General features: G+C 62.4%; 51 protein-coding genes and 1 pseudogene (1 of these 52 running past the window's edge). 31 read left to right on the plus strand and 21 right to left on the minus strand.

The annotated features are described in order from the left end of the window. The 4 genes from CXK96_RS11000 to CXK96_RS11015 all read left to right on the plus strand — a co-directional run. Positions 1-43 carry the 3' end of a type I secretion system permease/ATPase gene (locus tag CXK96_RS11000; RefSeq protein WP_102836503.1) on the plus strand. 2,129 nt of this gene lie to the left of the window's left edge, so 43 of the gene's 2,172 nt are visible here — the last part of the coding sequence; its start codon lies beyond the left edge, outside the window; the stop codon is at positions 41-43. Positions 44-47: 4 nt separating this feature from the next. After that, on the plus strand, positions 48-1,403 hold the full coding sequence (locus CXK96_RS11005; RefSeq protein WP_102836775.1) for an HlyD family type I secretion periplasmic adaptor subunit: 1,356 nt from the start codon (positions 48-50) through the stop codon (positions 1,401-1,403). 103 nt (positions 1,404-1,506) lie between these two features. Continuing rightward, positions 1,507-2,241, plus strand: a complete 735-nt coding sequence (gene ompR / locus CXK96_RS11010) for a two-component system response regulator OmpR (protein ID WP_102836504.1) — start codon at positions 1,507-1,509, stop codon at positions 2,239-2,241. A gap of 109 nt (positions 2,242-2,350) precedes the next feature. Next, positions 2,351-3,670, plus strand: coding sequence for an ATP-binding protein (locus CXK96_RS11015; protein ID WP_102836505.1), 1,320 nt, complete (start codon positions 2,351-2,353; stop codon positions 3,668-3,670). Positions 3,671-3,783: 113 nt separating this feature from the next. Here the strand turns inward: CXK96_RS11015 and rimK are convergent, their stop codons facing one another. Together rimK and CXK96_RS11025 are read right to left on the minus strand one after the other, a co-directional pair. After that, complete coding sequence (rimK, locus tag CXK96_RS11020) at positions 3,784-4,689, minus strand: 30S ribosomal protein S6--L-glutamate ligase (RefSeq protein WP_019340871.1); 906 nt, start codon at positions 4,687-4,689, stop codon at positions 3,784-3,786. Further along, positions 4,686-5,153, minus strand: coding sequence for an ATP-dependent zinc protease (locus CXK96_RS11025; RefSeq protein WP_256061602.1), 468 nt, complete (start codon positions 5,151-5,153; stop codon positions 4,686-4,688). The genes rimK and CXK96_RS11025 overlap by 4 nt, the downstream gene beginning before the upstream one ends. 101 nt (positions 5,154-5,254) lie before the next feature. Here CXK96_RS11025 and CXK96_RS11030 point away from each other — a divergent pair, with 101 nt between their 5' ends. From CXK96_RS11030 to CXK96_RS11050, 5 genes are all read left to right on the plus strand, one after another. After that, entirely contained in the window at positions 5,255-5,650 is a 396-nt protein-coding gene (locus CXK96_RS11030) for an RNA-binding S4 domain-containing protein (protein WP_102836507.1), read from the plus strand. A 135-nt stretch (positions 5,651-5,785) separates the two neighbouring features. Beyond that, positions 5,786-6,679, plus strand: a complete 894-nt coding sequence (gene hslO / locus CXK96_RS11035) for an Hsp33 family molecular chaperone HslO (protein ID WP_423835190.1) — start codon at positions 5,786-5,788, stop codon at positions 6,677-6,679. A gap of 155 nt (positions 6,680-6,834) precedes the next feature. After that, complete coding sequence (locus CXK96_RS11040; RefSeq protein WP_102836509.1) at positions 6,835-8,376, plus strand: phosphoenolpyruvate carboxykinase; 1,542 nt, start codon at positions 6,835-6,837, stop codon at positions 8,374-8,376. 255 nt (positions 8,377-8,631) lie between these two features. Next, positions 8,632-9,234, plus strand: coding sequence for a nitroreductase family protein (locus CXK96_RS11045; protein ID WP_102836510.1), 603 nt, complete (start codon positions 8,632-8,634; stop codon positions 9,232-9,234). Between the two features lie 251 nt (positions 9,235-9,485). Further along, positions 9,486-11,411 (plus strand): RecQ family ATP-dependent DNA helicase, encoded by a 1,926-nt coding sequence (locus tag CXK96_RS11050; RefSeq protein ID WP_102836511.1) that lies wholly within the window; start codon positions 9,486-9,488, stop codon positions 11,409-11,411. Positions 11,412-11,428: 17 nt separating this feature from the next. Here the strand turns inward: CXK96_RS11050 and CXK96_RS11055 are convergent, their stop codons facing one another. After that, positions 11,429-13,450 carry a methyl-accepting chemotaxis protein gene (locus tag CXK96_RS11055; protein ID WP_102836512.1) on the minus strand — a complete coding sequence of 674 codons (2,022 nt, stop codon included), beginning with the start codon at positions 13,448-13,450 and terminating at the stop codon, positions 11,429-11,431. A 327-nt stretch (positions 13,451-13,777) separates the two neighbouring features. On the opposite strand from CXK96_RS11055, the gene CXK96_RS11060 reads away from it, so the two are divergent. Beyond that, positions 13,778-15,412: a methyl-accepting chemotaxis protein gene (locus CXK96_RS11060; RefSeq protein ID WP_102836513.1), complete on the plus strand. Its 1,635-nt coding sequence runs from the start codon at positions 13,778-13,780 to the stop codon at positions 15,410-15,412. A gap of 29 nt (positions 15,413-15,441) precedes the next feature. Here the strand turns inward: CXK96_RS11060 and CXK96_RS11065 are convergent, their stop codons facing one another. Continuing rightward, positions 15,442-15,585, minus strand: coding sequence for a hypothetical protein (locus CXK96_RS11065; RefSeq protein WP_256061603.1), 144 nt, complete (start codon positions 15,583-15,585; stop codon positions 15,442-15,444). Between the two features lie 324 nt (positions 15,586-15,909). Here CXK96_RS11065 and CXK96_RS11070 point away from each other — a divergent pair, with 324 nt between their 5' ends. From CXK96_RS11070 to CXK96_RS20640, 6 genes are all read left to right on the plus strand, one after another. Then, a complete protein-coding gene (locus CXK96_RS11070; protein WP_102836515.1) occupies positions 15,910-16,827 on the plus strand; it encodes an aldo/keto reductase in 918 nt (305 codons plus the stop codon). Between the two features lie 37 nt (positions 16,828-16,864). Then, the gene (locus CXK96_RS11075; RefSeq protein ID WP_102836516.1) at positions 16,865-18,157 is read left to right on the plus strand and encodes an NTP/NDP exchange transporter; all 1,293 of its coding nucleotides are present in this window, start codon (positions 16,865-16,867) and stop codon (positions 18,155-18,157) included. A 67-nt stretch (positions 18,158-18,224) separates the two neighbouring features. Beyond that, a complete protein-coding gene (locus CXK96_RS11080; RefSeq protein WP_102836517.1) occupies positions 18,225-18,806 on the plus strand; it encodes an Sbal_3080 family lipoprotein in 582 nt (193 codons plus the stop codon). 179 nt (positions 18,807-18,985) lie between these two features. Next, positions 18,986-19,408, plus strand: a complete 423-nt coding sequence (locus CXK96_RS11085) for an HPF/RaiA family ribosome-associated protein (RefSeq protein WP_102836518.1) — start codon at positions 18,986-18,988, stop codon at positions 19,406-19,408. A 131-nt stretch (positions 19,409-19,539) separates the two neighbouring features. Next, positions 19,540-20,103, plus strand: coding sequence for a fructose-2,6-bisphosphatase (locus CXK96_RS11090; protein ID WP_102836519.1), 564 nt, complete (start codon positions 19,540-19,542; stop codon positions 20,101-20,103). A gap of 389 nt (positions 20,104-20,492) precedes the next feature. After that, positions 20,493-20,786: a hypothetical protein gene (locus CXK96_RS20640; RefSeq protein ID WP_146030702.1), complete on the plus strand. Its 294-nt coding sequence runs from the start codon at positions 20,493-20,495 to the stop codon at positions 20,784-20,786. Between the two features lie 50 nt (positions 20,787-20,836). Here the strand turns inward: CXK96_RS20640 and CXK96_RS11095 are convergent, their stop codons facing one another. Both CXK96_RS11095 and CXK96_RS11100 read right to left on the minus strand, forming a co-directional pair. After that, positions 20,837-21,049, minus strand: coding sequence for a cold-shock protein (locus CXK96_RS11095; protein WP_102836520.1), 213 nt, complete (start codon positions 21,047-21,049; stop codon positions 20,837-20,839). Between the two features lie 773 nt (positions 21,050-21,822). Continuing rightward, the gene (locus tag CXK96_RS11100; RefSeq protein ID WP_102836776.1) at positions 21,823-22,737 is read right to left on the minus strand and encodes a LysR family transcriptional regulator; all 915 of its coding nucleotides are present in this window, start codon (positions 22,735-22,737) and stop codon (positions 21,823-21,825) included. A 102-nt stretch (positions 22,738-22,839) separates the two neighbouring features. Here CXK96_RS11100 and CXK96_RS11105 point away from each other — a divergent pair, with 102 nt between their 5' ends. The 4 genes from CXK96_RS11105 to CXK96_RS11120 are packed head-to-tail and all read left to right on the plus strand — an operon-like array spanning position 22,840 to position 27,562. Beyond that, positions 22,840-24,078 (plus strand): 3-hydroxyacyl-CoA dehydrogenase, encoded by a 1,239-nt coding sequence (locus CXK96_RS11105; protein WP_102836521.1) that lies wholly within the window; start codon positions 22,840-22,842, stop codon positions 24,076-24,078. Between the two features lie 2 nt (positions 24,079-24,080). Next, complete coding sequence (locus tag CXK96_RS11110) at positions 24,081-25,871, plus strand: acyl-CoA dehydrogenase C-terminal domain-containing protein (protein ID WP_102836522.1); 1,791 nt, start codon at positions 24,081-24,083, stop codon at positions 25,869-25,871. Between the two features lie 24 nt (positions 25,872-25,895). Next, positions 25,896-27,059 carry an iron-containing alcohol dehydrogenase gene (locus CXK96_RS11115; RefSeq protein WP_102836523.1) on the plus strand — a complete coding sequence of 388 codons (1,164 nt, stop codon included), beginning with the start codon at positions 25,896-25,898 and terminating at the stop codon, positions 27,057-27,059. Positions 27,060-27,118: 59 nt separating this feature from the next. Beyond that, the gene (locus tag CXK96_RS11120) at positions 27,119-27,562 is read left to right on the plus strand and encodes an acyl-CoA thioesterase (RefSeq protein WP_102836524.1); all 444 of its coding nucleotides are present in this window, start codon (positions 27,119-27,121) and stop codon (positions 27,560-27,562) included. Between the two features lie 88 nt (positions 27,563-27,650). Here the strand turns inward: CXK96_RS11120 and CXK96_RS11125 are convergent, their stop codons facing one another. Then, entirely contained in the window at positions 27,651-28,112 is a 462-nt protein-coding gene (locus CXK96_RS11125; protein ID WP_102836777.1) for a YMGG-like glycine zipper-containing protein, read from the minus strand. A gap of 577 nt (positions 28,113-28,689) precedes the next feature. Here CXK96_RS11125 and fdhD point away from each other — a divergent pair. Next, complete coding sequence (fdhD, locus tag CXK96_RS11130; RefSeq protein ID WP_102836525.1) at positions 28,690-29,535, plus strand: formate dehydrogenase accessory sulfurtransferase FdhD; 846 nt, start codon at positions 28,690-28,692, stop codon at positions 29,533-29,535. Between the two features lie 72 nt (positions 29,536-29,607). Here the strand turns inward: fdhD and CXK96_RS11135 are convergent, their stop codons facing one another. Then, positions 29,608-31,713, minus strand: a complete 2,106-nt coding sequence (locus CXK96_RS11135; RefSeq protein ID WP_102836526.1) for a PAS domain-containing sensor histidine kinase — start codon at positions 31,711-31,713, stop codon at positions 29,608-29,610. A gap of 166 nt (positions 31,714-31,879) precedes the next feature. Then, entirely contained in the window at positions 31,880-32,560 is a 681-nt protein-coding gene (gene yrfG, locus CXK96_RS11140; RefSeq protein WP_102836527.1) for a GMP/IMP nucleotidase, read from the minus strand. Positions 32,561-32,680: 120 nt separating this feature from the next. Between yrfG and nudE the strand changes: the two genes are divergently transcribed. From nudE to CXK96_RS11155, 3 genes are all read left to right on the plus strand, one after another. Continuing rightward, positions 32,681-33,247, plus strand: a complete 567-nt coding sequence (gene nudE / locus CXK96_RS11145) for an ADP compounds hydrolase NudE (protein WP_102836778.1) — start codon at positions 32,681-32,683, stop codon at positions 33,245-33,247. Continuing rightward, positions 33,244-34,059: a 3'(2'),5'-bisphosphate nucleotidase CysQ gene (gene cysQ / locus CXK96_RS11150; protein WP_102836528.1), complete on the plus strand. Its 816-nt coding sequence runs from the start codon at positions 33,244-33,246 to the stop codon at positions 34,057-34,059. Before nudE ends, cysQ begins: the two co-directional genes overlap by 4 nt. Positions 34,060-34,175: 116 nt before the next feature. Beyond that, positions 34,176-37,040 carry an ATP-binding protein gene (locus CXK96_RS11155; protein ID WP_423835191.1) on the plus strand — a complete coding sequence of 955 codons (2,865 nt, stop codon included), beginning with the start codon at positions 34,176-34,178 and terminating at the stop codon, positions 37,038-37,040. Positions 37,041-37,049: 9 nt separating this feature from the next. Here CXK96_RS11155 and CXK96_RS11160 read toward each other — a convergent pair whose 3' ends face one another. Both CXK96_RS11160 and CXK96_RS11165 read right to left on the minus strand, forming a co-directional pair. Further along, positions 37,050-38,042 carry an asparaginase gene (locus CXK96_RS11160; RefSeq protein ID WP_102836530.1) on the minus strand — a complete coding sequence of 331 codons (993 nt, stop codon included), beginning with the start codon at positions 38,040-38,042 and terminating at the stop codon, positions 37,050-37,052. 58 nt (positions 38,043-38,100) lie between these two features. Next, entirely contained in the window at positions 38,101-39,546 is a 1,446-nt protein-coding gene (locus tag CXK96_RS11165; protein WP_102836531.1) for an alanine/glycine:cation symporter family protein, read from the minus strand. A gap of 151 nt (positions 39,547-39,697) precedes the next feature. On the opposite strand from CXK96_RS11165, the gene CXK96_RS11170 reads away from it, so the two are divergent. Continuing rightward, positions 39,698-40,519 (plus strand): helix-turn-helix domain-containing protein, encoded by an 822-nt coding sequence (locus CXK96_RS11170; protein WP_102836532.1) that lies wholly within the window; start codon positions 39,698-39,700, stop codon positions 40,517-40,519. 130 nt (positions 40,520-40,649) lie between these two features. Here CXK96_RS11170 and CXK96_RS11175 read toward each other — a convergent pair whose 3' ends face one another. Both CXK96_RS11175 and CXK96_RS11180 read right to left on the minus strand, forming a co-directional pair. Next, the gene (locus CXK96_RS11175; protein ID WP_102836533.1) at positions 40,650-41,408 is read right to left on the minus strand and encodes a substrate-binding periplasmic protein; all 759 of its coding nucleotides are present in this window, start codon (positions 41,406-41,408) and stop codon (positions 40,650-40,652) included. 165 nt (positions 41,409-41,573) lie between these two features. Then, positions 41,574-42,998, minus strand: a complete 1,425-nt coding sequence (locus CXK96_RS11180) for an aspartate ammonia-lyase (protein WP_102836534.1) — start codon at positions 42,996-42,998, stop codon at positions 41,574-41,576. Positions 42,999-43,188: 190 nt separating this feature from the next. Here CXK96_RS11180 and CXK96_RS11185 point away from each other — a divergent pair, with 190 nt between their 5' ends. Then, positions 43,189-44,115 (plus strand): LysR substrate-binding domain-containing protein, encoded by a 927-nt coding sequence (locus CXK96_RS11185; protein ID WP_102836535.1) that lies wholly within the window; start codon positions 43,189-43,191, stop codon positions 44,113-44,115. Between the two features lie 45 nt (positions 44,116-44,160). Here CXK96_RS11185 and adhP read toward each other — a convergent pair whose 3' ends face one another. Continuing rightward, positions 44,161-45,183, minus strand: a complete 1,023-nt coding sequence (adhP, locus tag CXK96_RS11190) for an alcohol dehydrogenase AdhP (RefSeq protein ID WP_102836536.1) — start codon at positions 45,181-45,183, stop codon at positions 44,161-44,163. A 248-nt stretch (positions 45,184-45,431) separates the two neighbouring features. Between adhP and purE the strand changes: the two genes are divergently transcribed. The 5 genes and pseudogenes from purE to CXK96_RS11215 all read left to right on the plus strand — a co-directional run bounded on the left by purE (position 45,432) and on the right by CXK96_RS11215 (position 48,621). Continuing rightward, complete coding sequence (purE, locus tag CXK96_RS11195; RefSeq protein ID WP_102836537.1) at positions 45,432-45,923, plus strand: 5-(carboxyamino)imidazole ribonucleotide mutase; 492 nt, start codon at positions 45,432-45,434, stop codon at positions 45,921-45,923. After that, positions 45,923-47,008 (plus strand): 5-(carboxyamino)imidazole ribonucleotide synthase, encoded by a 1,086-nt coding sequence (locus CXK96_RS11200; RefSeq protein WP_102836538.1) that lies wholly within the window; start codon positions 45,923-45,925, stop codon positions 47,006-47,008. The genes purE and CXK96_RS11200 overlap by 1 nt, the downstream gene beginning before the upstream one ends. Positions 47,009-47,109: 101 nt before the next feature. After that, positions 47,110-47,361, plus strand: coding sequence for a GlsB/YeaQ/YmgE family stress response membrane protein (locus tag CXK96_RS11205; protein ID WP_025243550.1), 252 nt, complete (start codon positions 47,110-47,112; stop codon positions 47,359-47,361). 49 nt (positions 47,362-47,410) lie between these two features. Next, the gene (locus CXK96_RS11210; protein ID WP_102836539.1) at positions 47,411-47,941 is read left to right on the plus strand and encodes a DUF3299 domain-containing protein; all 531 of its coding nucleotides are present in this window, start codon (positions 47,411-47,413) and stop codon (positions 47,939-47,941) included. Between the two features lie 3 nt (positions 47,942-47,944). Then, positions 47,945-48,621 (plus strand): annotated as a pseudogene (locus tag CXK96_RS11215) (uracil-DNA glycosylase family protein). 5 nt (positions 48,622-48,626) lie between these two features. Here the strand turns inward: CXK96_RS11215 and CXK96_RS11220 are convergent. The 7 genes from CXK96_RS11220 to CXK96_RS11250 form a co-directional block, all read right to left on the minus strand. Beyond that, a complete protein-coding gene (locus CXK96_RS11220) occupies positions 48,627-49,706 on the minus strand; it encodes an FAD-dependent oxidoreductase (protein ID WP_102836540.1) in 1,080 nt (359 codons plus the stop codon). 221 nt (positions 49,707-49,927) lie between these two features. After that, positions 49,928-50,824 carry a D-hexose-6-phosphate mutarotase gene (locus CXK96_RS11225; RefSeq protein WP_102836541.1) on the minus strand — a complete coding sequence of 299 codons (897 nt, stop codon included), beginning with the start codon at positions 50,822-50,824 and terminating at the stop codon, positions 49,928-49,930. A gap of 144 nt (positions 50,825-50,968) precedes the next feature. Next, entirely contained in the window at positions 50,969-51,658 is a 690-nt protein-coding gene (locus CXK96_RS11230) for an ABC transporter permease (protein WP_102836542.1), read from the minus strand. Then, complete coding sequence (locus CXK96_RS11235) at positions 51,655-52,350, minus strand: ABC transporter permease (protein ID WP_102836543.1); 696 nt, start codon at positions 52,348-52,350, stop codon at positions 51,655-51,657. The genes CXK96_RS11230 and CXK96_RS11235 overlap by 4 nt, the downstream gene beginning before the upstream one ends. 61 nt (positions 52,351-52,411) lie before the next feature. Next, entirely contained in the window at positions 52,412-53,167 is a 756-nt protein-coding gene (locus CXK96_RS11240) for an ABC transporter substrate-binding protein (protein ID WP_102836544.1), read from the minus strand. Between the two features lie 16 nt (positions 53,168-53,183). Then, positions 53,184-53,957 (minus strand): ABC transporter ATP-binding protein, encoded by a 774-nt coding sequence (locus tag CXK96_RS11245; RefSeq protein ID WP_102836545.1) that lies wholly within the window; start codon positions 53,955-53,957, stop codon positions 53,184-53,186. A 295-nt stretch (positions 53,958-54,252) separates the two neighbouring features. Beyond that, on the minus strand, positions 54,253-56,310 hold the full coding sequence (locus CXK96_RS11250) for a BCCT family transporter (protein ID WP_102836546.1): 2,058 nt from the start codon (positions 56,308-56,310) through the stop codon (positions 54,253-54,255). Between the last annotated feature and the right edge of the window lie 97 nt (positions 56,311-56,407).

Genomic DNA, 56,407 nt, shown 5'->3' on the forward strand with positions numbered 1-56,407 from the left:
CATTCTCGAAGCCTTGAAGAAGGGACAGATCCGTGTCAGCTAAGCGTCTGTCAGAGGTGCCTGCTCTCGTGCGTACGGGATTTGGCGGGCTTTTCGGCTCATCTGCAGAACCGTTGCCCGAGGTTCGTAAGGCACTGGTCGAGGACGCACCGCGGATCGTGCGCCTGACTATATGGGGGCTGCTGGCATTCCTGCTTTTTCTGCTGGGCTGGGCGCACTTTGCCATTGTCGACGAAGTGACCCGCGGTGACGGCAAGGCCATCCCGTCCTCGCGACTGCAGAAGATCCAGAACCTAGAAGGCGGCATCGTCGCTGAGCTTCATGCTCGCGAAGGGCAGATCGTCGAGGTGGGCGATCCGCTGTTGCGTCTGGACGATACCCGCTTCGCCTCAAACGTGGGTGAAACGACGGCTGACAGCAATTCGCTGGCCTTGCGCGTCGAGCGGCTGACAGCTGAAGTGGAAGGACGCGAGCCGATGTTTCCTGAAGCGGTCACGACCCAGGCGCCCATGCAGGCGGCGAACGAACTGGCACTGTTCAACAGTCGTCAGCAGCAGCTGCGTTCAGAGATCGGCGGTCTCGAAGAACAGCTTGTTCAACGCCGGCAAGAAGTTCGCGAAATGGCCTCCAAACAAGGCCAGTTCCGCAGCAGCCTGGCGCTGCTGCGCAAGGAAATCGAGATGTCCGAGCCGCTGGTAGCTTCCGGCGCTATTTCGCCTGTGGAGGTGCTGCGTCTAAAGCGTGCTGAGGTGGAAAGTCGGGGTCAGCTCGATGCAACCACACTCGCGATGCCGCGTGCCGAGGCGGCGATCAAGGAAATCGACAGCAAGATCGCTGAGGCTCGCGGGCGTTATCGCAGCGAGGCGCTGACGCAACTGAACGAGGCGCGTACCGATCTGACCAAGCTGAAATCGACCGGCAAAGCGCTGGAAGACCGTGTCCGCCGAACGCTGGTGACATCTCCAGTAAGGGGGGTGGTCAAGCAGCTGCTGGTGAACACCGTTGGCGGTGTGATTCAGCCGGGTAGCGACATCATGGAAATTGTTCCGCTGGATGACACGCTGCTGATCGAAGCGAAGATCCGGCCGCAGGACATCGCCTTCTTGCATCCGGGTCAGGAGGCCGTCGTCAAGTTCACCGCCTACGACTACACCATCTATGGTGGGCTGAAGGCGCGGCTGGAATATATCGGCGCTGACAGCGTCACGGATGACGAGGGCAACAGCTTCTTTCTGATCCATCTGCGGACGGACAGGAGCCACCTGGGCAGCGACGAGAAGCCGTTGTTGATTATCCCTGGCATGGTCGCCTCAGTGGATATCATCACGGGCAAGAAGAGTGTGCTGAGCTACCTGCTCAAACCGATCATTCGCGCGCGCGCTGAGGCGCTTCGCGAGCGTTGACGCGCTACAGGCTGCCGCCCCTGGAAAAATCTGCTAACAATGGCTTCAGTTGCGTTTACATCTCTGTGCGCATAATGCATTGACGATTTTTACGGGAGTTTCCATGAGCAGCACTGCGCCCGCCAGCGAAGGCGAAAAGATCCTTATTGTCGATGACGATGCCCGGTTGCGGCGCTTGCTCGAGCGGTTTCTCGATGAGCAGGGCTATCGCGTGCGGACCGTGGAGAGTGCCGAGCAGATGGATCGTCTGCTCAGCCGCGAGCTGTTCCATCTGGTCGTGCTGGACCTGATGATGCCGGGCGAGGACGGGCTTTCCGCCTGTTCACGCCTGCGCGAAGGCGGCAATCAGATTCCGATCATCATGCTGACCGCCAAGGGCGACGAGGCTAGCCGGATCCATGGGTTGGAGCAGGGCGCCGACGACTATCTGGCCAAGCCGTTCAACCCGCGCGAGTTGCTGGCGCGGATTCGGGCGGTGCTGCGGCGCCAGGCGCCGCAGGTGCCAGGCGCGCCGGGCAGCGAGGACGAGACCGTCACTTTCGGCGATTACGAGCTGTTCCTTGGCACCCGCGAGCTGAAGAAGGGCGACCAGGTGCACATGCTGACTACCGGTGAATTCGCCGTGCTCAAGGCTCTGGTCCAGCATGCCCGCGAACCGCTGACCCGCGACAAGCTGATGAACCTGGCCCGCGGCCGCGAATGGGATGCGCTCGAGCGTTCCATCGATGTGCAGATCTCCCGCCTGCGCCGACTGATCGAGCCGGACCCTTCCAAACCGCGCTACATCCAGACCGTGTGGGGCGTGGGCTATGTGTTCGTGCCGGACGGCAACAAGTAAGTCGGCACGCACCGTTTCTCGCGGCGGATGGTTCAGGGTCCGCCGTTATCGCTAATCAGCCTGTCCGCAAGGGCTGCTCGATAACCGGCGTTTGCGCCGTGGCTCTTCTATGAAAACCCCGCTCTGGTTCCCGCAAAGCTTCTTCGCCCGCACGCTGTGGATGGTGCTGATCGTGGTGCTGTTCTCCAAGGTGCTGATGCTCGTGTACCTGATGATGAACGAGGACGTGATGGTCGACCGGCAGTACAGCCATGGTGCGGCGCTGACCTTGCGCGCGTACTGGGCCGCCGATGAGGAGAACCGTGAGCGTATTGCCGATGCGGCCGGGCTGCAGCGAGTTACGACGGAAGATGTACCGCCCAGTGAGTACCACTGGCCCTATACGGAAATTTTCCAGCGGCAGATGCAGGCCGAGCTTGGTGTCGAGACAGACGTGCGGGTTCGCATCCAGCCTGACACGGCCATTTGGGTGCGCGCGCCAAGCCTCGGGCCGGATTGGTTGCAAGTGCCGCTGTACGCATATCCGCTGCGCGGACAGCGGATCTGGAGCGTGCTCGGCTGGTTTCTCGGTATAGGGCTGCTGTCCACCGCCGCGGCATGGATTTTCGTTAGCCAGCTCAATCTGCCGCTCAAGCGCCTGGTCTATGCCGCTCGGCAGATCGGTAAGGGTCGCAGCGTGCGCTTGCCCATCAGCGATACGCCGAGCGAGATGACCGAGGTGTATCGCGCGTTCAATCAGATGGCCGAAGACGTCGAGCAGGCCGGCCGCGAGCGTGAGCTGATGCTGGCCGGCGTGTCGCACGACCTGCGCACACCGTTGACGCGCTTGCGGCTGTCGCTCGAATTGATGTCCAGCGACGCTGAGCTGACCGAAGACATGGTTCGCGATATCGAGGACATGAACGCGATCCTCGACCAGTTTCTCGCGTTTGTCCGCGATGGGAGCGACGAGCCGGTGGAAAGCGTCGATCTGGGTGAATTGGTCCGTGATGTAGTAGCGCCCTATAACCAGTACGGAGAAACCGTTCGTCTCTGTGTCGAGCCGATGCCGCAGCTGGCGTTGCGGCGGGTTTCGATCAAGCGGCTGCTGGTGAATCTGATCGAAAACGCGCTGCGTTATGGCTGCCATGGGGTCGAAGTGGCTGCCCATGTTTCGGGCGACAGCAATGCGCCCTATGTCGTGCTCAGCGTGCTCGACCGGGGGACGGGTATTGATCCGCAAGAGCTGGGCGAGATCTTCAATCCGTTCATTCGCGGCGACAAGGCCCGCGGCGGACAAGGCGCCGGGCTGGGGCTGGCGATCGTCAAGCGGATCGCCTCGCAGCATGGTGGCGTGATCGAGTTACGCAACCGAGAAGGCGGCGGGCTCGAGGCGCGAGTGAGCCTGCCTTTGGGGTTGCTGCTGCCGAGGGATGCGGTCAACCGATAGGGCAGCCTCAGCGCTTGAACCTGCCTATTTCGATCCGCTTGTTGCGGCAGCGTTAGCCCATCAAACTCTGCCAGATCGATGGAGAGCAGCGGTGGCTGGCTACCAGGGCCTGTCTAGCCCTTTCCCTTGGTCCGTGTCAGATGCGGGCCGGCGTTCTTTTCCAGGTACTGGATAATCAGCCCCGCGACGTCCTTGCCGGTAGTTTCTTCGATGCCCGCCAGGCCCGGTGAGGAGTTCACCTCCATCACCAGCGGACCGTGATTGGAGCGCAGGATATCGACGCCCGCGACGCTGAGGCCCATCACCTTGGCCGCACGGATGGCGGTCATCCGTTCTTCCGGGGTGATCTTGATCAGGCTGGCGGTGCCGCCGCGGTGCAGGTTGGAGCGAAACTCACCGGGCTTGGCCTGGCGTTTCATGGCGGCGATGACCTTGTCGCCAACCACGAAGCAGCGGATATCCGCACCACCGGCTTCCTTGATGTATTCCTGCACCATGATGTCCTGCTTGAGGCCCATGAAGGCCTCGATCACCGACTCGGCGGCGGTGGCGGTTTCACACATGACCACGCCGATGCCCTGGGTGCCTTCGAGCACCTTGATCACCAGCGGCGCGCCGTTGACCATCTGGATCAGGTCGGCGATGTCGTCAGGGGAGTGGGCAAAGCCGGTCACCGGCAGGCCGATACCGCGGCGCGATAACAGTTGCAGCGAGCGCAGCTTGTCCCGCGAGCGGGCAATGGCCACCGATTCATTCAGCGGAAAAACGCCCTGCATTTCGAATTGGCGCAGCACCGCGCAGCCATAGAAGGTGACGGAGGCGCCGATCCGCGGGATCACCGCGTCAAAGCCTTCCAGCGGACGGCCGCGGTAATGGATCTGCGGCTTGTGGCTGGCGATGTTCATGTACGCGCGCAGGGTGTCGATGACGACCACCTCATGGCCACGTTGCTGGCCGGCCTCCACCAGACGGCGGGTCGAATACAGGCGTGGGTTGCGCGACAGCACGGCGATTTTCATTGGGCACCGGAAAGAGTGAGGGTCTGGGGTTTTTCCTGCACGTAGGTGCGGGCAGGGTCGACCAGCCATTTGCCGTCCATCAGGGCTTTTGACCCCAGGAGCAAGCGATAGCGCATGGTCTTGCGACAGGTAAGAGTGAATTCGACAGGCCACAGGTGGTCGCCCAGCGCCAACAGCGTACGCACCACATAACGCGTTTGTACGTGCCCGTTCGAGCTTTTGATGATCTTGCGCGCCACCAGCCGCGCTTCGCAGCGGTGGCGGCTCTGCACCAGCGTACCCAGGTGCGCCGTGAAACGGACCCAGCGTTCGCCATTGCGCTTGAATTCGCTAATGTCGGTCGCATGTAGGGCCGAGGTGCTGGCGCCGGTATCGATCTTTGCGCGCAGGCCGACCACGCCGAGTTCGGGCAGGGCGATCCATTCGCGCAAACCGATGATTGTCTGGAGGTCGGGACTGTTCAAAAGCGTATCCAGTAAATTTCCGCGCATTCTAGACAGGCTGCATGACAACCGCATCTCCCTGTTCCACCCTATGACAACGAGACGCTAGACAGAGTTGAACCATGAGTGAGAAACACGACGGCAAAGTCCGTCTGGACAAATGGCTATGGGCGGCGCGTTTCTTCAAGACGCGGGCGCTGGCAAAGGCGGCCATCGAGGGCGGCAAGGTGCACTGCCGCGGTGAACGGTGCAAGCCGAGCAAAGAGCCCAAGCTGGGGGAAGAGCTGGTGATTCGTGCAGGCTTTGATGAGCGCACGGTGGTGATTCGTGCGCTGTCGGCGGTGCGCAAGGGCGCGCCAGAGGCCCAACTGCTCTATGAGGAGACGGCCGAAAGCTTGTCTCGACGCGAAACCGCTGCCGCCCTGCGTAAAGCTGGGAGTCTGGGTGTGGAAACCGATGGCAAGCCGAGCAAGAAGCAACGCCGCGCCCTGCAGCGCTTTCGTTCTGACGCTGGTTGAATGCGCCTGGTTGGACGGTCGCCACTTTCACCCTAGAATGCGGTCCCTTCTCTTTAGGCGCCGCCAGATTGCCGAGACCTAGACGTTTCGCTATTCGCTAACGGCCCCGAACGCCCACCTGCTCTGGTCATGCCCATGCTCGATACCGATTACACCCAACGCTTTCTCTTCGATGACACCGACGTGCGCGGCGAATGGGTCGGGCTTGAGCGCAGCTATGCCGAAGTCCTGGCCAAACACTCCTATCCCGAACAGGTTGCCCAGTTGCTCGGCGAACTATTGGCCGCGGCAGCGCTGTTGGTTGGCACGCTGAAGTTCGACGGCCTGATGGTGTTGCAAGCTCGCTCTTCGGGCGCCGTACCCTTGTTGATGGTCGAATGTTCGAGCAGCCGCGAGATGCGTGGCATCGCTCGCTACGACGAAACGCAGCTGACACCTGGCGCAAGCTTGGCGGAGCTGATGCCCGATGGCGTGATGGCGATGACCATCGACCCGGCCCAAGGGCAACGTTATCAGGGCATTGTTGCGCTGGACGGCGTGACACTTGCGGACAGCCTGTCTAACTACTTTGCCTCGTCCGAACAGTTGCCGACGCGCTTCTGGCTGGCGGCGGATGGTCGCCGTGCTTGCGGCATGCTGCTGCAACAGCTGCCAGCCGACCGCATCCGTGACGGCGAAGAGCGTGAAGCCAGCTGGCAGCACCTGCGTACACTAGCCGACACCCTGTCGACCGAAGAGTTGCTGGGCCTCGATACCGAGACCATCCTGCATCGTCTCTATCATGAAGAGCAGGTTCGTTTGTTCGAACCGCGTCCGATCGTGTTCCGTTGCAGCTGCTCGCGAGAGCGCTCGGCCAATGCCGTCATCAGTCTCGGTCAGCAAGACGCTGAGCAACTACTGTCGGAGCAGGGCGGAGCCATCACCATCGACTGCCAGTTCTGCAACCACAGCTACCGCTTCGACGCGGCGGATATCGCCCAGCTTTTTGCCGGTGCGGGAACGGAAGGTCCATCCGGCACGCGACATTAAAAGGCCTTGCGGGACTAGGAACCTTTTCGCCATCACGCCCTCATACCCAGCGCAGCGTCATTTCTGTCATAATCGCGCGCACTTTTTTCGGTGTAGTCCACTACTCTGTGGGCTACAAAGCATGGAGGAATCGGCCCAGGGCCGACGGGAAACTCATGACGCAAGCCACTAACGCCGTATACATCGACATCAGCACCGCTCAACTGGTCGAAGAAGCCATCAAGCGCGGTGAAGGTGAATTGGCCGCCACTGGCGCGCTCGTCGTGAAAACCGGCCACCGGACCGGTCGTTCGCCAGCTGACCGCTATATTGTCGAGGAGCCCAGCACACAGGCTTCCATTGCCTGGGGGCCGATCAACCGCCCGTTCCCGGCCGACAAGTTCGATGCGCTGTGGGATCGCGTCGAGGCGTTCAACCGCGGCCAGGATTTCTTCGTTTCTCACGTGCATGTTGGCTCCGCCGAGGATCACTACCTGCCGGTCAAGATGACCACCGCCACCGCGTGGCAGAACCTGTTCGGTCGCCAGCTGTTCATCAACCCGGAAACCTACAACCCGGCCGGCAAGGAAGAGTGGAAGGTACTCAACGTGGCCAACTTCGAGTGCGTGCCCGAGCGTGACGGCACCAACTCCGATGGTTGCGTGATCATCAACTTCGCCGCCAAGAAAGTGCTGATCGCCGGCATGCGCTACGCCGGTGAGATGAAGAAGGCCATGTTCTCGGTGCAGAACTACCTGCTGCCGGAAAAAGACGTGCTGCCGATGCACTGCGCCGCCAACATTGGCGACGATGGCGACGTGACGCTGTTCTTCGGTCTTTCCGGCACTGGCAAAACCACCTTGTCGGCAGACGAATCGCGTCATCTGATCGGCGACGACGAGCACGGCTGGGGCACTGGCGTAGTGTTCAACATCGAAGGCGGTTGCTACGCCAAGTGCATCGACCTGTCCGAGAAGAACGAGCCGGTCATCTGGAAAGCTATTCAGTTCGGCACCGTGCTGGAAAACGTCGTACTGAACGGTGAGCGCGCCGCCGACTACACCGATGACAGCCTGACCCAGAACAGCCGCGCAGCCTACCCGCTGGAATACGTCGAGAAGCGTAGTGAGAGGAACCTGGGCGGCGAGCCGAACGCAGTGATCTTCCTGACTTGCGACCTGACCGGTGTTCTGCCTCCGGTGTCGATCCTTAACGAAGAACAGGCGGCTTACCACTTCCTTTCCGGCTACACCGCACTGGTGGGCTCTACCGAAATGGGTTCGGGCAGCGGCATCAAGTCGACCTTCTCCACCTGCTTCGGCGCGCCGTTCTTCCCACGGCCGGCCGGTGTCTATGCCGAACTGCTGATCAAGCGCATCCAGGCGTTCGGCTCCAAGGTCTACCTGGTCAACACCGGCTGGACCGGCGGTGGCTATGGCGTCGGCAAGCGCTTCAACATCCCGACCACACGTGCCGTGATCGCTGCGATCCAGAGCGGTGCATTGGTGGGTGCAGAAACCGAGCATCTGCCAATCATCAACCTCGACGTGCCGAAGGCCGTCACCGGTGTCGACACCCAGTTGCTCAACCCGCGCAATACCTGGTCCGATGGCAACGCCTACGACGAGGCCGCGAAGGAGCTGGCGAACAAGTTTGTCGAGAACTTCAAGAAGTTCGACGTTTCCGACGCCATTAAGGCCGCTGGCCCGCAGCTCTAAGCTGTAACGCCAAGCGTTGGAGAAGCCGCCCCCGGGCGGCTTTTTCATGGGCGTTTTTCTGCCGGTTCACTATGTCGATGGCCTTCCGGTCGCCCTTGGCGGGATTGGCCACGAGTGCCGCCGTCCCGAACTGCGAGACATTGAACCCGAATCCTTCATCGGTTCGGTTGATAACTTCTATCAACCAAGACGGATGGATTCGATGGCTGTTGGCCCATAGCATAACGATCACTTTCACCCCATTGGAGCCACGCCATGCAAATCGAAGAAGCCATCCAGACCCGCCGCGCTGTCAAGGCGTATGACCCCAGCTTTCAGCTCAGCCGCGAAGAGAAGGACGAGCTCTTGCAGTTGGCGTTGCTGGCACCGTCCGCGTTCAACCTGCAGCACGTGCGCTTCGTCGAGGTGAGTAACCCGGAATTGCGCGCGCAGATCCGCGAGGTGGGCTGGGATCAGGCGCAGATGACCGATGCCTCGATGCTGGTGGTGGTCTGTGCTCAGGTCGACAGCTGGGAAAAGAACGTCCGCCGCGTCTGGGACGGTGCTCCGGCTGAAGTTCAGGACTACATGGCCGGCGCCATCGACAACTATTACCGCGGCAAGCCGCAGGTACAGCGTGACGAGGCCATGCGCAGCTGCGGCCTGATGGCGCAGACGCTGATGCTTGCTGCACGTGGCAAGGGCCTGGATTCCTGCCCCATGGACGGCTTCGATTTCGATGCGGTGTCCAAGCTGATCAACCTGCCGGATAACCACGTCATCGCCATGATGGTCGCGGTCGGTAAGCGCACGGTCGACCCCAAGCCCCGCGTGGGCAAGCTGCCGTTCGACGAAGTGATCATCCGCGACCGCTTCTGAATCATCCGAGCGAGCGCGCGAAGCGTTCTCTGTCTCTGCGCCGCCGCGGCACTTTCCGCGGCGGTGTGTTTTTGCCTGTTGCTGACGACGCTAGCCCGCTGCGTTTGCAGTCTCAAAGCGCGAGCATCGCGGCTTGCCCAAACGCGATGCCTGTTTACGTTTGCAGCGCTGTCCGCGCGTGCCGGTCGCTTTGCTGTACCGTCTCCCTCCTTTTGTTACCCTTCGGCCTCCCGTCCAAGGCGTGACCCCGCATGATCGAGCAGACCCTCAAGCAGACATTCGGCTACGACGGCTTTCGTCCCGGCCAGGAACAGGCCATCCGCGCGGTGGTGGCCGGTCGTTCGGCGGCGGCGATCTTCCCCACTGGTTCGGGCAAATCGCTGTGCTACCAGCTGCCGGCATTGCTGCTGCCACATCTGACTTTGGTCGTCTCGCCGTTGCTGGCCTTGATGCAGGATCAACTGGCTTTTCTGCAGCGCCACGGCATCGCTGCCGGTAGCATCGATTCCGCGCAGAGCCGCGAGCAGGCCAGCGAGACCATGGCGAGGGCCAAGTCCGGCGAGCTGAAGATCCTGATGATTTCGGTGGAGCGGCTGAAGAACGAGCGCTTTCGCAATTTCATCAGCCAGGTGCCGATCTCCTTGCTGGTGGTCGATGAGGCGCACTGCATCTCCGAGTGGGGGCATAACTTCCGCCCGGATTACCTCAAGCTTCCCGACTACCAGCGGCAGTTCAATATCCCCCAGGTGCTGCTGTTGACCGCGACGGCGACGCCGCCGGTGATCGCCGATATGCAGGCCAAATTCTTGATTGCCGCGGACGACGTGGTCACCACCGGTTTCTACCGGCCCAATCTCAATCTGCTGGTGGAGCCGGTCAGCGGCTTCAACAAGCAGCGGCGGCTGGTGGAGTGGCTGGCGGACAAGGGCGGTCAGCCGACCATTGTCTACGTCACCCAGCAGAAGACGGCCGAGCAGGTCGCCGAGCATCTGGCGCAGCGCGGCTTTCCGGCCAGCGCCTACCACGCCGGCATGGCCCATGAAGCGCGCGAAGCGATCCAGCGCCGCTTCATGCACGGCGAGCTGAACTGCATCGTCGCCACCATCGCTTTCGGCATGGGTATCGACAAGGCCGATATCCGCAACGTGGTGCACTACGACCTGCCCAAGTCGGTGGAGAATTACAGCCAGGAGATCGGCCGTGCCGGACGCGACGGCCAGCCGTCCGATTGCCTGGTACTGGCCAACCGCGACAGCCTCAGCGTGCTGCAGAACTTCGTCTACGGCGACACGCCGGAACGCGAAGGCATCCGCTGCGTGCTCGATGAGTTGCTGCAAGCCGGCGCCGGCGGGCAGTGGGAGCTGATGCTCAACCAGCTGTCGGACCAGAGCAACATCCGCCAGTTGCCATTGAAAACTCTGCTGGTGCAACTGGAGTTGCGCGGCATCATTGCGCCACGTTTCGCCTATTTCGCTGAGTACCGCTTCAAATACCTGCTCGAGCCCGAGGCGCTGGTGGCGAAGTTCGACGGCGAGCGGCGGCAGTTCGTCGAGGCCATCGTGCACAGCTCAGCACGGGCGCGAACCTGGTGCACCCTGGATTTCGACGCGCTCTACGGGCAGCACGGCGCCGACCGCGCGCGAGTGGTCAAGGCGCTGGAGTACTTCCAGGAAAAGGGCTGGATCGAGCTGGAGAGCAAGCAGATGACCGAGGTCTATGCGCTGCTCGATCCGCGTTTCGATGCCGACGCCCTGAGTGGCGAGCTGCATGCCTATTTCAAGGGGCATGAAGCCAGCGAAATCACCCGCATCGACAACATGCTGGCGCTGTTCGAGTCCGCCGAGTGCCTGAGTCAGCGGCTGGCCGCCTATTTCGGTGATCGCCAGGCACCGCAGCGCTGCGGGCATTGCTCGGTCTGTCGCGGACAGGCCGCGCAACTGCCGGAACCGCCAGCCCTGGCGCCTCTGGCGCAGATGGATCTGAGCGCGCGTTGCGCCGATGTCATTCAGCGCTACCGGCAACTCAAGGGCGATGCGCCGGGCGCCGAGTGCCTGACGCGCTTTCTCTGCGGCATCAGCGTGCCGGTATTTACCAAGCTCAAAGCGCGCCAGATCCCCGGTTTCGCCTCGCTGGAGGCCTATCCCTACGCCGAGGTTCGCGCGCGCCTGACGCGCTAGATCAGTGGCGGAGAACTTCAGCGCGCGGTCAGACCGATCAGCCGGTCGGCGACACCTTTGGTTTGCCTCGACGTACCGGCGGTGAGGTTGCTCGAGTTTTCCAGCGCATCCAGCAAGCCGGTCAGCGAGCCGACACCGGCCGACTGGGTCTCGATGTGCTGCGCCACCGCACGAATCTCGCTGGCCAGGCGGTCGATGTCGGTGCCGATCTCCTCGGCGTTCTTGCCGGTGATCTCGGCCAGCTTGCGCACCTCGTCGGCCACCACTGCGAAACCGCGACCTTGCTCCCCGGCGCGTGCGGCCTCGATGGCAGCGTTCAGGGCCAACAGATTGGTCTGCCCGGCAATCTGCTGAATGGTCTGCACCACCGACTGAATGCGCTGGCTCGACTGCGCCAGATCGCGGGCGCTGCTGACCACCTCATCTGCTTGATGGACCATTTGCTTGACCGAGCTGCCGGCCTGTTCGATGACGGTGCCTTGCTGGTTGATGTTCAGCGTCAGGTCATCCATCGAGCCGTGCAGTTCGGTGGCGCACTGGCTCAGTTGCTCGGACATCGAGCGGCGCTCCTCATCGGCTTGCGAGAGCACCTGGCCAAGGTCGGCCAGGCCGCGGAACACCGGGCGGATGTGCTCGTCGAGGCCGTTGACGTCCACCGCGCTGCTGTAGTCCTGGCGCTTGAACTGTTCGATCTGCTTGACCACCACCTGGCTGAGGCCGGTCAGCTTCTTTATCTGCCGGCGCAGGAAGAACGCCTTGAACTCGCCGTGGTAGGCGATGAAGTTGTCGGTGTACTCGTCGTGGAACTCATCCTTGCCGTTGGTGCGGAAGAAGAACACCGCGGTCAGTGTCTGGTTGAGGTTGAGGCCGAGAATCTCACCAAAGGTCGAGTAACCGGCCACTGGAACGTCATCGAACACCGGGTCCATGCCACCCAGAGCCTGCTCGTTGTTCAGACGACGCAGGATGCAGTCGTTGAGGATGCCCACCAGCGGCTTGCCGGGCTTGTTCTGCATGAATTTCTGGTAGTCGCGGCGGGTGGTTTCGGCCAGCGGGGTGCGCTTGACCATGATCAGCTCCTCACCGGGCGCAACGTCGCAGAACAGGTGCACGCGCTCGTTGGCGAAGTCGATCTGCGAGATCGAGCGGACGAAAACCTCTTCGCCTACACGGATGGCGAAGGAGTAGTCGGAGAGCCGCTGCTCCAGCTCTTTTGGCGCGCATTTGAGCGCCTCGCACAGTGCCTGGACCATGCTGCGGATGTTGCCGCGGGAATCGATCACCTGGCTGATGTAGCGCTCTTCCAGCGAGGCACTGAGCACGCTCAGGCTGAGCGACGTGGGCTCGAAGTTCTGGCTCTTGAACACCCCGAAACGCACATCCCGCGCACACTTGAGAAAGACGATCAGCGCGTGGTTCTGGTAGCTGCGCTTGCCGTCATGCAGCTGGGTCTTCTGAAAATCCAGCTTGCCACCGGCCGAGCCGCCGACGAACAGGCAGGGAAAGCGCCCGGACTCGTACAGCGCCTCCATGAAGAAGGATTCCGAAGCGGAGAGCCCGTCGAAGAAGATGTTGGCGAGGGTGTCGCGGTAGTCGATCTTCATCGACACCTGCACTCGCTTGATCGAGGCCGTCAGTTTGGCGATCCGCTGCGCCATGCTCATGCGGTTGCCCTGGCCGCGGATGTCTTCGCTTTCCAGGGGGACCTGAACGATCTCGGCGGCGGCGATGACGCTGGCGTCGAACAGCTGCAGCACCACCCGATCCCATTGCGCGCCGGTGGCACAGTAGAGCCGCTGGCCCTCGCTGGAGAGTTCGCCCGCCGTGGTGCACAGGCTGATCGTTGCCTGCGGAAAACGCTGCGACACCTGTCTTGCCACGTCATCCAGATTCACATGCGGCGAGACGAAGCCGGCAATGTAGGTCGGGTCGAAGCGCAAGGCGGCGAGCTGCTGGGCCAGCTGCTGGGCCGAGCAGAGCAGACTTGCCGTGCCGCTGGATTGCGTGTGGCCTGGCTTGAATCGGGAAAGCGAAATCATGGGCTTTACTCGCGCTTTTAGAAAAGGAAGCGGGACACTCGGCCGCTCCCGCACTGATCAGCCATCGATCAGAAGCTAGTTGTTGTTATCGCCACCGTGGCCGTGAGGCGCATGCCGCTCGGTGGTGCCGTCCTCAGTGACGTTATCGGCCGCTGGATAAAAGATCGCCATGCCACCATGGTCTTCATCCGGAAGTACTGAGGGAGGGGCGACTCGAGTTGACGTGGCTCAACGGAAGTCGACTGCGGCTGTGCAATTGTCGACGAGCGACCTGTTGCCGCAGTGGTTGTGGCCGATAGCAAGGAAAGCCTCACTAGGAGCGACGCCATGTCTCGCTTGTTCACCGATCTCGGATTCCGCTGGAAAATTACCCTGCCCATTGCGGCACTGGCGCTGCTGCTGGTGCTGATGGGGGTCGTCGGCATGCGTGGCGTCAACCATGTGGCCGATTCGAGCCAGCAGCTGGCGACACGGCACCTGCCCGCCATCGGGCTGCTGCTCAATGCCGACCGTGACCTGTATCAGGCCTTTGTCGCCGAGCGCAGCCTGCTCGACAGCGATGCGGGCGACCACGTCCAGGCGCTCAGGGCCAGCCATGCGGAAAACCTCAAGCAGGCCTACGACCGCGTGCAGCAGTACGCCGCCATGCAGCCAAGTTCGGAAGCGCTGGCGTTGGTCGAGCAGTTCAACCGTGGCTTTCAGCAATGGTCTGGGGTCTCGCAGCGGGTGATCGAGCAGATCGACCTCGATCCGCTGGCCGCCAGTGCACTGAGCTTTGGCGAAAGCGAGTCGAGCTTCGATGCCATGCGTGATGCCATCGACAAGCTGGGCGATCTTGAAGCGGCGGCGGCTAACAGCGAAGGCGAGGCCGCCATCGCTGAAGGCGCGGCGACAGCAGAACAGCAGATCACCGTGTTGGCTGTTGGTCTGCTCGGCTGCGTGTTGCTGGTGGTGGGTCTGCCTCTGGTGGTGCTGCGGCCGATGCAGCGTTTGCTTGAGCGTGTGCAGCAGATTGCCGAGGGCGACGGCGACCTGCGCGCCCGGCTGGATGTGCGGTCGGCCGACGAGCTGGGCCAACTCGGCAATGCCTTCAACCGTTTTCTCGACAAGCTGCAACCGCTGATCGCCGAAGTCGGTCGGGTTACCGGAGAAGTCGATGCAGCGGCGCGTGATATGGCCAGGATGGCGGCGACGAACGATCAACTGATCAGCAGCGAACATGCGGCCGTGGACCAGGTCAGCACGGCGGCGACGGAAATGAGCGCTGCGGTGCATGAAGTTGCGCTGAACGCACAGAACGCTTCTGATGCGGCGCGGAATGCGCAACAGCAATCAAGCCAGGGCGCAGCGGTAGTCACCAGCACCGTCCAGTCAATCCGCCAGCTGGCGCAGGAGGTGGAGAGTACCTCGCAGACCATCGAGGTCTTGGCTGAAGAGACCGCCAGCATTGGTGCGGTACTCGAAGTGATTCGCGGCATCGCTGAACAGACCAACCTGCTTGCGCTCAACGCCGCCATCGAGGCCGCCCGCGCTGGGGAGCAGGGTCGCGGTTTCGCCGTGGTGGCGGATGAGGTGCGGGCGCTGGCAGGCCGTACTCAGGATTCGACCAAGGACATCCAGCTACGCATCGAGCGGTTGCAGAGCGGGGTTGCCAAGGCCGTGCAGGCCATGCACGCCGGCAGTGGCAAGGCGCGCGACAGTGTGGAACGTGCTGCCGGCGTCGATCAGGTGTTGGCCGACACGGCGGAGTCGGTACAGCGCATCAATGACATGGCGGCGCAGATTGCCACGGCTTGCGAGGAGCAGAGCAGCGTGACCGAGGAGATTGCGCGTAACATCAGCGATATACGCGACCTGTCCGATGATGCGGCTGCCAATTCTACGAAGAGCATGCAGGCCAGTCAGCAATTGTCCGGGCTGTCGCAGACTCTGGCGAGCCTGGTGGGGCGCTTCCAGGTCTGAACTGGCGCCCGCGCTTGCACGGCGTCCGGCTAACCGGGGACGCGTACGCCCCACAGCAGTTTGCCGAGCCCGGTGTCGTCCGGTAACAACAACAGGCTGAGCATAAACACCAGCAGCAGCCCGAGCGCATAGGCCAGGCTGATCAGGCGCTGCCGCTGGCGGCGTCGTCTCACGGGTGCTGCGCTGGTCGGTTGTGCGCTGGAACGTGAAGGGGATGGGTGCATCGTCCTCTCGATGGATAGCAAGCCATGGCTCATTTGGTCGCGCGGAGCCGACCTGTACCGTTCTGGCGGCGAAGTAAACCCGAAATGAAAGCATAATGCCACTATCGTGAAGACTGTCCCGATGGGCTGTCATTCGGGGTGGCTGCCATCCCCCAGCGTCTGCCATCGCAGCGCTGTCACAATCGGAAAAGCTCTAGCGTGGATATCAACCGGCGCTCCTGGCTGTGTCGACCATACTCAAAGGTCGCCGCCGCCCGACCTGGAGATCCGCTCATGCAGACTCGCCGCCTGCTGCTCAGTCGTTCCGTCCTGTTAGCTACTGTCGCCGCCCTCGGGCCGCTGCTGCCATTGCTGGCAAGAGGGGCCGAACCGTTACGCCAGCGCGCGATTCCCGCGACCGGCGAGATGCTTCCGGTGATCGGGCTGGGAACCTCGCGGACACATGACGTTCAGCTCGACGATGACGAGATGCGAACCCTGCTCGAGGTGCTGCGGGTGCTCGTCGAGGGTGGCGCACGGGTGATCGATACCGCGCCGAGCTACGGCAATGCTGACCGGGTGGTGGGTGAGCTGGTCCAGCGCGGCGATGTACGTAGGCAGGTGTTTCTGGCCAGTAAGGTTTCCGCCACCGGCCGCGAGCGTGGTGTGGCGCAGATCGAAAAGAGCTTCGAGGCGCTGCAGACCGGAGTGATCGACCTGATCCAGGTGCACAACCTGCAGGACACGCGCACCCAGCTCCAGTTGCTCCGCACTCTCAAGGAGCAGGGCCGTATTCGCTACATAGGCGTGACTCACTATGTCGAATCCGCCCATGACCGGCTCCTAGAGGTGCTCAAGCAGGAGCCTGTCGATTTCGTTCAGTTCAACTATTCGGTTAGCGAGCGCAATGCTGAAAGGCGGTTGCTGCCGTATTGCGCCGAGCACGGCATTGCCACGCTGATCAACCGGCCCTTTACCCGTGGCAACCTGCTCTCGCGGGTCAAGGGCAAGCCGTTGCCGGGCTGGGCGGCAGACATCGATGCCGGCTCCTGGGCGCAGTTGCTGCTCAAGTTTATTCTCGCCGAGCCCGCGGTGACCACGGTGATACCTGCCACATCCAATCCGCGCTACATGGCTGACAACCTCATGGCCGGCCAGGGCCGGTTGCCGGACGCGCGCCAGCGGGAAATGATTGTCGAAGCCTTCCGATGACCGTGGCTGAGGGACTCCGGGCTGGGGCTGGATGATCATGCCGTTTGCCGCGCGTGCCGCCGCGCTGATCAATGCCCGCCCGGGCGAGCTGCGCGCGGCGCTGTCAGGGTTCGCGCTGTTCTTCTGCCTGTTCACCGGCTATTTCATGCTGCGGCCGATCCGCGAGTCGATGGGTATTCAGGGCGGCGTCGAGAACCTGCAGTGGCTGTTCACCGCGACCTTCGTCGCCATGCTGGTAGCGGTGCCGCTGTTCGCCTGGCTCAACTCGCGCGTGGCGCGCATCCATTACATCGACTGGGTGTACGGCTTCTTCTGCCTCAACCTGCTGCTGTTTGCCGGGCTGTTCTTTCTTCTGCGCGAGAGCATCTGGCTGGCGCGGGTGTTCTACGTGTGGATCTCGGTCTACAACCTGTTCGTGGTCTCGGTTGCCTGGAGCCTGATGGCCGATGTGTTCGACGCACCCCAGGCGCGTCGGCTGTTCGCCTTCATTGCGGCCGGTGCCAGCGTCGGAGGGCTGATGGGGCCGGCCCTGAGCACGTTGCTCGTCGGCGTGCTCGGGCAGTTCGGCCTGATGCTGCTGGCGGCTCTGCTACTGGCGGTAGCGGTGGCGATCAAGCACTACCTGATGGCATGGCGCGAAGTGCTGGGTGCCGGCCGCCCCGGTGCCGAACACGCCGAAAGCCCGCGGCGACCGGTGATGGGTAATCCGTTCAGCGGGCTGACCCGGGTGCTGGGCTCGCGCAATCTGCTGGGCATCGCTGCCTTCGTGCTGCTGCTGACCACCGCCAGCACCTTTCTCTATTTCGAACAGGCGCGGTTGGTGGCCGAGCTGTTTCCGGAGCGTACAGAGCAGGTGCGAGTCTTCGGTGCCATCGACTTCGTCGTGCAGGCTGGCGCACTGCTCTCGCAGCTGTTCATCACCGGGCGTATCGCGCAGCGACTCGGGGTGCGGGTGCTGCTCAGCGCAGTGCCTGCGCTGGTCTGTCTGGGGTTCATCGGCTTGGCGCTGGCACCGAGCTTTGCCGTGCTGGCGGCGGTTATGATCGTGCGCCGCATCGGTGAATATGCGTTTGTTCGCCCAGGCCGAGAGATGCTGTTCGCGCCGCTGGATGCCGAGAGCAAATACAAGGCGAAGAACTTCATCGATACCGTGATCTATCGCGGTGGTGATGCCCTCAGCGGCTGGGGCAAGGCTCTGCTCGACAGCCTTGGCCAGGGTGTCTGGCTGGTCGCTCTGGTTGGCGCGGCAAGCGCGGCGGTCTGGGGTGGGGTGGGCTGGCGGCTCGGCGTGCGAGCCGACCAGGTCAGCAGGCAACGCGGGCGAGAATAGGTAAGGCACGCGGAACTGATTGAATACTGGCAAAATGCCCGCAATTTTCTCCAGACAGGATGTCCCGATGCGCGTCGCCTTGCCGTATCTTCTTTTCGCCTCGCTTTCCATCACCGGCTGCAGCATCAAGCAGACCGTTACGGCTGCGCATCTGTCGCCCGAGCTGGCGCCGGAGATCTGTGCCATTCCGGCCGTTGGGCTTCGCGCCGGCTTCAACACCACCTATCAGCAGTTGCTCAGTGACAAGGGATTCAAGGTCCGTCAGTTGGCGGCCGGCAGCAAACCCGACCGCTGTTCCTTGAGCACCACTTACACCGGGATCTGGCGCTGGGACCTTTTGCTCTACATGAGTTACGCCGACATCCGCGTCTACGAGCAGGGGCGTCAGGTGGGGCAGGCCGAATACGACGCGCGCTGGGGCAGTGGTCGCCCAGACAAATTCATCAGCGCCGAAAACAAGATTGCTGAACTCACCGACCAACTGTTCCCCGACGGGGCCAGCGGCCTGGGTGTCGCAAGGCCGCAGGCCGTTGTGAGTGCGCCGCTGAGCCCGCACGCGTACCGTCAGCAGCAACTGCAACGGTTGCAGGATGAGACGTTGTCTTACGAGGAATATCAACGCCGCTATCGTCAGCTGATGGAGGAGTAGCAGGCTCAGGCGGCTGGGGGCTTCGAAGCGCTGGCTTTCGGAGCTCAAGCGCTTCACTGATCTGGGTCAGCGAAGGCCTGTCCGCCGCTGGAGACAATTCAGCCAGACGAAACCGCTGAACCTCGGCGGTACAGACGCCTCGAACCTTAGTAGGTACGTCATCAATCAGGAGTAGTCGTATGCATGTTCAAGTCAACAGCCACCACATCCCCGGCAGTGTCGAGCTGCATGAGTGGGTCGGTTCGACCGTAGAGGAGCGGCTGGAGCGTTTCGACGATTTCCTCACTCGCATCGAAGTACACGTCAGCGACGAGAATGCACAGAAGGCCGGCGCTGATGACAAGCGCTGCCAGATCGAAGCCCGCCCGAAGGGCCATCAGGCCGTATCGGTGACACACAAGGCCGAATCCCTTCAGTTGGCGGTTGAAGGTGCCGCGGAGAAGATGCGCCACGCCCTTGAGCACCTGATCGGCAAGTTGGACACCAAGGTACTCTCTGGCGGCGAACTCAATGATCCATTGCGTGACGAGCAACCGCAGGCGGTAAAGGATGCGATGCTCGAAGAGGAATTCCTGGAAAAACAGGAAGAGCTCGACAAGTAAGGCGTCCGGCCCTGGTCTTTACCAGGGCCTTCCCAGCTAAACCCGCTTCACTCCTCATTATCGTTGCAGTCCGGAACCAGCCCTTGCCGTTGCGTTTCGAATGAGCAATGTCCTCCTCGGGTAGTCCCTTCATGCAGATCATCCTGGTGCGTCACGGGCGGCCTGACCACAACGCCGACCCATGGAGTACGCCAGCCGGCATGAAGCACTGGGTCGAGGTTTACAATGCCGCCAGTGTTGTGGGCAGCGAGCGGCCGGAAGCCTTGCGACGTCTTGCTGAGTCGGTTGGCATTGTCGTCTGCAGCTCGCTGATGCGCTGCGTGGAGTCGCGCGACCATCTGGACTGCCAATGCCTGCACCAGCCCGATCCCTTGTTTGCCGAGGCCCATCTGCCTTATCCGGACTGGGCTTATCCGTTGATGCCTTCTCGTGTCTGGCGTATTACGTTTCGCACGGCCTGGTTCCTTGGTTTCGCACGTCACACCGAGCCGGTGAGCGAATCGAGGCGACGTGCGAGTGTCGCGGCCGACAGGCTTATCGAGCTGGCGGAAACGCATGGCAGCGTGTTGCTGATGGGGCACAAGATCATGAACGCACTGATCGCCACGCAGCTGCGCCGACGGGGCTGGCAAGGGCCGGCACTGCCGCTGCTGTCGGGCTACTGGCATCCGAGCCGCTACCGCAAGCCATCCTGATTCGTATGTCCTCAAGGTTGGCGGCAGTGACAGCGCAGACGTGGGCGAAGGCAGGCCTGAAAATCGGACGATCCAACAACCGCGGCCATTGATGAGGCAAAGTCAGGGGTAATACTCAGAAAAAATAGGGTTGTTGAACGGGGCTCCATGATTCATCGCCTGCCCTCAAAAAGGCCGATGGCAGCTAAATCCCGACGTTTTGGATGAAAAGCCGACATAACGACGCAAAGTTTGCGTGAGGCGTGGGATTTGCAAGGGTGTCAGGGTTGGGCCTCGGCGGTGCGAATAGCCAAAGGCTTACATGAATCTGCGCGATCACGACTACAGCTCCTGCGTTCAAGTAATTAATCTATGCCCACTCTGAAGCGCAGGAAGCGCTCAGGATCAGGATGATCGACCATTGCCAGGAAGGCGCTCGAATGGAATCGGATAGGTCAGAAAAACCCGCTTCGGCGGGTTTTTGCTTTTCCGCACCCTGCACACGCGTTTCGCGTCAGGCATTGCGCAGCACAGTTTGGCGGCGCTCGGAAAATGCTTCCTGGCCAAGCCACAGACTGTTTCGGCAAGATTTGGCTTCTGCCATGCTGATGCTTTATGAAGTCACCGTCTGGTTTATCTCTGAAATTACCAGTGACTCAAATATTCCCGTGGCTGGGCAGTACTTTATAACTGAATTTAAATAATCCAGACGAAAAAAAGCCCCGCCGAAGCGGGGCTTTTTATTTCAGGCGTCTTAAGAGACTTGAACCTGATCAGCCTGCATTCCTTTCTGGCCCTTAGTGGCCAGGAAAGAAACTGCTTGGCCTTCGCTCAGGCTTTTGAAACCTGCGCTTTCGATCGAACGATAATGAACGAACAGGTCTTCGCTGCCGTCGGTCGGCGTAATAAAGCCGAAACCTTTTTCATCGTTGAACCATTTAACTGTGCCATTTTGACGAGTAGACATGAGTATCTCCCAGGTGTATTAAGGCTGCAGCGCTGAATTGTCCGGCGCCGAGACTGAGAAGCGAGAAGCAAAACGATCCGAGGAGATGAAACAGAGAAACATCATGCCGGGTGTCGAAGTGTTAATTGCGAAGCAGTGACCCGGAATATACGCACATAAAAAGATATGTACAGCATTGTTTGCCTAAGGCTGTTTCAAGAAGGTGACTACTGAGCATCTACAAAAAATGAGTTAGCCTGTTATCTCCGTTATTTACAGTCACATATCTCGCCGTTTTCATAAGATTAAATGTTGTGAAATTTCGCCGAAACTTTATGGGTCGTTTATCGCTCGGCTGGCGGCCAGTTCGCGCCTGCATTGAGAGATTACGGTCTGACATTAGCCCAATCTCCATGGCCCGTGCGGCGATAGCGCAGAAGCGACAGCGCTACGTTAACGCCTCAAGCGCATTGCTCCAGAGTTTGTTTCGAGTCAGCGCTTAGAGAGGCTCCCGACGATGCGTTTGTCCCTTCCTATAGCGAAAGGCTTACAAGGATCCCAGTCTTTTGCTCTTCAGCTTGCACGGCCGGATGATTAATCTATGCCCAGCTCTGAAGCGCAGGACGCGCTCAGGATCAAGGAAGATCGACCATCGCCAGGAAGGCACCCGGAAGGATTCGGATGGTCAGGAAAAACCCGCTTCGGCGGGTTTTTTGTTGCCCATGGAAAACCGCCGGGAATGCCATAACGTTCCGGCAACCGCGGCACGTGGTGCCACAGCGCAGCCTATCGCTTCACCGCGGCAGACTGTCGTGTTCACTTATCGCGACGATCTGTTCGATCAGCCATTGCAGGGCAGCATCCCGTTCACGTTGCGCAACGCTGACGATATCCAGCCGGAAGCTACCGAGATCGAAGGGCAGGTCAAACAGTTGGAGCGGTAGCATCTCCGCGAAATAGCGCGCCAGCTGCGTCGGCAGCACCGCGGCCAGATCGCTACGCGCGACGATATGTGCGGCCTGCAGGTAGTTCGGGGTGGTGTAGACCACATCGCGGCTGAGTCCTTGCTCCTCCAGCCATTGATCGACCATGCCGCGCGTCTGTCCGCCGTGGACCCAGAGGTGGCGCAGGCGCAAAAAGCCGTCGAGGTCCAGTGTCTTGCCAACCAACGGATGACCCTTGCGCACCGCAATCTGCAAGGTTTCGCTGGCCCAGCGTCGGGTATGAAAACGGGTCGGCACTTCGACGAAGCGGCCGAGAACCAGATCCAGCTTGCCGTCATCCAGCGCTTCGACCGGCAGGCTTGGGGTCAGATGCTCGATGGCGAGCTGAATCCCCGGTGCCACGCTCGCCAGGCGAGCCATTAGCGCAGGCATGCAGACCAGCTCGACGTAATCGGTCACGGCGATGACGAAGCGCTGGCGGCTGGTGCTCGGATCGAAGAAATCCCCGGCATTCAAGGTGTGCTCGATCTGCTGCAACGCATCGCGGATCGGCGCCTCCAGGCTCAGCGCGCGCGGCGTCGGTTGCATGGCGCGGCCAACACGGACCAGCAGCGGATCATCGAGCAGTTCGCGTAGACGATTGAGTGCATTACTGACGGCCGGTTGGCTGAGCGAAAGCCGCTCCGCAGCGCGGGAGACATTGCGTTCGCGTAGCAGGGCGTCCAGCACGCGAAGGAGGTTGAGGTCAAAGTTATAGATATTCATCGGATGAATCTGAAACATCACAAGACTAAATTTCAAAAATAGTAGCGTCTTCGTCTATGGTTGGTCTCCAGTTTTTTCCGCCTTGCGATGAGGACAGCTGCTATGAGCCAAACCGGTTTCGATATCCAGACCGCCGCCGTGATCGGCGCGGGCACCATGGGCCGCGGTATCGTCATGAGCCTGGCCAACGCCGGTGTGCAGGTGCTGTGGCTGGACAACAATCCCGAGATGCTCGACCAGGCGTTGGGCGTCGTGGCCGACACCTACGCGCATAACGTCCGCCAGGGGCGGATCGACGAGGCTCAGGCGGCTGCACGTCGCGCCTGCATCAGCAAAGCGGCCGATTATCAGGCGTTAGCCGATGTCGATCTGGTGATCGAAGCCGTTTACGAGAACCTCGAGCTAAAGCAGACCATCTTCCGCGAACTGGACGGCATCGTTAAGCCCACCGGCATTCTCGCCAGCAACACCTCGGCACTGGATATCGACGCCATCGCCGCCGTCACCCGGCGCCCGGAGCAGGTCGTGGGACTGCACTTCTTCAGCCCGGCACACATCATGAAATTGCTGGAAATCGTCCGCGGCGCGGAGACCTCCAAAGCCGTGCTCAAGGCGTCCACTGAACTCGGCAAGCGCATGGGCAAGGTCAGCGTGATCGCCGGCAACTGCCAGGGCTTCATTGGCAACCGCATGCTCGCGACCTATGTGCGGGAAGCACGAATGATGCTGCTCGAAGGGGCTTACCCGCACCAGGTAGACGCTGCGCTGCAGGGCTTCGGTTTTGCTATGGGGCCGTTCCGCATGTACGACGTAGTCGGCATCGACCTGGAATGGCGTTCGCGCGAATTGGCCGGTAAGGGCCAGGATGAGCCTGAGGTGCAGATCGACAACCGCCTCTGCGAGCTTGGCCGCTTCGGTCAGAAATCCCGCATGGGCTACTACCGCTACGCCGAGGGCAGCCGCCAGGCCGAACACGACCCGGAAGTGGACGCGCTCGTGCAGCGCGAGTCCGAGCGGCTCGGCTTTCAACGTCGCGAAATTGGCAGCGAAGAAATTCTCGAGCGCTGCCTGCTGGCGTTGGTCAACGAAGGCGCGAAGATTCTTGAAGAAGGCATGGCCGAGTCCAGTGCTGATATCGACACCGTTTACCTCTACGGCTATGGCTTCCCGGCCGAAGTCGGCGGGCCGATGACCTGGGCTGATCGCCAAGGCCTGCCAGCCATTCGTGACCGGTTGAATGCACTGGCCGAGCGCCACGGGCCGCACTGGCAGCCGGCCGAGCTGATCGACAGCCTGGCCACGCTCGGCAGTTGCTTCGTTGACTACAAAAAGGAAGCCTGAGCATGGAGTACAAGGCCCCCCTGCGTGACATGCGTTTCGTACTGCACGAGCTATTCGACGCCAGCGCTCATTGCGAGCTGCTCGGCAACGGCCTGGACCGTGAGCTGATCGACGGCGTGCTGGAAGAAGCGGCGCGCTACACCGGCGGCGAAATCGCACCGCTCAATTGCAACAGCGACGAAGAGGGCGTGACCCTTGAAAACGGCGAGGTGCGCACCCCGCAGGGCTTCGTCGAGGCCTACAGGCAGTACGTCGACAACGGCTGGGCGAGCATGACCGGGCCGACCGAGTACGGTGGCCAGGGCTTCCCGCAGCTGGTCGCCTGTAACTTCCACGAGATGCTGATGGGCGCTTCGCTGTCGTTCCGCATCTACTCGGGCCTTACTGAAGGCGCGGTACTGGCGCTGTACAAGCACGGCAGCGACGAGCTGAAGAACGGCTATCTGGAAAAACTGGTCAGCGGCAGCTGGAGCGGCACCATGTGCCTGACCGAGCCGCAGGCCGGCACCGATCTTGCGCTGTTGCGGACCAAGGCCGAGCCCCAAGCGGACGGCAGCTACAAGGTCAGCGGCAGCAAGATCTTCATCTCCGGCGGCGAGCACGACATGAGCGAGAACATCGTGCACCTGGTGTTGGCACGCCTGCCGGATGCACCGGCCGGCGTGAAGGGCATCAGCCTCTTGCTGGTACCCAAGTTCATCGCCAAGGCCGATGGTACGCCCGGCGAGCGCAACGCGCTTTCCTGCGGCGCCATCGAGCACAAGATGGGCATCAAGGGCGCGGCCACTTGCGTGATGAACTTCGACGGCGCCACCGGCTGGGTCGTCGGCGAGCCCAATCAGGGCCTGGCGTGCATGTTCACCATGATGAACGACGCGCGCTTCCAGGTCGGTCTGCAGGGCCTGGGCATCGCCGAGCAGGCCTATCAGGGCTCGCTGGCCTATGCACGTGAGCGGCTGCAGTCGCGCGGTCTGGCCGGTGTTCAGCATCCGGACAAGGTGGCTGATCCGATCATTGTTCACCCGGACGTGCGGCGCATGCTGCTGACGCAGAAGACACTGGTCGAGGGCAGTCGGATGTTGGCGGCGTATTGCGCCCGGCAGCTGGACCTTGAACATGGCCATCCCGAACCGAGCTACCGCAAGGCCGCAAGCAAGCGCGCGGCGCTGCTGATTCCCATCGTCAAAGCCTTTTTCACTGACATGGGCCAGGAGGTCGCGAGCCTCGGCGTGCAGGTCTACGGCGGCCACGGTTATATCCGCGAGTGGGGCATGGAGCAGCTGATGCGCGACAGCCGCATCACTCAGCTGTACGAGGGCACCAACGGCATCCAGGCGCTCGACTACATCCGCCGCAAGTTGCTCGGCGATGGCGGCACTGAACTGTCAGCGCTGCAGGCCGAGTTCAGCGAGATTTGCGACCAGCAGGTTGACCGGCCAGCACTGCAAGCCATGGCCAGCAAGGTACAGGCTCGGATCGGTGAATGGCGTGAGCTGAGCGCCGAGATCATCGCCGCCACCGGGCGGGACCCGCAGGAAATCGGCGCGGTGTCGGTGGATTTCCTGCAGTACTCGGCCTATGTGTTGTTGGCGGGGCTCTGGCTACAGGCTGCAGCGCGGGCGCAGGACGCGTTGGAGCAAGGGGTTGGAGATGAGGCGTTCTACCAGGCCAAGCTGGCCAGCGCGGACTTCTACCTGCGTCGCGTACTGCCGCGGGCCAGTGCGCATCGTGAGGCAATCCAGGGCGGTGCCGATTGCCTGATGGCGCTGCCAGAAAGCGACTTCGCGTTTTGAGCTAATCGATCACAGGAGGCACCGATGCATCCGTTCAGCTTTGCCACAACCGCCCAACTGATTTGTGAGCCCGGCTCGTCGCGCCGGCTGGCCAGTCTCTGCAAGGAGCGCGAGGCGCGTTCCGTATTGGTCGTGACCGATCCTGGGATTACCCGCTTCGGCCTGCTCAACGAGGTGCTTCCGGGTTTCGAGACGGAAGGGTTGAAGGTCGCCGTTTACGATCAGGTCGTCGCTGATCCGCCGGAAGCCATCGTGCTGGCCGCCGTCGAGCAGGCCCGGTCAGCTGGCGCTGATCTGGTGATCGGCTTTGGTGGCGGCAGCTCGATGGATGTCGCCAAGCTGGTGGCCCTTCTGGCACACCCGGACAACACCCAGACCCTGCAGGATATCTACGGCGTCGGTAACGCCAAGGGCAAGCGTTTGCCGTTGATTCAGGTGCCGACCACCGCAGGCACCGGCTCCGAGGTCACTCAGATCGCCATTATCACCACCGGCGAAACCACCAAGATGGGCGTGGTCTCGCCCCTGCTGCTGCCGGACCTGGCGCTGCTCGACGCTGACCTTACCCTCGGCTTGCCACCGGCGGTGACGGCCGCCACCGGGATCGACGCCATGGTGCATGCCATTGAGGCCTACACCAGCGCTTTGAAGAAAAACCCGATGTCCGACCTGCTGGCGCGCGAGGCGCTGCGTCTGCTGGCGGCCAACCTCGACGAAGCCGTACACAACGGCAGCAACCGCGAGGCGCGCCAGGCCATGCTGCTCGGTGCCTGCCTGGCCGGGCAGGCCTTCGCCAACGCCCCCGTGGCTGCGGTGCATGCGCTGGCCTATCCGCTGGGCGGCAACTTCCACATTCCGCACGGGCTGTCGAACGCGCTGGTGCTGCCGCAGGTGTTGCGTTTCAACGTCAATGCGGCGACCACCCATTACGGCGAGCTGGCGCCGATCATCCTTGGTGATCGGCTGCGCAAGGATGATCCGTCGACTTATGCCGAGCAGCTGATCGAGGAATTCGAGCAGATGAGTGCACGTGTCGGTCTGCCGACCCGTTTGCGCGACGCCGGTGTGCCGGAGGACATGCTGTCGCAACTGGCGAAGGAGGCGATGCTCCAGCAACGCCTGCTGGTCAACAATCCACGCGAAGTGACCGAGGCTGATGCCTTGGCCATCTACCGCGCCGCGTACTGACCCTGTTGGTGCACCGCGTCGCCTGCGGTGTGCCGGTTTGCTGAACAAGGACTTCTCGAATGGCCGAACAACCGCAGCACCTGCGCGCCAATTACCGTCACTTCCAGCCGATCACTACGCGCTGGCATGACAACGATATCTATGGCCACGTGAACAATGTCGTCTACTACAGCTATTTCGACAGCGCGGTTAACACCTATCTGATTGCGCGTGGCGGGTTGGATATTCACGAAGGCGAGGTGGTGGGGTTCGTGGTCAGTTCTTCGTGCGACTACTTCGCCTCCATCGCCTTTCCCGATGTGCTGGAAGTCGGGCTGCGGGTCGGCAAGCTTGGCAACAGTTCGGTGCAGTACGAGCTGGCGATTTTCAAGGCAGGCGAAGCGCAGGCCTGTGCGGCGGGGCGCTTCGTGCATGTGTTCGTGGACCGCGCCAGCAACCGGCCGACGCCGATCCCGAGCGGTTTGCGGCAGGCGCTCGAAGCGCTGGTGATGACGGCCGGATAAACCTCAGCTCTGCGGTAGACAGCTGAACGGCCGAGCTTTTTCGGCCGTTTCACTGTGGATGGTCGCGCCGCGCTACGGAGCGGCTGACTCAGCGGTGATGCTTGTGTTTGTGCTTCCAGTGTCCCTTGGCTTTGCCTGGGTGGCCGTAGTAACGGCGGTCGTCACGGTAGCGACGGTCATTGCGATAGTCGTCATCGTCGCCGTAGGCATTGCCGATCGCGCCGCCTGCGCCGCCACCCACGGCTGCACCAATCAGGCCGCCGGTGCTGCCCCCGACGTGCTGGCCGATCACGTTACCGCCCGCTGCGCCAAGGCCACCACCAATGGCCGCTTCGGTGCGGCTGCGCTTGTCGGCGCCGACCATGCCGCCCGCAGCGCCGCCTACACCGGCGCCGATCGTGGCGCCCGTCGAGCCGCCAAGATGCTCACCGACGACCGAGCCGAGTGCACCGCCCAATGCTCCGCCGACAGCGGCTTCGGTGTTGCTCGCGGCGGCGATACCGCCGTAGGTCAGGCCAAGGGAAAGAACTATCAGCTGCAGGGACTTCATGTACACCTCGATAGCAAAGCCGGCGTGCGGCGAAATTGCCGTCATAGACCGGCTTTGCCGGTACCGGGTTCCACGGGCCGCCATCGGGTTCGCAAAACCTGGACGTGGTTCACATGTAGCCAAATCGTCCGCCTCTTCTCCGCCCGGAAAAGGCTCGTGGAGCCCGACCTCAGCGCCGCGTCAGGGCGTCACTCATTGACTGGTTTCATCGTTTAGCTAACAAGTGGCAGGCCGCTACCGTGCGGCCTGCTGAATACAAATGTTGACGTCTGGGTGCGTTCGACAAAGGAGCGCCTCGTTGATGGAGGCGCTGCCGAGGCGAACTCGATCAGTGAATATGCCGAGCAGCCTGGTACCTGTTGAATGGGTTTGACGCTTGGTGATGGTCCGCGTAGTTGCCGCTCGATTAGAGTTGGATAGTCATCGCTCTCCATGCTCGAGATACGATCAGCCACCCGGTGCGTCGGCCCTGAGCAGAGCCCGACCACCACCTCGTAGGCTGAGCCTGAGCAGATCGAACCGCAGGTACAGCCCTGAGTCGGATATTCTTACAGCACGCCTGCAAGGAAAGTTCGATATGCCTCGTCCTGCACCCCTGAATGCTGCCGCGCCCATCGCCAGTTCGGCGCCGGCCGCCTATAGCTATGCGGAGCTGAATGCCTCGGAAAATACGGGCGACGCGGTGCTGGCCGAGGAGTGCGCGCTGGCCATCGCCTACAACGGCATCAGCCACGCGGTGATGATGGTCTCGCCCAGCGCGCTGGAGGACTTCGTCGTCGGCTTCAGCCTGAGCGGCGAGCTGGTTGGCAGCGTCGACGAGATCTACGACATCCAGCTCAGTCGGCGCGGCGACGCGTTCAGCGCCGAGGTAGAGATCGGCAATCGAGCGTTCTGGGCACTCAAACAACAGCGCCGCAACCTGGCCGGTACCAGCGGTTGCGGTCTGTGCGGGGTGGAGGCGATCGACCAGGCGCTACCGCAATTGACCCCGCTGGTGTCCAGCCCCTTACCGCCGGCCGCGCACCTGCAGGAGCTGCGCGCGCGGATCAACGATGCGCAGCGCCTGGCGCGGCAAAGCGGTGCGCTGCACGCAGCACTGTTTGTCGACGAACATGGCGAGATCGTGCTGTGCCGTGAGGACATCGGCCGGCACAACGCGCTGGACAAGCTGATCGGCGCGCTGCGCCGCGAAGGGCGTGACGGCTGTCGGGGCTTCGCGGTGGTCACCAGCCGCTGCAGCCTGGAGCTGATCCACAAGGCTGTGCGTGCGGGTTTGTCTACGCTGGTCAGCCTTTCAGCACCGACCGATCTCAGCGTGCGCTGGGCGCGCCAGCACCGGCTCAACCTGATCCATCTGCCGCACCACAGCGCGCCGCGGGTCTACAGCCCGGCGCTTACGGCCGAGCGCGCGCATCCCCGCTAACCTTCGGGTTTCCGCCGTTTGCATGCAAACGGCACCCCTAGACGTTTTTGACGCCGCTGTACCTGCACGGCTCTACTCGAGCTCCTGGGCCAGCATGGCGCGGATGCGCGTGGCCAGCAGGTCGATGGTGAAGGGTTTGCTGATCATGTCCATGCCCTTGTCGAGAAAGCCGCTGCTGGCCGCCTGTTCGGCGTAGCCGGTCATGAACAAGACGCGCAGGGTGGGCCGCAGCTGGCGTGCGATGTCGGCCAGCTGACGGCCGTTCATGCCGGGCAGGCCGACATCGGAAATGAGCAGGTCCAGCGGTTCACCGCTGACCAGGATAGCCACCGCCGCGTTGGCCTCGGCCGCTTCCAGAGCGCGGTAGCCGAGCATGTCCAGCACGTCCATGACCAGCATGCGCACCGCGGCATCGTCCTCCACCACCAGCACCCGTTCGCCCTGCAGCGCTTTCGGCACCTGCTCGGCAGGGGCGTCAGGTACAACCTGAGTTTGAAGATCGCAGTGTGCCGGCAAGTAGAGGGTGACCTCGGTGCCTTGGCCCGGCTCGCTGCGGATCTGCACATGGCCGCCGGCCTGGCGGGCGAAGCCGTAGATCATCGACAGGCCGAGCCCGGTGCCCTGGCCGATGGGTTTGGTGGTGAAAAATGGCTCGAACGCAGCCGCCAGGACCTTCGGCGTCATGCCGCAGCCACTGTCGATCACGCTGAGGCTGACGTAGTGCCCGGGGGCCATGTCACCGATCTCACCGGGCTGCTGCAGCATCACGTTGGCCGTGGCGATATACAGGCTGCCGCCGTCGGGCATGGCGTCGCGGGCGTTGATGACCAGGTTGAGCAGTGCGCTTTCCAGCTGGTTGTCGTCGCTGTGGGCTGGCCACAGGTCCGGCTGCAGCTGAGCGTCGACCAGGATGTGGCTGCCCAGTGTGCGCACCATCAGGTCGTGCATGGACTCGACCAGCGCATTGATGTCGACCCGCTTGAGATTCAACGGCTGGCGACGGGCAAAGGCTAGCAGCCGGTGGGTGAGCGCCGCCGCGCGGTTGGCCGAGGTGACCGCCGCGTCGATGAAACGCTGGGTTTCGGCGTGTCGGCCGGTCTGGTTGTAGCGCTGGATAAGGTCCAGCCCACCGATGATGCCGGTGAGCATGTTGTTGAAGTCGTGAGCGATGCCGCCGGTGAGCTGGCCCACCGCTTCCATCTTCTGCGCCTGGCGCAGCGCTTCCTGCGCCTGCTCACGACTGGCCATTTCCTTGAGCAGGCGCTCGTAGACTTCCGCCAGCGCCTCGGTGCGCTCCTGTACCCGACTTTCCAGCGTCTCGTTGAGCTCACGCAGCGCCTGTTCTGCTTCCCAGCGCTCGGTGACGTCCTGAGCCAGCACGAAAAAGCCCTGTACCTCACCCTGGTCGTCGCGGCGCGGCAGGTATTGGACCTGGGTTTGGCGTGGTTTGCCGTCGCGGTGCGAGCTGTAGGCTTCGAAGCTCAGTTCCTGGCCGGCCAGTGCCGCCTTGATGTGAGCCTCGCGAATGGCATAGGCCTCTTCACCGATGACCTCGCGAACGCTTTTGCTGTATAGCGACTCGGGGCTTAAGCCATACCAGCTTTCATAGTGGCTGTTGTTGAAACGAAAGCGCTCATCTCGATCAACGTAGCCGATAAGCACCGGCAAGGCGTCGTTGATCATCTTGATTTCAGCGTTCCGGCGGCGCAGTGCCTCCTCTTCGCTTGGCCGAAGACAGAGCAGCTGCCCAACGATCTGTTGCCCGTCGCGGATGGGGCTGATGGCGATATCGAAGCCAACATTGCTGCCCGGCGACAGGCTGCTGTCGACAGGGTGATAGTTGCGCAGTGTGCAGGTCCGGTTGCGCTCAGCGAGCGGGCTCGCATGATGCAGATCCGGCCAGTTGTCGCCCCAGGATGTCGCGACTGGTGCCCCGAGCGCCCCTGGATGGTGGTCTCCGATGGCAGCGGCATGCGCATCGTTGTACAGCTGCAGGCTGGCTTCGCCCCACAGGATGCACATTGGCAGCGGCGTCTCGAGCACGGTGTCGAGCAGTACGCGCAGAACGGTCGGCCAGTGCTCGACCGGGCCCAGCACCGTTGTGCTCCAGTCGTGCAGGCGGATCTGCCGGCCCATTTTGCTGCGCTCGGAAGGCCAGAATCCTGCGTCTACAACCATAGTCCTTCCATTCTGGCGCGCCAGGGTTCTACCCGCATCGCACCTATGCCGAGTTCATGTATACGCTGGACGTCAGTCACCTGGATCGCCTTTTCCATCATCCGCTGGCCGTCTCTTATAAGGCGGATACACATACGTCTGAGTTAAGCACGCCCGCATCTTTCGGTCAGGCCGAGAAGCCCTGCAGGCTGCGGATCAGCTCGAGATAATCGTCCACAGCGGTGAATTCTTCGGTGTCCTTCCTGCCTCGGCGACTGTCCGGTTCGCTGATGGCCAGCAGGTGAGCGATGCCGTAAGCCCGCGCACTGCGCAGTACGGACAGGCTGTCGTCGATGAATAACGCGGTTGCCGGATCGAAATCCAGATCCGTTTTCAGGGCATGCCAGAACTGGGCTTGCTCCTTGGGGAAGCCATAGTCGTGTGAACTGATCAGACGATTGAACCAGGGTGCCAGTTCGATACGTTCGAGCTTCAGCGACAACGAGTCGCGGTGGGCGTTGGTGATCAACACAACGCGCTTGCCCGCATCGCGCAGAGCCGCGAGAAATTCGTCGGCAGCCGGACGCAGTGCGATCAGGTCAGCGATCTCGCGCTTCATCTCACGAATCGGCAGGTTCAGCTCGCGGGTCCAGAAGTCCAGGCAGTACCAGGTAAGCTTGCCCTCATGTTCGTTGAACAGCGGGGCCAGCTCCAGTTCGGCCATGGCGCGGCTGATGCCATGCCGTTCGGCATAGCGCTGGGGCAGCAGGTCGAGCCAGAAATGGTTGTCGAAATGCAGATCCAGCAGGGTGCCGTCCATGTCCAGCAGGACGGTGTCGATCTCGGACCAGGGCAGTGAAGCGATCATGGCGGGCTCTTGTTCGGCGGTTGGCACAATGGTGCGACAGCGGTCGGCTCGATGCAAAGCGTTCGCGGCGATCACAAAAAGCCGGGTTATGATTGGCCTTCGCGTTCCAAGGATATCCCCATGCGCCAGAAGCCTACCGTACTCGCCCGTGAGATTGTCGCCAGCAGCCGCCTGTTCCGTGTCGAGGAGCTGCAGCTGCGGTTTTCCAACGGCGTGGAGCGTACTTACGAACGACTGGTCGGCAAGGGGACCGGCTATGGCGCGGTGATGATCGTCGCGCTGGAAGCTGATGGCCGGGCGCTGCTGGTGGAGGAGTACTGCGGCGGTACCGATACCTACGAACTGTCGCTGCCCAAGGGGTTGATCGAGCCGGGCGAAGACGTGCTCGACGCGGCCAACCGGGAGTTGAAAGAGGAGGCCGGTTTCGGCGCGCGCAGCCTGGAATTGCTCACCGAACTGTCGCTGTCGCCGGGCTACATGAGCCAGAAGATTCAGGTGGTGCTGGCGCGCGACCTCTATCCCGAGCAGCTGCCGGGGGACGAGCCAGAGCCGATGCGTGTCGACCGGGTGGATCTGCGTGAGTTGTCCAGCCTGATCCAGAACCCGCAGTTCAGCGAAGGGCGAGCCCTGGCGGCCCTTTATCTGGCGCGTGATCTGCTCAGCCAGCGGGGGGAGTTCGCGCTATGAGCCATCCCTATCTGGCCCCCGTCATTGAGCTGGTCCGCGCTGCGGGCGAGGCCATCCTGCCGCACTGGCGCAACGATGTGCAGGTGCATGAGAAGGCCGATGCATCGCCCGTAACCGCCGCTGATATGGCGGCTCATCATCTGCTGGCTGATGGCCTCCGGGCGCTCGATGCGGCCATCCCGGTATTGTCCGAGGAAGATTGCGCGCTGGATCTTGCCGAGCGTGCCGGCTGGTCGCGTTGGTGGTTGGTCGATCCGCTGGACGGCACCAAGGAATTCATCGCCGGTAGCGAAGAATTCACCGTGAATGTCGCGTTGATTGAGCAGGGGCGGGTGCTGTTCGGAGTGGTCGGGGTCCCGGCCAATGGCCGCTGCTATTACGGCGGTGCTGCGTTTGGTGCCTGGCGTGCTGAAGCAGACGGTGCGGCGCAGCCCTTGCGGGTGCGCCATCAGGCTGCGGGCGAGTTCACCGTCGTTGCGAGCCGTCGCCACTCGAGTCCGGCGCAGGAGCGTTTGCTCTATGGCTTGCGGCAACGTTTTGGCGAGCTGGCATTAGCCAGTGTCGGCAGCTCGCTGAAGTTCTGCCTGTTGGCCGAAGGGGCCGCCGACTGTTACCCGCGGCTGGCACCGACTTCACAGTGGGACACGGCGGCGGCCCAAGGCGTGCTGGAGGGCGCCGGCGGCGAGGTGCTGAATATTGCCGGCGCCGCCCTGACCTACGAAGCGCGTGAGGATTTCCTCAACCCCTCATTCCTGGCGCTACCGCGTGACGCCGAATGGCGGGCCGAGCTGATCGAGCTGGCTGGCCGCTGACGCTGAGGTGCTCCGGAGGCCGGTTATTCGCGCGGTGACTCGGTCGCGCATAAGGCCATGCTAGGATTCTTGCGGTGACCAAGCCGAGCGCTTGAGTTGGAACGCTGGAGCTGCCTGTGTCGAAAACCCCCACCGGGATACGCCAATGGATCTGGCGTGCCTTCGTTCAGACAACATTGATCCCACTGGTGCTGGTCGAGGTCGTGCTGATCGCGGCCTACCTGCTGACCAACAGCGCCATCCGCGATGCGCAGATCGAGCACCTGCGCGAAACGGCGCTTTCCGAATTACAGACAGCCGTGGCGCGTGAGTCGCGAGTGATCAGCCAGCAGCTGCAGGAAGTGGCGAACGCGGCCACCCTGTTTCGTAATTTCTCCCGTCGTGCGCTGGAAGACGACAGCCCCGTGGCGCCGTTGCCGCTTGAGCTCAATGCCGATGGGGTGCGCTATAGCCCCCGCGACCTGGGTGGCGCCGCCAGCTTCTACTCGGGGCTGACGCCCCCGGAACGTCACGATCTGCAGAAGGTGGCCAAGCTGCAGCGGCTCGATCCGCTGATGAAGGAGCTGCACGCCAGCAACCCGCTGATCGCCAGCCTCTATTTCAACAGCTGGGACGGCTACAACCACATCTATCCCTGGTTCGATACGGCCCAGCAGTACGCGCCGGATGTGAACATCCCCAGCTACAACTTCTATTACCTGGCCAACGCTTGGCACAACCCCGCGCGCCAGGTGGTGTGGACCGACGTCTACCTCGATCCGGCCGGGCAGGGCTGGATGATGTCGGCCGTGGCGCCGGTTTACCGAGGGGACATGCTCGAAGGCGTCAGCGGTATCGACATCACGGTCAGCGGCCTCCTGAATCAGATCAGTCATCTGCGAGTGCCCTGGGACGGCTATGCCATGCTGGTCAGCCGTGACCTGAGCATCATGGCCCTGCCGGAGTCGGGCGAACGGGAATTCGAGCTCAACGAGCTGACCGATCACTATTACAACGGCGCGGTGCGCCAGGAAACGCTCAAGCCTGAAGATTTCCGCCTTGACCGCCGCGGCCAGACCCGCGAGCTGGCAAAGGCGGTCGCTACGCAGAGCGAGGGGGTCATGAGCCTGGAGCTGAAGGGTGAACAACGGCTGGTCGCCTGGACGACGGTGCCGCAAACCGGTTGGCACCTGATGGCGGTGGTCGATGAAAACGCCGTTTTCAGCCAGACCAATGCCTTGGCCAGTCGCTTTCAGCAGATCGGCTATCTACTGATTGCCGGGTTGGTGCTGTTCTACCTGCTGTTTTTCGCCTTCATGTGGCTGCGTGCGCGCCAGCTCAGCCAGGCGCTGCTGAAGCCGATCGCGGGTATCTCGCAGATGATGGGCCAGATCGGCCTCGGTCGGTGGCGGCCGGAGCCCGTCTCGTCAAAAATCCGCGAGCTGGATGATCTGGCGCAGCACACCCGCGGCATCGGCGCTCAGCTTGAGGACAGCGAGGCGCAGCGTACCCAGGCTCAGGAGCGTCTCGAACTGGTGCTTGAAAGCGCCACTGAAAGCCTCTGGGAAAACGACATGCGTCGCGGCGTGATGCAGCTTCGGGGGCGCCTGCCAGCTCGCTTCGGGTTGTCTTCGGCACAGCTGAGCGAGGCTCAGTTTCTGCAGCGTATCCATCCGCTCGACGTCGCCCAGGTACAGGCCGAACTCGACCGCATGCACGAAGGGCAGGCGCTGCGCTATGAGAGCGAGTACCGCTTCGCTGATGCGCTGGGTGAATATCACTGGCTGCTCAGTCGCGGCCGCGTGCTGGAGCGCGACCCGCAAACAGGCGAAGCGACCCTGGTGGCTGGTACGCATGTGGATATCGATGCCATCAAGCGGGTCGAGGACGATTTGCGCCAAGCCATTCAGCAGGCGCATGCGGCCAACGAGGCCAAGACTCATCTCATCTCCAGCATCAGCCATGAGCTGCGTACGCCGCTTAACGCCATCCTTGGGTTCGCCCAGCTGATGCGCATGGACTGCTCGCCGGATGCGCAGCCGGAAGCTGCTGAGTATCTCGATGAGATCCTGTTGGCCAGCCGGCATCTGAACCAGTTGCTTGGCGATATTCTCGACTGGTCGAGCCTGCAGGCCGAGCGGCCGCAGCTGACGCTAAAAACCGTCGAAGTCACTGCTTTGATGCATGAGTGCGCCGAGCTGGTGGCGCTTGATGTTCAGCGCCACGGCCTGCAGTTGGAATTCGATTTGCCGCCCGGGCCCGTCGAAGTGCAGGGCGAGCCGCGTCGGTTACGTCAGGTACTGCTCAATCTGCTGTCCAACGCCATCAAGTACAACAAGCCAGACGGGAAGATTGTGCTGCGCATCGAGACGGTCGCCGGCCAGGCAAGGCTGGTGGTCGAAGACACGGGGCTCGGCATCGACGAGAGTTTGCAGGCGCAGCTGTTCGAGCCGTTTCGCCGGCTTGGCCGCGAGAGTTCGAACATCCAGGGTGCGGGCATCGGCCTTTCGCTGTGCCTGGAGTACGCCAAGCTGATGGGCGGCAGTATCGGGGTGAAGAGTGCGCCTGGAGCCGGCAGTCGCTTCTGGATCGCCCTGCCATTGGCGGGTGCGCAGAGCGCCCGGCCGCTTCGCCAGCGGCCGCGGATCGTCTATGTCGAAGATGACCCGGCCAGCCAGCTGCTGGTGCGCAAGGCCCTGGCTGATCTGGCTGAGGTCAGCGTAATCGGCAATGGGCGGATGGCCTTGGAACACTTGCTGGTCGATCCGCCGGAGTTGCTGCTGCTGGATTTCAACCTGCCGGAGCTCGATGGTGAGCAGTTGCTGCGTTTGCTGCGTCAGGCCCCGACCACCCAATGGCTGCCGGTGCTCGTGCTGAGTGCGGTGAGTGAAAAGAAGACCGGGCTCGACTGCCAAGGCTGGCTGAGCAAGCCGCTGGACCTCGACGAGCTGCGTCGGCAGGTCCGGGATTGCCTTCAGGAGTTCGATCTCCATCCGAGTTGAGCCCGCAGATCAGTTGACGCGCTCACCGCAGAGGTCGAGGGCGAACCAGTGCTCGACTTCGGTCTGCGACAGCCCGGCGCCGAGCAGCGCGAACAACTTGCCCAGTGCCGCCTCCCGCGTCATGCCGCCGCCTGACATCAGCCCGCTGGCGGCCAGTTTGCTGCCGGCCGCATAAATGCTGAATTCGACGTGCCCCTGCGGGCACTGGCTGATCGCGGCCAGTACAACGCCGCGCTGATGGGCGTCCTGCAGCGCCTTCAGCAGATCAGCATCATCCGCGGGCCCAGTACCGCTGCCATAGCACTCGATGAGCACGCCCTCCACGCCACTGGACAGCAAGGCGTGCACCTGCGTCGCCTGAATGCCTGGGTAGAGCGGCAGCACCGCGAGGTTCACCTGCTGACGCGATTGGCGGTAGTCGAGTGTTGCGGGAATAGCGGGTGCGCGCTGGCCCTGACGCAGCCGTGGCAGTACGCCGAAGGCATCGAGGCTGGCGGTTCCGAGCTTGCTGACGCGAGCACCGTGCATCAGTTTGCCGGCGAAGTAGAGATGCACGCCTGGCTCGACGCCCGCGTGCAGCGCCTGCATCGCACCGAACAGGTTGTCCCAGGCGTCACTACCGGGCGCGCCGGCCGGCAACATCGCGCCCGTCAGCACCACCGGCACCGGGAGGCCCAGCAGCAGGAAACTTAGCGCCGCCGCGCTGTAGGCGAGGGTGTCGGTGCCATGCAGGACCAGCACGGCGTCGCAATTGTCCTGCTCGACACCGGCTCGGATCGCCTCGACCATTGCCAGCCAGTGAGTCTGGTTCATGTTGGCGCTGTCGATGGCGGGCAGCAGTTCGCGGAACTGCCAGTCTGGCAAGGCCAGCTCGGATTGTTTGTCCTGCTGGTCGCGCAGTCGGCTGGCGAAGCCGGAAGCAGGCATCAGCCCTTCGGCGCTCTGCTGCATGCCGATGGTGCCGCCGGTGTACAGCACCAGGGTGTTTCTGGAAGCCGGCATAGGGGTCTCCTAATGAAAACAGGGGCCAGCGGCCCCTGTTCAAACGACGCGGAGCAACTTAACGCTGATGTGCCTGACGGGCAGCCGTGGCGGTGTTGACCGTCGATTCACTGGCGACTCTGGCTGGCCAGACGCTCGGGTCCAGATCCAGATCGGCGAAGTTCTTCGGATCGAATACTGGCGACTCGACACCTGCCTTGCGCTGGCTATCGTAATCGCGCATCAGGCGCAGGCCTACCTTGAACAGCAGCGCCAGGGCAATCAAGTTGCAAATTGCCAGCAGCCCCATGGTGACATCGGCAAAACCGAACACCGTGCCCAGGTCCTGAATCGAGCCCCACATCACCAGGCCGATAACCATGACGCGATACACCAATACTGGCCAGCGCTTGCCGGTGAAGAAGCCCAGTGCGTTCTCGCCGAGGTAGTAGTTGTAGATCAGCGTGGTGAACACGAACAGCAGCAACGCGACGCTGATGAACACCCGGCCCCACTCTCCGACGACGGCGGCCACAGCGGTTTGCGTCAGCACCACACCGGCCATTTCGCTGCCCGGCTCGAACACGCCGGAGAGGATGATGATCAGCGCGGTGCAGCTGCACAGGATGATGGTGTCGATGAATACGCTCAGCGACTGCACGATGCCCTGCGCCACAGGGTGCTTGACCTCAGCCACCGCCGCGACGTTGGGCGCACTGCCCAGGCCCGCTTCGTTGGAAAACAGGCCACGCTTGACGCCCATGATGATGGCCGCGCCGATGCCGCCGGCGAAAGCGGGTTCCAGGCCGAAGGCACTGCGGAAGATGGTGCCGAATGCTTCAGGAATGGCGCTGGCGTTGCTGCCGATGACAAAGATCGCCATGGCGATGTAGGAGAACGCCATGATCGGTACCAGCACGTCGGCGAACTTGGCGATGCGCTTGATGCCACCGAAGATGATCAGGCCGATCACCACCATCAGCACGATACCGCTGACAAAGGTTGGCACGCCGAAGGTGTCGTTCATCGAGCTGGCGACGGTGTAGGACTGCACGGCGTTGAAGCCGAAGCCAAAGGTCACCAGCAGCAGCAGCGACACGACGATGCCCAGCCAGCGCTGGCCGAGGCCGTGCTCGATATAGAAGGCCGGGCCGCCGCGATAGCCGCCGTCGGGCTCGCGCCGCTTGTACAGCTGGGCCAGGGAGCATTCGAAGTAACTGGTGGCCATGCCGACCAGCGCCACGATCCACATCCAGAAGATTGCGCCTGGCCCGCCGAGCATGATGGCGACCGAAACACCGGCAATGTTGCCGGCGCCGACGCGGCCGGCGACGCTGAGCATCAGCGCCTGGAACGAGCTGAGCTGGCCTGGCTGGCGTTTGAAGGCTTCAGCGAAGATGTGAAACATGCTGCCGAAATAGCGGAACTGAACGAAGCGCGAGGCAATGGTGAAGAACAGGCCGAGGCCTATCAGCATCACGATGAGCAGCTTGCTCCAGATGAGATCGTTGAGAAGATCGAGCATGGCGGAGAGGTCTCTGTTGTTGTTTTGACAAATGGTGAAACACCGACCCGGAATGGTTAGCCAGACCCCGCGGTCATTCAATTGCGCGGGTCGCGGCGATCTGGCGCGAGTTGATGCTAGAATCGCGCCGCTCGCATCACCGGACATCTCAATGCAAGACCACCTCGGCGCCAATCTCAAGCTGCTCTGCAGCCATTACCGCTCGATCGCCGAGGTCTGTCGAAAGCTGACGATCAACCGCGCCCAGTTCAACAAGTACCTGAACGGGCAGAGCCGCCCCACCGCACACAACCTCAAGCGCATCTGCGATTTCTTTGGCGTGGAAAGCTACGAACTGAGCCTGCCGAGCGACCAGTTCACTCAGCTGATTGGCATGCGCAGTCACGACCAGGAGCGCATCGCTGCCAGCGACCCGCTGCTGGAGTTGTTCCAGCCGATGCGCGACAACGCCAACAGCCTCTCCCGTTATTGCGGCTATTACTTCGAATACGCCAACTGTATGTCGGTGCCGGGGCAGATTCTGCTGTCGCTGGTGCATCTGCGCGAGGACCGTGGCAGCTTCGTCTTCGAGCGCCAGGAGCGCCAGGAGCAGTCGCGTGCCGACAACCCAAGGGCCGAGGACTGGGTGGTGCGTTGTCGTTACCTCGGCGCGGCGTTCTACCTGCAGGATCGCCTGTTTCTGATCGACTACGAATCGCTGACCGGAAACGAGATGAGCCAGACCATCCTCATTCCCAGTTTCAAGAGCCGCATCAGCCGCCTCAACGGCCTGAAGACAGGCGTCTCCAGCGGCGACCGTCGTACCCCGGCCTGTACTCGCGTGGTCTGGGAGTACCTGGGCAGCGAGATCAATCGGGTCAATGCCTATCGGCAGGTGATGCTTTACGGCCTGGATGACCCGCGCATTGACCCGGAAATCCGCGATCGACTGGCTGCGGTGTCGTTGCAGGATGGTTTGTTCGAGATCGAGTAAGGCCGGTGCTAGCTGCCGAGCGGCTGCGGCGGTCACTTAGGCGCACCACAGCTCGGCAAGATGGAAGAGCCTGTAAGCGCGGTCGTCACGCGGCGATGGCGCCGCGCGCACCATCGCCCTGGTGGCAGGTTCAGCAGAGTTCAGGATGCTTGACGCAGGTGCCGTAGCCCTCGGTTTTCATCTCGTCCAGCGCGTTCTGCAGGCGGGTAACCACTTCATCAGGCGTGTCCTTGTTCAGTGCCAGGTACAGCGGGGCGGAGTTGAACACCAGCACGGTGTTCAAGGCGCCCACGCCTTCCTGCCGGGCGTAGTAGCGCCAGACCGGGTCGGAGGTTGCCCAGAGATCGATACTGCCGCTGAGCAGCTTCTGCAGATTTTCCTGATCCCGCAGCGAGTTGACCGGCGTGAGGCCCTGGGCTTCGACACGCTGGCTCACAGCGCTGCTCTTGTAGGCGCCGATGGTGTAGCCCTTGGCCTGTTCCAGGCTGGTCAGCTTGAGGTTCGAGCCAGGGGCCGAGAGCAGTACGCTTTCGTACTGGGCGATGGGGCCGACCCACTTGAACAGCGGGCGGCGGTCATCGGTCATGGAGGTGGAAAAAAGCCCGTGGTCGGGGAAATCCAGGGTCGCCTGGTAAACGCGATCCCAGGGAAAGCGCAGCGTCATCGAGTAATCAATGCCGGCGCGCTTGAACATCTCCCGGACGGTGTCCGCACTGATGCCCTGAATGTGCTCTTCCTTAGCGAAGTTCTTGCCGCCCTCGGCCATGTTGAACGGCGGGAAGTTCTCGGTCTGCAGCACCACTTCGTAGCCTTGCGGCAGCTCTGCATGCGCGAGCGGCACGCCGGTAATGGTGCTGAACAACAGGGTGATGGCGAGTAGTCTGCGCATGGGGCCTCCGTGAAAGCGGCGGAGTCTACGCAAGCGAAAAAAACGGCGGCATGTGCCGCATCACGCTTTGATCGGTGCGCCTGCGCCGCCTCGCACGGAGAGCGGCGCTTGCACCTTCACTGACGAGCACCGTGGCTCTGCCGCCGCTGGTTTGCCTTGCCGGCGTTACGCCTTCAGCGGCACCAGTCGCGGCGCGATCATGTTTTCCGGGCGCAGGATGTCGTCTAGGGTGGCGTCGTCCAGCAGCTGTTCCTCTCGCACCAGTTCCAGCACGCCACGGCCGCTGAGCAGCGCCTGGCCGGCGATGCGAGTGGCGTTTTCGTAGCCGATGTAGGGGTTCAAAGCGGTGATCAGGCCGATGGAGTTTTCCATCAGGCGCCGGCAATGGTCCTCGTTGGCGGTGATGCCGACGATGCAATGCTCGCGCAGCATGTCCATGGCGCGTTGCAGCAGGCGGATCGAATCGAACAACTTGAAGGCAATCAGCGGCTCCATGACGTTGAGCTGCAGCTGCCCGGCCTCGGCGGCCATGGTCAGTGCCAGGTCATTACCAATCACCTCGAAGGCCACCTGGTTGACCGCTTCGGGGATCACCGGGTTGACCTTGCCTGGCATGATCGAGCTGCCCGGCTGGCGCGGCGGCAGGTTGATTTCGTTGATGCCGGTGCGCGGGCCGCTGGAGAGCAGACGCAGGTCGTTGCAGATCTTCGACAGCTTCACCGCCAGGCGCTTGAGCATGCTGGAGAAGGTGACGAAGGCGCCCATGTCCGAGGTGGCTTCGATCAGGTCGGCAGCAGGTTTGAGCGGGTGGCCGCTGATGGTCGCCAGACGCTGCACCGCCAGGGCCTGATAGCTGGGGTCGGCGTTGATCCCGGTGCCGATGGCAGTGCCGCCGAGGTTCACCTCGACCAGCAGCTGCGGCGCGATCAGGCGCAGGTGCTCAAGGTCCTCGCCGAGGGTGGTGGCAAACGCGCGGAACTCCTGGCCGAGGGTCATGGGCACTGCGTCCTGCAGCTGGGTGCGGCCCATCTTGAGGATGTGCGCAAATTCCCCCGACTTGCCGGCAAAGGCTTGTACCAGGCTGTCGAGGCTGGCCAGCAGGGTGTCATGACCCAGCAGCAGGCCCAGGCGAATGGCGGTCGGGTAGGCGTCGTTGGTCGATTGCGCCATGTTCACGTCGTTGTTCGGGTGCAGGTGGCGATACTCGCCCTTGGCGTGGCCCATGTATTCCAGGGCCAGGTTGGCAATCACTTCATTGGCATTCATGTTGGTCGAGGTGCCGGCGCCACCCTGAATCATGTCGACGACGAACTGGTCGTGGTGCTCGCCACGGACCAGGTGCGCGCAGGCCTGACTGATCGCCGTGTGCTTGGCGCCGCTGAGATGGCCGAGTTCTCGGTTGGCGTCCGCCGCCGCCTGCTTGACCATGGCCAGTGCCACCACCAGTTTTGGAAAGTGCGACAGCGGCACGCCGGAGAGGTGGAAGTTGCGCACCGCGCGCAGCGTCTGGATGCCGTAGTAGGCGTCAGCGGGTACTTCGAGGGAGCCAAGCAGGTCTTTTTCGAGGCGGAAAGATGCAGCGGAGGACATGAGGATTCTCATCCGAGAGAAAAGCGGCGTTTGCCGCGAAGGCCGCTACCATAGGGTTTCCGCGGGTTCTGCGGCCAATGCCGTTAAACGCTGGGTCATGCGTGATCGGCATAGCGGTGGTGTGACGTCCTTCAGCTGAGAAGCGTTATTGCTGCCCATCAGCACCCTATTGATTGCTCCGGGAGTCGGCATGAACATCGAAACCAAGTGGCTGGAGGATTTGGTCGCCCTGGCCGCGACTCGAAGTTTTTCCCAGGCAGCGGAGCGACGCTTCGTCACCCAGCCAGCCTTCAGTCGGCGCATTCGCAGCCTGGAAAACTGCCTTGGGTTGACCTTGGTGAACCGCGCCAAGACGCCGGTCGAGCTGACCGAGGCGGGCCAGCTGTTCCTCGTCACCGCACGCAACATGATCGATCAGATCGGCGAGGTGGTGCATTACCTGCACAACCTCGAGGGGCAGCGCGGCGAGGTGTTGCAGATTGCCGCTGCGCATTCGCTGGCGCTGGGCTTCTTTCCCGAGTGGCTGGCGCGTCTGCATCAGGACGGTGTGCCGGTGAACAGCCGACTGGTCGCGACCAATGTCGGTGAGGCGGTGCACTCGCTGCGCGAAGGCGCCTGCGACCTGATCCTCGCTTACTACGACCCAGACGCCGCGCTGCAAATGGATCCTGAGCTGTTCCCGTCCCTGTCGCTGGGCCGCACCGAAATCGTTCCAGTGTGCGCGGTCGATGCCGCTGGCGAGCCCCTGTTCGACCCAGACAGCGGGCAGAGCGTCCCGCTGCTGGCCTACAGCGCTGGCGCCTCGCTCGGCCGTTCGGTCAATTTGCTGTTACGCCAGCGCGGCCTGCGCTCTTCCACGGTGTACGAAACGGCCATGGCCGACAGTCTGAAAAGCATGGCCATGCAGCGCCTCGGCCTGGCCTGGGTGCCGCGACTGAGCGTGACTGCCGAGCTGGAGCGCGGCGAACTGGTGGTTTGTGGCGGCGAGCACTGGCGCGTGCCGCTGGAGATTCGCCTGTACCGCTGCGCGTTGGTACGCAAGGCACCGGTTCGCCTGCTTTGGCGCAAGCTGGAAGCAGGCGCGGGGCAGGGCGTTGAGGGCGTGCTGAAAGAGTGAAAGCAGGCCGGACTCATCGGCACAGGATGAGTCCGGGCGATCCTGCTAGATGTTCATCACGATTCGGCCTTCGATGGTGCCGGCGCGCATCTGGTCGAAAATCTGGTTGATGTCGTCGAGTTTGCCGCTGTGGATGGTCGCCTTGACCAGGCCTTCGGCGGCGAAATCCAGGGCTTCCTGCAGGTCCGCGCGGGTGCCGACGATGGAGCCGGTGATACTGATCGCCTTCAGCACCACGTCGAAGATCGGCGTCGGAAAGTCGCCTGGCGGCAGCCCGACCAACGCCACGGTGCCGTGCCGCCGTGCCATGCCGATGGCCTGGCCAAAGGCGCTGTTGGACACGGCCGTGACCAGCACGCCGTGGGCGCCACCGATGTCGCGCTGGATCACCTCGACCGGATCTTCCGTTCGCGCGTTGATGGTGAGGCTGGCGCCCAGTTTTTTCGCCAACTCCAGCTTGGCGTCGTCAACATCAACCGCAGCCACGTGCAGGCCCATCGCCTTGGCGTATTGCACTGCGACGTGACCGAGCCCGCCAACTCCGGAAATCACCACCCACTGTCCCGGTCGTGCGTTGGTCACTTTAAGGCCCTTGTAGACCGTCACGCCCGCGCAGAGAATCGGCGCAATCTCGTCAAAGGCCACCTCTTTGGGTAGAAGCCCCACGTAGTTCGGGTCGGCGAGGACGTATTCGGCGTAACCACCGTTGACCGAGTAACCGGTGTTCTGCTGTTCAGTACACAGCGTTTCCCAGCCGGTCAGGCAGTGCTCACAGCAGCCGCAGGCACTGTACAACCAGGGCACGCCGACCCGGTCACCTTCCTTGACCCGGCTGACGCCACTGCCCACTGCAGCTACGTAGCCAACGCCCTCATGCCCGGGAATGAACGGCAGCGGCGGACGTACAGGCCAATCGCCTTCGACGGCGTGCAGGTCGGTGTGGCAGACGCCACAGGCCTCGATCTTCACCAGGATCTGCCCTGGGCCGGGTAGGGGCACCTTCACTTCTTCGATGCGCAGCGGTTCACCGTAGGCGTGGGCCACGGCGGCTTTCATGGTCTGGTTCATGGCTGTCTCCTTGCGATCGGAACGCCGAGTCTGCGCCCGGTCTGATGACCGGACCATTGACCTCCGGCAAGCCAACAAACTTTTTCCGGCCGTTTCAGATGACCGGTCGCAGGTGCCGGGGGCTGGGGCGTGCGTTATACTGCGCGGCCTTTGGTCGGGCCGGTTCCGACCCTGTTCCTGCACGGCCGCGCTGTTTTCAGCGCGGCCGTTGTTCCTGATGCGCCTAGGCGCCGAAGAGAGGCACGACGATGACCGCACTGGTAGGCGTGATCATGGGCTCCAAGTCCGATTGGTCCACCTTGAGCCACACCGCAGATATGCTGGAAAAGCTCGGCATTCCGCACGAAGTCACCGTGGTGTCTGCACACCGCACGCCCGACCTGCTGTTCCAGTACGCCGAACAGGCTGAATCCCGCGGTTTGCGCGTGATCATCGCGGGCGCCGGTGGTGCCGCGCACCTGCCGGGCATGTGTGCCGCCAAGACTCATCTGCCAGTGCTTGGCGTGCCGGTGCAGTCATCGATGCTCTCGGGTGTGGATTCGCTGCTGTCGATCGTGCAGATGCCGGCAGGCGTGCCGGTCGCCACGCTGGCCATCGGCAAGGCGGGCGCGATCAATGCCGCGTTGCTGTCGGCCAGCATCCTGGGCCACGAATTCCCCGAGTATCACGCCGCGCTGAAGAAATTTCGCGACGAGCAGACCCAGACCGTGCTCGACAATCCGGACCCGAGGGACGCGTAATGAAGATCGGCGTGATCGGTGGCGGCCAGCTGGGCCGCATGCTTGCCCTGGCAGGCACCCCGCTGGGCATGAACTTCGCTTTTCTCGACCCCGCTCCGGACGCTTGCGCGGCGGCCTTGGGCGAGCATCTGCGTGCGGACTATAACGATCAGGACCACCTGCGGCAGTTGGCCGACGAGGTCGATCTGGTGACCTTCGAATTCGAGAGCGTGCCGGCCGAGACTGTCGCCTTCCTGTCGCAGTTCGTGCCGGTCTATCCGAGCGCCGAGGCGCTGCGTATCGCTCGTGACCGCTGGTTCGAAAAGTCCATGTTCAAAGACCTCGGCATCCCGACGCCGGAGTTTGCCGATATCCAGTCCCAGGCCGATCTTGACGCCGCGGCCGCCAACATCGGCCTGCCGGCCGTGCTCAAGACCCGCACCCTGGGTTATGACGGCAAAGGCCAGAAGGTCCTTCGCAAACAGTCCGACGTTACCGACGCCTTCGCCGAACTGGGCAGCGTGCCGTGCATCCTCGAAGGCTTCGTGCCATTTACCGGGGAAGTGTCGCTGATTGCGGTGCGCGGGCGTGACGGCGAGACCTGCTTTTACCCGCTGGTCCACAACACCCATGAAAACGGCATCCTGCGGCTGTCGGTGGCGAGCACCCATCATCCGCTGCAAGCGCTGGCCGAGGATTATGCCGGCCGCGTGCTGAACGAGCTGGATTACGTCGGCGTGCTGGCCTTCGAGTTCTTCGAGGTCGACGGTGGGCTCAAGGCCAACGAGATCGCGCCGCGCGTGCATAACTCCGGTCACTGGACCATCGAAGGCGCCGAGTGCAGCCAGTTCGAAAACCACCTGCGCGCTGTAAGTGGCTTGCCGCTCGGCTCGACGGCAAAGGTCGGCGAGAGCGCCATGCTCAACTTCATCGGTGAAGTGCCGGACGTGGCCAAGGTGATCGCGGTCGAGGACTGCCATCTGCATCATTACGGCAAGGCGTTCAAGGTCGGACGCAAGGTCGGTCATGCCACGCTGCGATGCCCGGACCGCTCCACGCTGGATCGGCAGATCACTGCCGTCGAGTCGCTGATCGCCCGCGACTGACCGTCCGGCCGTCTGGCTTGCTGCTTTACGCGGCGAACTGGCTGACTCGCCTCAGGTCCGAGAATACGTAACGCCTATTTTCGGACTTGAGGAGATTGCCCATGGGCATCATCGGAACCATCATCATCGGCCTGATCGTAGGCCTCATCGCACGCTTCCTGAAGCCCGGCAACGACAGCATGGGCTGGATCATGACCATCCTGCTGGGTATTGGCGGTTCGCTGCTGGCTACGTACGGCGGCCAGGCGCTCGGTCTGTATGAGGCGGGCGAAGGTGCGGGCTTTATCGGTGCGGTAGTCGGTGCGATTATCCTGCTGGTCATCTACGGCATGGTCACCAGCCGTAAACATTGATTCGTCGGGGCCGTGCCCGGCGGCCCCATTCCCACAGCTTTCGGTTGTCATGCGCCCTTTAATTCTGCTCGTCCTTCTGTGCTGCGTTTCCGTCACCCATGCCGCCCCGGCGGAACTCGACTGGCTTGAGCTGATGCCGGCTGAGGATCGTCAGGCGCTGGAAGAGATGCCGGAAATCGAGCATGACTCGCCAGAAAACGATGGATTCAGCGATCAAGGCGCTCTCAAGCAGGGTGCTGGTCTGCCCGCGGTGATGTACTCCGCCAAGACCGTGCCGGCGCTCAACGGCAAGCTGATTCGCCTGGGTGGCTATCCGGTCCCGCTGGAAACCGATAGCCAGGGCCGCAGTACCGAGTTCTTTCTGGTGCCTTATCCGGGCGCCTGCATCCATGTCCCACCGCCACCGCCCAATCAGATCGTGATGGTCCGCTATCCTGCCGGGATCATGCTGGACGATATCTATGCTCCGCTTTGGGTAGATGGCACGTTGCAGATCGAACCGGTCAGCAATGACCTGGCGGACGCGGCCTACGCGATCTCGGCCGCTGAGGTAAAGCTGGTAGACGAAAGCGATCTTTAGCCGATGAAGCGACCGTTGTCTCCTTCACAGCACAAGGCTTTCGCAGAGCTGGCGAAGCAGATCGAGGGCATCGATGAGGCGGTATACCAGGCTTTCGATAGGGATCCGCTGGAACCGATCATCGGTCTAGGGCCGGCCGACGCCCCCCTTGCGTTCTTTGGGCGTGATCCGGGGCGTGAGGAAGTGCGCTACGGTGAGCCCTTCATCGGTGGCGGTGGGCAGCTGGTGCGGCGCGGGCTTTATCGGCATCTCCACGGCGCAGACATGCCGGATTTCGAGGCCAGCCGCTGCGTGGGTGAAGGGTTTTCTGGATCAACACGGTGCCCTACAAACCGCTCGGTAACCGCGCCTGGTCGATGGCCGTAAAGCGTCGGTTTCATCCATTGATGCGCCAGTTGCTGGTCAACAACTGGCAGGGCCGCGACATCATCACGCTGGGACGTGAAGCGTTTCTCTGGTTTGGTCTGGATCAGCCACGCGAAGTGCGCCAGGAGCTTGAGGCATTCTGGCAACGAGACGACCTTTTCACCGGGCATTTCGATCTCGAACTGACGACGGGGACGGGCAGTGGGCGCGCTTTTCGCCTGCATCCGCTGCCACACCCATCACCGCGCAACCTGACCTGGTTCAAGCGGTTTCCTGAGCTGTTGCAATTACGTCTGCAGCAGTTGCTCGGCTGACACCCTCAGCCCTCGGTGCTGTGGCGTTGTACGAAGCGGCGATCGAGATGATCTTTCAGGCGGCCGAGCACTCGGCCTTCGGCCGCGACCCCACCCCAACTCAGCAGTGCCCCATGCTGGCCATCAGAGAGCAGTGCGAGACTTTGCGACTGGGGGTGATAGTGGCGCAGTGGTTGGCCAATCGAGGCTCTTGTGAGATTGGTAGCCAGCACACTCGCCTGGCGCACTGCATGGACGCCGTTGTGAACGGCGCCCGGCAGGCTGGCGCAATCGCCGCTGGCGAACACGTGGGGATGCGAGCGACTCTGCAGCGATGCGGATATCTCGATGAAGCCACGCCGGTCCACGCGCAGGCCCGATTCGCGCAGCCAGCCGAGCGGGCTGGGACCTGTGGCGACGATCAGGCGTCGTCCGCGCCAGCGCACCTGACCCTCGCCGACGAGGGTGCTGCCATGTACGGTCTGGATCGGGGTGTGCTCATGGACCTGCACCTTGGCTTCCTGCAGGTGCCGCAGGGCCAGCCGCCTGAGGCGCGGCGAGTGGCCGGCAAGCAGGTCGTCTGCGCAGAACAGATCGATCGCCGGCACCCGCCCGGCCATGGCCAAGGCCAGTTCCACACCCGCTGCACCGCCCCCGACTATGCCCACAGGCTCGGGAATCTCCTGCCACTGTTGCCAGCGGCGAATGAAGTCGGCGAACGGCTTGACCGAGAGCAACTCCATGCCGTCATCGGTCTGTTCCGGCAGCCAGGGCAGAGAGCCCAGATTCAATGACAGCCAAGTACTGCGCAGCGTCTCGCCGGTAGCCAGGAGCAGCTCTGGTGTTTCGGGAAGCAGGGCCACCAAAGTGCCCTGGATGAATTCAACCTCGGCTGCGGCGCACAGTTTGGGCAGCGCAACGCGGCAGTCGCGCGTCTGGTAATGCTCGGCGATCAGGCCGGGCATCATTCCGGAATACCAGGCGTGCGGCTCGGCCGAGACCAGCCCGATCCGGCCCGCCGGGCGGTCACGGCTGGCCCATTGGCGCAGGACCCCAAGGTGGCTGTGTCCGCCGCCGGCCAGTAGGACATCGAAGTCGGCGTTCATAGCGGTTCAGCACAAGGCGGACGCAGACGTGGCGCGAACTGGCCGGGACCCGTCTTCGGCAGCGTGGCTTCCATGGCAAAAGTCCTCCAGAGCATTGCGACTGGCCGGCAGGCTTTGCATCAGCCCCAGTCATCGACCGGCTGGGGATGGTGCTCGCTTGCAGTATAGATTCAATGCGTCCGGTTGCCCGGATCCTGGCTGACGGCAGGCGGCCGGACCGCTCAGACCGTTTCGACGCTGATCGAGACGCTCAGGGTATGGCGTGCGTTGGCCTCGAGCTGGACTGCATCGCCCATGACGTTTGCCGTTTCGATGCACAGCATGCGTTGCCAGGCGTCGTCGGCGAACTGGGATAGCCGTTGCGCCTTGGCGATCCAGGGGTTCCACAGAACGGCAGAGCGTGAGCCATGCGTCTCGAGCATGATCCGTCGCTTTAGGCCCGGGTCGAGCAGGCTCAGCCTCGAAGGAAGATCCAGATAGATGCGGTCGGTCTCACCGGCGAATGCCAGGTCGCCCTGTTGCTGTCGCTGCTGCCAGTCTTCCAGAGTTTCGATATAGGGGCATCCGTCCAGGCCCTCGACCGTCACCTGATGGATGTCACTGATGGTGAAGTAGCTGTGCAAGGCCTGTGACAGTGCAACTGCCGTATCGCTGCGGTTGTGGCTGGTCAGCGACAGGTGCAGGCCCTTGCTGTCCAGGCAGACCTGCAGGCTCAGCTCGACAGCATGCGACCAGCCGGGCAAATCAGGGTTGGCGTTGCAGGTAAACAGCAGCGTGACGCTGTCGGCGTTGCTGTCGCTGCGTGCCAGTACCCAGTCGATATTGCGCACCAGCCCATGTGCCGGTGCCGGCTGGCTGCCCTGGTAGCTGTCCTGAATCGGCCGTGGGTTGCGCGCCAGATCACCAAACCAGGGCCAGCAGACCGGTACGCCGCCCCGCACTGACTGACCGGATTGAAACGCGGCTTGCTCGCTGAGCCAGATGACTGGTGGTGCATCGCCCTGTCGATAACTGAGTAGCTGGGCACCTTGCTCGGCGACGACCGCTTCTGCGTCGCCGTATCGAATCCGCCAGCAGGCGAGTTGGTCCTTTTCGATGCGCTGAATGTCGACGGGCATGGGCAGTCTCGTTGGCAAATGGGGAGAGTTGAGACCCTGCCGGCGGCCAGGGATTCCGCAGGCTGGCAGGCGTGACGACTGGAGGGCAATGCTGCCGAACGGCCCGCGGCGCAAAGCGACCACGGGCCCATCAGCCCTGTGCCTTCAGCGCCCTTGGCAGGCGTCGACGCGCAACCAGCGCTCCAGCAGCTTGAAGCCCTGCATCAGCACAAAGGCGATGATCAGGTAGATCAGGCCGGCAGTGAGGAACATTTCCTCGTGCATGTAGGTGCGCGCGGCGATCTTGCGCGCCATGCCGGTCAGTTCCAGCAAGGTGATGGTGCTCGCCAGGGCGCTGGCCTTGAGCATCAGGATCACTTCGTTGCTATAGGCGGGCAAACCGATGCGGGTGGCACGCGGCAGGATGACATGGCGCAGGGCCTGATAGCGGGACATGCCCAGCGCGCGGGCCGCCTCGACTTCACCGGCCGGCACGTTCTGAATCGCGCCGCGCAGGATTTCCGCGATGTAGGCGGCGGTGTGCAGCGTCATCGTAATGATTGCGCACCAGTAAGGGTCGCGCAAAAACGGCCACATCCAGCTTTCGCGAACGGCCTCGAACTGGGCCATGCCGTAGTAGACAAGGAACAGCTGCACCAGCAGCGGCGTGCCACGGAAGAAGAAAATGTAGCCGTAAGGCAGGGCACGCACTGCAAGCAGGCGCGAGGACCGGGCGATGCCCAGCGGCAGCGCAAGAATCAATCCGGCCACTACCGAAACACCGACCAGCTGCAGTGTCAGCCAGGCGCCTTCGAGAAAGTCCGGCAGCCACTTGATGAACAATTCCCAGCTCATGCGGCGCTCCTGGAAAAGCCGCGACCGGCACGTCGTTCAAGAAAATACATGCCCGTCATGGCGATCACGGTTAGGCCCAGGTAAATCAGGGCAGCGACGACGAAGAAGGTGAAGGGCTCTTTGCTGGCGGTGACGGCAATCTGCGAGCTGCGCATGATTTCTTCCAGGCCGATGACCGAAACCAGCGCGGTATCCTTCATCAGGATCATGAACAGGTTGCCCAGGCCGGGAAGGGCCAAGCGCCACATCTGTGGCAGGATCAGTCGCAGGAAAATCCGCCGTTTGCCCAGACCCAGTGCCAGACCGGCTTCGCGATGGCCTTTGGGAATGGCCAGCAGCGCGCCCCGGAACACTTCGGTGGCATAGGCGCCGAAACACAGGCCGAGAGCGATGGTACCGGCCGCGAAGGGGCTCAAAGCCAGATTCTCGATGCCGAAGATCTCGCCGATGCCGCGCACCAGGCCGATGGTGCCGAAATAGATCAGCAGTACCCAGAGCAGCTCGGGTACGCCGCGAACGATGGTCGAATAGGTGCCGCCCACCCAGCGCAGGGTGGCGTATGGCGATGTCTTGGCAAGTGCACCGAGCAAGCCCAGCACCAGGCCCAGGGCCAGGGATGCAAGAGCCAGCTGAATGGTCATCCAGGTACCGGCGATCAGCGCCGGACCGAATCCATGAAGGTCGGGAATCATATGGGCTCAAACACCAAAGCCCGACCTACCCATACGGCGGCCGGGCTTTGATTCAGACGGATCAGTAGATGTTGAAAGGGAAGTACTTGGCGTTGATCTTCTCGTAAGTACCGTCGGCTCGGATTTCAGCCAGCGCCTTGTTCAGCTTCTCGCGCAGCTCATCGTTGCCCTTGCGCACGGCGATGGCGATCTTGTCATTGTCGAACACCGGCTCACCCTTGAACTCGAAGTCCTTGCCAGCATCGCTCTTGAGCCATTCCCACTGCACGAACGAGTCGGCGAGGATGCCGTCGACGCGGCCGGAGGCCAGATCGAGGTAAGCGTTTTCCTGGGTGTCGTAGAGCTTGATGTCGACCACGTCGTCCATGTTGTCTTCGAGCCAGGTGCCGGCGATGGTAGCCCGCTGGGCACCGATGGTCTTGCCGTCCAGGTAGCTCTCGTCAGTCTTGAAGTCGACCGACTTGGGCGCTACGAACTGCAGCTTGTTGGTGTAGTAGTGGTCCGTGAAGTCGACCGCTTGCTTGCGTTCCTCGGTGACCGACATCGAGGCGGCGAGGAAGTCGAACTTGCCGGCGTTCAGCGCGGGGATGATGCCGTCCCAATCTGAGGTCACCACTTCGCACTCCACTTCCATCTTCGCGCACAGGGCGTGGGCGATGTCGAGGTCGAAGCCGACCACTTGGCCGCTGGCATCGATCAGGTTGAAGGGAGGGTAGGCGCCCTCGGTACCGATGCGCAGCTTGTCAGCGGCGAAGGCGTTGGCGCCGAGCATCAGGGTGGCGGCGGCAGTCAGCAGAATCTTCTTATAGCTTTTCATGCGATGTGTTGCTCCATTAGCGATGGCTGGACATGAACTGTTTACAGCGTGCCGATTGGGGATTGTCGAACACCTGCTCCGGCGTTCCTTGCTCTTCGACCAGGCCCTGGTGGAGGAAGACGACCTCACTGGAAACCTGCTTGGCGAAGTTCATTTCATGGGTGACCAGCAGCATGGTACGACCCTCATCGGCCAGCGACCGGATCACAGTAAGCACTTCTTGTACCATTTCCGGGTCGAGTGCCGAAGTGGGCTCGTCGAACAGGATCACCTGTGGCTGCATCGCCAGGGTCCGGGCAATCGCCGCTCGTTGCTGCTGACCACCGGAGAGCTGGTTCGGGTAGACGTGACGCTTGTCGGCGATGCCCACCTTGGCCAGCAGTGCCTCGGCCGTTTCGGTGGCTTCGGCCTTGCTCTGGCCCAGCACGCGACGTGGCGCCTCGATGATGTTGTCGAGCACGCTCATGTGCGGCCAGAGATTGAAGTTCTGGAATACGAAGCCGAGCTTGCTGCGCATCTGGTTGATCTGCTTGGCATCGGCAGCGACCAGATCGCCGTCTTTGGCGCGTTTTAGGCGCAACGCTTCGCCAGCGACGATGATCTCGCCCTCATTGGGATTTTCCAGCAGATTGATGCAGCGCAGAAAGGTCGATTTTCCTGAGCCGGACGAGCCGAGGATCGAGATGACATCGCCGTCGCGGGCGGTCAGCGAGATGCCCTTGAGAACTTCCAGATCGCCGTAGCGCTTGTGCAGATTGCGGATTTCCAGTGCGGGTATGGCCTCGGCCATAGAGCTTCCTCTTCTCGAAACAGGTCATCGCCTGGTCCGTTTCTATGTAAATTGCGCTCCGGCCAACTGCTCGCCGTCCTGGCGAGGCGCAAACCTAGCATGGGAGGGGGCATGCGCCAAGCGCGGCGCGGCCCCGAGTGCTGTGACCGGCCAGTCACTTCGCTTGCCGCGGCCAATGTGCCTTTACCTGTATAGATGAAGTTGACCTCGCTTGCCCGATACAGCCTCAGACCCGGATAACAACCGCCGGCCGAACCCTGGTAACGGGGCCGGCCGGGTGTCGATGCGAGCGCGGCTAGGACGGCTCGCTCTTGGGCAGATCGGGATCGCCTGTGAGCATCTCGTCATGCTCGCCCATTTTCCACGGCAGGCTGCCGGGCGAGATGTGCAGGAAGTGCAGGTACTTCTCGAACTGGTCGAGGATGTCGCTGATGATGTCGGCCTGGTCATAGCCATAGATGTCGTAGTGCTGTCCGCCGCGGCGTAGGAAGACCTCGGCCCGGAAGTACTGCTCGTCGGTGTCCGGCCCCTCGGACAGGGCGAACGCTGGCATGGCATACCCGACAGCGCGGATCTCATAGACGAAATCCACCTGGTCCTCTTTGATTACTTCCAGATAGACCCGCGAATTGGCCTCGTCCGAGTGCACTTCGGCCGTCCACTCCTGGCCGCCAAGCTCGCGCTGCACTCGACGCATGGCCTTGAGTACGGTGCTGCCCATGAACGCATCGACCTGCTCGCGATCAGGAAAACTGACCAGGCCGGCCAGCCGCTTCTTCCACAGGCCGGGCCCGGCATTGCTGGCCAGTCGGCTGCTCTGCATATGGTTCTGCAGACTGGTTTCATGGTGCCCTTCGATCACCAGCGCGCGCCACATGCCCAGCGCGGCAATCATCATGATGATGGCGAAGGGTAGGGCACTGGCAATGGTCATGGTTTGCAGCGCGCTAAGCCCGCCCGCCAGCAACAGCGCGGAGGCGACTACGCCCTCGATGCTGGCCCAGAAGACCCGCTGCCAAACGGGCGTATGAATTGCGCCACCGGCTGCCAGGGAGTCGATTACCAGCGAGCCGGAGTCGGAGGAGGTTACAAAGAAGGTTATGATCAGCACCACCGCCAGAAAGGAGGCGATGGAGGTCATCGGCAGCAGCTCGAACAGTTTGAACAGGGCGATGGCGTTGTCCGCCTGCACGTCGGATATCAGCGAGGTGTAACCCTCGACCATGATCAAGTGCAGCGCGGTATCACCGAATACCGAGAACCAGAGAAAGGTGAAGATGGTCGGCACGAACATCACGCCGAAGACGAACTGGCGAATGGTCCGGCCGCGACTGATCTTGGCGATGAAGAGGCCGACGAAGGGCGACCAGGCGATGGTCCAGCCAAAGATGAACAGCGTCCAGTTGCCGATCCAGTCGCTGCGGCTGTAGGCCTGAAGGTTAAAGGTCCGTTCGATGATGTTGTTCAGGTAGCTGCCGGTGTTCTGCAGGAAGGTCTCGAGGATAAAGATGCTCGGCCCGACCAGGAATACAAACACCATCAGCCCGATCGCCAGGACCATGTTCAGCAGCGACAGGTTCTTAACGCCCTTGTCCAGGCCGGCAACCACCGAGCAGATCGCCAGACCGGTGATGATCGCGATAGCGATGATCTGGACGTTGATGCTGATCGGTATCGAGGGCCAGAGGTAGTTGACGCCCGCATTGATCTGAGTGACCGACAATCCGAGTGTCGTGGCGATGCCGAACAGGGTGCCGAGAATCGCAAAGACATCCACAACATGACCGATCGGGCCGTAGATGCGCTCGCCGATGATCGGGTAGAGCGCCGAACGCATGGACAGCGGCAAGCCGTGGCGGAACGAAAAATACGCCAGGACCAGTCCGGTCAGCCCATAAATCGCCCAGATATGGAAGCCCCAGTGGAAGAAGGCGATCTGCATCGCCTGCTTGGCGGAATCAACCGTTTCCGCCGCGCCCGCTGGTGGCGACGCATAGTGCAATACCGGCTCGGCGACGCCGAAAAACAGCAGTGCGATGCCGTATCCAGCTGAAAACAGCATCGCAAACCAGGCCGGAAAGCTGTACTGCGGCTCGGCGTGGTCGGGGCCCAGCTTGATGCTGCCCCAGGGCGTCATGGCGATGCCGACGATGAACACCAGAAAAAACGCCACCGACAGCATGTAGAACCAGCCGAAATTGGTGGTGATGAAGGCCAGCGTAGAGCTGAACACCTCGCCGGCCAGATCCGGGTTGCTCATCGTGCCTATGACGAGAAGGAGCGTGACGACCACGGCGGGGATGAAGACGGGGAAAAGGATGATGGCCTTGGGTAGCTTTTTGTTTGCTTCCATGTGTTTTCTGGCCTCTGGCTGGCTGGACACGGGGGGACGGAAACGCGCAGGGACGCCTCGAAGCGAAACCGATATCAGAAGGGTAGACGGTGTTTGG

The sequence above is a fragment of the Stutzerimonas stutzeri genome, assembly GCF_002890895.1.
GTDB classification, from domain to species: Bacteria; Pseudomonadota; Gammaproteobacteria; order Pseudomonadales; family Pseudomonadaceae; genus Stutzerimonas; species Stutzerimonas stutzeri_AB.

Excerpts from the sequence above, each read along its gene's own strand:
- ompR (WP_102836504.1), top strand. The coding sequence starts at position 1,507 with ATGAGCAGCACTGCGCCCGCCAGCGAAGGCGAAAAGATCCTTATTGTC.
- CXK96_RS11015 (WP_102836505.1), top strand. The coding sequence starts at position 2,351 with ATGAAAACCCCGCTCTGGTTCCCGCAAAGCTTCTTCGCCCGCACGCTG.
- rimK (WP_019340871.1), bottom strand. The coding sequence starts at position 4,689 with ATGAAAATCGCCGTGCTGTCGCGCAACCCACGCCTGTATTCGACCCGC.
- CXK96_RS11030 (WP_102836507.1), top strand. The coding sequence starts at position 5,255 with ATGAGTGAGAAACACGACGGCAAAGTCCGTCTGGACAAATGGCTATGG.
- hslO (WP_423835190.1), top strand. The coding sequence starts at position 5,786 with ATGCTCGATACCGATTACACCCAACGCTTTCTCTTCGATGACACCGAC.
- CXK96_RS11040 (WP_102836509.1), top strand. The coding sequence starts at position 6,835 with ATGACGCAAGCCACTAACGCCGTATACATCGACATCAGCACCGCTCAA.
- CXK96_RS11045 (WP_102836510.1), top strand. The coding sequence starts at position 8,632 with ATGCAAATCGAAGAAGCCATCCAGACCCGCCGCGCTGTCAAGGCGTAT.
- CXK96_RS11050 (WP_102836511.1), top strand. The coding sequence starts at position 9,486 with ATGATCGAGCAGACCCTCAAGCAGACATTCGGCTACGACGGCTTTCGT.
- CXK96_RS11055 (WP_102836512.1), bottom strand. The coding sequence starts at position 13,450 with ATGATTTCGCTTTCCCGATTCAAGCCAGGCCACACGCAATCCAGCGGC.
- CXK96_RS11060 (WP_102836513.1), top strand. The coding sequence starts at position 13,778 with ATGTCTCGCTTGTTCACCGATCTCGGATTCCGCTGGAAAATTACCCTG.
- CXK96_RS11070 (WP_102836515.1), top strand. The coding sequence starts at position 15,910 with ATGCAGACTCGCCGCCTGCTGCTCAGTCGTTCCGTCCTGTTAGCTACT.
- CXK96_RS11075 (WP_102836516.1), top strand. The coding sequence starts at position 16,865 with ATGCCGTTTGCCGCGCGTGCCGCCGCGCTGATCAATGCCCGCCCGGGC.
- CXK96_RS11080 (WP_102836517.1), top strand. The coding sequence starts at position 18,225 with ATGCGCGTCGCCTTGCCGTATCTTCTTTTCGCCTCGCTTTCCATCACC.
- CXK96_RS11085 (WP_102836518.1), top strand. The coding sequence starts at position 18,986 with ATGCATGTTCAAGTCAACAGCCACCACATCCCCGGCAGTGTCGAGCTG.
- CXK96_RS11090 (WP_102836519.1), top strand. The coding sequence starts at position 19,540 with ATGCAGATCATCCTGGTGCGTCACGGGCGGCCTGACCACAACGCCGAC.
- CXK96_RS20640 (WP_146030702.1), top strand. The coding sequence starts at position 20,493 with ATGATCGACCATTGCCAGGAAGGCGCTCGAATGGAATCGGATAGGTCA.
- CXK96_RS11095 (WP_102836520.1), bottom strand. The coding sequence starts at position 21,049 with ATGTCTACTCGTCAAAATGGCACAGTTAAATGGTTCAACGATGAAAAA.
- CXK96_RS11100 (WP_102836776.1), bottom strand. The coding sequence starts at position 22,737 with ATGAATATCTATAACTTTGACCTCAACCTCCTTCGCGTGCTGGACGCC.
- CXK96_RS11105 (WP_102836521.1), top strand. The coding sequence starts at position 22,840 with ATGAGCCAAACCGGTTTCGATATCCAGACCGCCGCCGTGATCGGCGCG.
- CXK96_RS11110 (WP_102836522.1), top strand. The coding sequence starts at position 24,081 with ATGGAGTACAAGGCCCCCCTGCGTGACATGCGTTTCGTACTGCACGAG.
- CXK96_RS11115 (WP_102836523.1), top strand. The coding sequence starts at position 25,896 with ATGCATCCGTTCAGCTTTGCCACAACCGCCCAACTGATTTGTGAGCCC.
- CXK96_RS11120 (WP_102836524.1), top strand. The coding sequence starts at position 27,119 with ATGGCCGAACAACCGCAGCACCTGCGCGCCAATTACCGTCACTTCCAG.
- CXK96_RS11125 (WP_102836777.1), bottom strand. The coding sequence starts at position 28,112 with ATGAAGTCCCTGCAGCTGATAGTTCTTTCCCTTGGCCTGACCTACGGC.
- fdhD (WP_102836525.1), top strand. The coding sequence starts at position 28,690 with ATGCCTCGTCCTGCACCCCTGAATGCTGCCGCGCCCATCGCCAGTTCG.
- CXK96_RS11135 (WP_102836526.1), bottom strand. The coding sequence starts at position 31,713 with ATGGTTGTAGACGCAGGATTCTGGCCTTCCGAGCGCAGCAAAATGGGC.
- yrfG (WP_102836527.1), bottom strand. The coding sequence starts at position 32,560 with ATGATCGCTTCACTGCCCTGGTCCGAGATCGACACCGTCCTGCTGGAC.
- nudE (WP_102836778.1), top strand. The coding sequence starts at position 32,681 with ATGCGCCAGAAGCCTACCGTACTCGCCCGTGAGATTGTCGCCAGCAGC.
- cysQ (WP_102836528.1), top strand. The coding sequence starts at position 33,244 with ATGAGCCATCCCTATCTGGCCCCCGTCATTGAGCTGGTCCGCGCTGCG.
- CXK96_RS11160 (WP_102836530.1), bottom strand. The coding sequence starts at position 38,042 with ATGCCGGCTTCCAGAAACACCCTGGTGCTGTACACCGGCGGCACCATC.
- CXK96_RS11165 (WP_102836531.1), bottom strand. The coding sequence starts at position 39,546 with ATGCTCGATCTTCTCAACGATCTCATCTGGAGCAAGCTGCTCATCGTG.
- CXK96_RS11170 (WP_102836532.1), top strand. The coding sequence starts at position 39,698 with ATGCAAGACCACCTCGGCGCCAATCTCAAGCTGCTCTGCAGCCATTAC.
- CXK96_RS11175 (WP_102836533.1), bottom strand. The coding sequence starts at position 41,408 with ATGCGCAGACTACTCGCCATCACCCTGTTGTTCAGCACCATTACCGGC.
- CXK96_RS11180 (WP_102836534.1), bottom strand. The coding sequence starts at position 42,998 with ATGTCCTCCGCTGCATCTTTCCGCCTCGAAAAAGACCTGCTTGGCTCC.
- CXK96_RS11185 (WP_102836535.1), top strand. The coding sequence starts at position 43,189 with ATGAACATCGAAACCAAGTGGCTGGAGGATTTGGTCGCCCTGGCCGCG.
- adhP (WP_102836536.1), bottom strand. The coding sequence starts at position 45,183 with ATGAACCAGACCATGAAAGCCGCCGTGGCCCACGCCTACGGTGAACCG.
- purE (WP_102836537.1), top strand. The coding sequence starts at position 45,432 with ATGACCGCACTGGTAGGCGTGATCATGGGCTCCAAGTCCGATTGGTCC.
- CXK96_RS11200 (WP_102836538.1), top strand. The coding sequence starts at position 45,923 with ATGAAGATCGGCGTGATCGGTGGCGGCCAGCTGGGCCGCATGCTTGCC.
- CXK96_RS11205 (WP_025243550.1), top strand. The coding sequence starts at position 47,110 with ATGGGCATCATCGGAACCATCATCATCGGCCTGATCGTAGGCCTCATC.
- CXK96_RS11210 (WP_102836539.1), top strand. The coding sequence starts at position 47,411 with ATGCGCCCTTTAATTCTGCTCGTCCTTCTGTGCTGCGTTTCCGTCACC.
- CXK96_RS11220 (WP_102836540.1), bottom strand. The coding sequence starts at position 49,706 with ATGAACGCCGACTTCGATGTCCTACTGGCCGGCGGCGGACACAGCCAC.
- CXK96_RS11225 (WP_102836541.1), bottom strand. The coding sequence starts at position 50,824 with ATGCCCGTCGACATTCAGCGCATCGAAAAGGACCAACTCGCCTGCTGG.
- CXK96_RS11230 (WP_102836542.1), bottom strand. The coding sequence starts at position 51,658 with ATGAGCTGGGAATTGTTCATCAAGTGGCTGCCGGACTTTCTCGAAGGC.
- CXK96_RS11235 (WP_102836543.1), bottom strand. The coding sequence starts at position 52,350 with ATGATTCCCGACCTTCATGGATTCGGTCCGGCGCTGATCGCCGGTACC.
- CXK96_RS11240 (WP_102836544.1), bottom strand. The coding sequence starts at position 53,167 with ATGAAAAGCTATAAGAAGATTCTGCTGACTGCCGCCGCCACCCTGATG.
- CXK96_RS11245 (WP_102836545.1), bottom strand. The coding sequence starts at position 53,957 with ATGGCCGAGGCCATACCCGCACTGGAAATCCGCAATCTGCACAAGCGC.
- CXK96_RS11250 (WP_102836546.1), bottom strand. The coding sequence starts at position 56,310 with ATGGAAGCAAACAAAAAGCTACCCAAGGCCATCATCCTTTTCCCCGTC.